This window comes from Mycobacterium timonense, assembly GCF_025821985.1.
GTDB classification, from domain to species: Bacteria; Actinomycetota; Actinomycetes; order Mycobacteriales; family Mycobacteriaceae; genus Mycobacterium; species Mycobacterium avium.
Map to the genome: position 1 here is coordinate 1 of NZ_JACKSY010000051.1, position 56,659 is coordinate 56,659.

A 56,659-nucleotide genomic window follows, 5' to 3' on the forward strand; every position below is an offset into this window, starting at 1 on the left:
TCTGCCTGGCGCGACGCCGTACCAACGTCCTTTACGCCCTCATCCGTGACAACCGCACCTGGCAACCCGAATCACCCCCGATCACCAAGTCGGCGGCTTGACATCTTCATTGAGAGTCCTTTCCCGTTGTGTCGTCGCTGCCACCATGCCGGGCGGCGTTGCGCTGCGTCCAATACCGATCCGCTCACGATCGATAAGCTCCAATTATCGACCCCGGCGGTCCCGGGCGCTGACCTGCGGCGATAAACGTCGTGAATGGCCGGATAGCGCGTTCGACTTGGACACCTGACGGTCGGCGGGGTCATTGTGATGGCTGGGCAGTACCCACACCCGCACGGCAGGAGTCGCCACATGTCCGCAACCTCGGCATCCGCCGGCCCGGCGCCGGAATCCGCACGGCTGATCGACGGCTTCCATCTGGTGGTGCAGGCGCTGCGGGCCAACGATGTCGCGACCATCTACGGCATCGTCGGCATTCCGATCACCGACCTGGCCCGGGCCGCGCAGGCGTCGGGCATCCGCTACCTCGGCTTTCGGCAGGAGGCCTCGGCCGGCAACGCGGCGGCGGCCGCGGGCTTCCTCACCCGTCGTCCCGGCGTGTGCCTGACCACGTCGGGACCCGGCTTCCTCAACGCCCTGCCCGCGCTGGCGAACGCCACGACGAACTGCTTCCCGATGATCCAGATCTCCGGCTCGAGCGATCGGGCGCTGGTCGATCTGCGCCGCGGCGATTACCAGGACCTCGACCAGCTGGACGCCGCAAGGCCTTTCGCGAAGGCGGCGTACCGCATCAACCGGGTCGACGACATCGGCCGCGGCGTCGCGCGCGCCGTGCGGACGGCGGTCTCCGGCCGCCCCGGCGGTGTCTACCTGGACATCCCCGGCGACGTCCTGGGCCAGGCCATGGACGCTTCGGCCGCCGCCGGCACGCTGTGGCGGGTCGTCGACCCCGCCCCCCGCCAGCTGCCCGCGCCCGAGGCGGTCGATCGCGCGCTGGACGTTCTGGCCGACGCCCGGCGGCCGTTGATCGTGCTGGGCAAGGGCGCGGCATACGCCCAGGCCGACAACGAGATTCGGCGATTCGTCGAGTCAACCGGGATTCCGTTCCTGCCGATGTCGATGGCCAAGGGGCTGCTACCGGACGCGCACCCGCAGTCCGTCGCGGCCGCGCGCTCGCTGGCCATCGGGCGCGCCGACGCGGTGCTGTTGGTCGGCGCCCGGCTGAATTGGCTTCTGGGACACGGGGAATCGCCGCAATGGTCGGCCGGTGTGAAGTTCGTCCAGGTCGACATCGAGCCGTCGGAGTTCGACAGCAACCAGCAGATCACCGCGCCGCTGGCCGGCGACATCGGCTCGGTGATGTCCGCGCTGTGCGACGCGCTGGCCGCCCGGCCGATCACCGTACCGGCGCGGTGGACCGAGGAACTGGCCGAGCGCCGGGCCCACAACGACGCCAAGATGCGCGAGCGCCTCGCCGAGGACCCACACCCGATGCGGTTCTACAACGCCCTGGGCGCGATTCGCGCTGTGCTGCAAGACAACCGCGACGTCTACGTGGTCAACGAGGGAGCCAACGCGCTCGATCTGGCCCGCAATGTCGTCGACATGGAACTGCCTCGGCACCGGCTCGACACCGGAACCTGGGGCGTGATGGGCATCGGCATGGGCTTCGCCATCGGAGCCGCGGTCGAGACCGGTCGGCCGGTGGTCGCGATCGAGGGCGACAGCGCGTTCGGCTTCAGCGGGATGGAGATCGAGACCATCTGCCGCTACCGCCTGCCGGTGACCGTCATCATCCTCAACAACGGCGGTGTCTACCGCGGCGACGAGGCCCCGCACGGGGATGACCCGGCGCCCACCGTGCTCAGCGCCCGGGCCCGCCACGAGCTGATCGCGGAGGCGTTCGGCGGCAAGGGATATCACGTCAGCACGGCGGCCGAACTGCGGGCGGCGCTGACGGAGGCGATCGGCTCCCGCGGGCCGTCGCTGATCGACTGCGAGCTCGATCCGACCGCCGGGGTGGAAAGCGGCCACCTGGCCAACCGGAACCCGGCCAGCGCGGCGTCGCCGGCCACGGTCAGCGCCGGCGCGTGACGCCCAGCAGCTGCGCGTCGAAGAAGTCGTTCAGCTGCAGCCGGCCGGCGGACGCGGCCAGCGCTCGCGCGATCGGTGAGCCGGGGCCGTGCGACTTGGTGGCCAGCACCACGTCGGCGGTGAGCACCGGATCGACCAACTCCACCGCCCGGATGCCGGCGCCCAGCGGCGATGCCCACAGCCAGGTGTGCGGCACGATGGACGCCCAACTACCCGCCGACGCCTGCGCGAACAGCGAAGCCACGGAGTCGGTTTCGACCTGCGGGTGCAGCGTGATGCCGTGGTCGGCGAACGCCCGGTCGATGATCTGGCGGTCCCGCATGTCCGGGGTGAGCAGGGCCAGCGGCAACTGCGCGGCCTGCACCCAGGTCAAGGTGGCGGCGCCGGATGCCAGCAGGTCCGCCGGTGCCAGCAACACATAACGCTCCCGGTAGAGCGGCACCAGGTTCACGTCGGGGATGTCGTCGGGCGCGGTGTGGGCGATGGCGGCGTCGAGTTCGAACTCGCGCAACCGCCGGTACAGCTCGCCGGCCGAGAGCCGGGACAGGATCTGCACCTTGACCAACGGGTGCGCGGCGCAGAACGCGGACAGCAGCAGGGACGCGGTGGTGGACGCGGTCGGCACGGTGCCCAGCCGAAGCGTCCCGGTGACCCCCGACCGCACGGCGTCGACCTCGGCCTTGAACGCGTCGTGCTCGGCGAGAATCCGCCTGGCCCACACCACCAATCGCTCACCCTCGGGGGTGAGGCCCTCGAAACTGTGCCCACGATTGATCAGCGTGACGTTCAGCTCCTTTTCCAGCTTGGCGATCGCGGCGGACAGCGCCGGCTGGGACACGAAGCACTTCTCGGCGGCCCGGGCGAAGTGCCGCTCGGAGGCCACCGCCACGAAGTACTCCAGCTGACGGAACAGCACCCGCACTCCTGTCGTGGTCGGGCTCGGCCTTGCGATCTCGCCGAGGCTAACCCGCGGCTACCCGCCGAGCCAATCCAGCGTCTGCGCGGTGTCGCGCACCGCCACCCCGATGGCCCGGCATTCCTGGGCGCCGCGGTGGTACAAACCCGAGATGGCGTCGGCCACCAGCACGATGCGAAAGTCGCGTTCGGACGCCTCGTAGATCGACGTGCGGGGACAGTTGGGGAAGTTGCAGCCCGCGAAAACCACTGTGTCCGTGCCGCTTTCGCGCAGATGCTGCTCGAGCTTGGTGCCGTAGAAGGCTCCCCAGCGCGGCTTGTACATCACGTGCTCGGCCGGCCCGATCTGCTGGAAGCCACCGGAGAGCAGCAATTGGTGGTCCAGCTCAACGGCTTTCGGCAACAGCTCGGGCGCGATCTGTGAACCGGGGCTGCCCGGCACCGCGACGCGGGCGCCGTCCTCGATAAAGCGGCGCCGCACCGGATCGGCGTTCGACCCGTCGGCCCGGTACAGGCGCACCACGTGCACGATCGGCAGCTCGCGGCGCCGGAAGGCGCGGGCCAGCTCGGCCATCGCGCCGAGGGCCGCACTCGTTCCCTCGACTCGCATCGGGGCGTCGTCGGCATAGAAATCGCGTTGCACGTCGATCAGCACCAGCGCCGCCGAGTCCGCGCAGGGACGCGTGTAGTGATCCTCACCAGCCATGCCCACTCCTCGCCGCGATTGCACCCAACCGATGATCGGAACGCGACCGCGCCGACCGAACCGAACTGTCAATGTTTGCTGAAACCGATGGTCGGCGGACAACAAGTAGAATATCGGTGTGTTGATCGCACCATCTCGAAGGGTGGACGCTATGCGTCGAGCGGGTCGTTATCTATTTGTTATGGTCGCGATCACGGTCATGGCCCTGGTAGCGCCGGTCGGCCGCGGCGGCGCTTCGGTGCCGTTGCCGCAGCCCGTCCCCGGCGTCGCCTCGATTTTGCCCGCCAACGGGGCCGTGGTGGGTGTGGCCCACCCGATCGTCGTGACGTTCACCGCACCGGCGGCCGACCGGGCCGCCGTCGAGCGGTCGATTCACGTGGTGTCGCCGGCCGGTGTCCGCGGGCATTTCGAGTGGGCCGACGACAACACGGTCGTCCGGTTCGTCCCGAACCGGTATTGGCCCGCGCACGGCCACGTTTCGGTCGGCGTGCAGGCGCTGACCACCGGTTTCGACACCGGCGACGTGCTGCTGGGCGTTGCCAGCATCTCCAAACACACCTTCACCGTGAGCCGCAACGGCGAGGTGCTGCGCACCATGCCGGCGTCGATGGGCAAACCCAGTCGGCCCACCCCGATCGGTAACTTCACCGCGCTGGAAAAGCAGCGTTCGGTGGTGATGGACTCGCGCACCATCGGCATCCCGCTCAGCTCGCCGGAGGGCTACAAGATCACCGCCCAGTACGCGGTTCGGGTCACCTGGAGCGGGGTGTACGTGCATTCGGCGCCGTGGTCGGTCGACTCGCAGGGCTACGCGAACGTCAGCCATGGATGCATCAACCTGAGCCCCGACAACGCCGCGTGGTACTTCAACGAGGTCAACGTCGGCGACCCCATCCAGGTCGTGGCCTGACCGGCGACCGGCCATCGTCAGATGGCAACGGCCGCTGCCGGTTTCGGCTCCGCCGACGCACAGCATCCGTTGCCGTCACCGAAACACATTGGCCCCGGCGGTCTTTCGCGGCTAGCCGGGCAGCCCGGTCCTGATCGCGGCGTCCTGCTTGCGGGCGATGTCGACCGCGACGGCCGGGTCGATCGGGTCGTTGGGCGCGCTGTCGAATTCCAGGGTGACCAGGGCCCTGCCCTCGGTGAACAACAGCACCGTCATCGCCTGGGTGTTGTCCGAGGAGCCGCCCGAAATCGTTGTCCCGTTGGCACCGACGGCAACCGGGCGCCAGTCGCCGTTCACCTTGCCGGCGTAGCTGCTCTTGGTGGCGGCCAGTTCGGCGGTGGCGGCCGGGGCGTCGGCGGCGATCACGATGGTGTCCCACAGCCGCCGGCTGCTGTCGGCGTTGGCGAAAAGCTGCGCGGCCCCTGGGGCGTTGTTGGGGTTGAGCATCGGTGACTGGGGAGCGCTCAGACCTCCGCCGACGTCGCTCGGCTTGATCAGCAGGTAGCCGTAGTCGCTGGGTTGTCCCGGCGGCGGGCCGGTGACGGCGCCCGAACTGCTCGACGGCGTGGGCGAACCGGAGCCCGGCGACGAGCCCTTGCCGCCGCCTCCGCAACCGGCGGCCGCGATGACGACGGCAGCGCAGCCGGCGATGCCGATCCGAGCGGCCTGCACGCAGCTTCCTTCCCCCAACGAGGTTCACCACCGCCCCGGCGCCGCCGGCGAAACGCCGGTGGGCATCGGGCAGCTGTTATGAACATATGCCCAATTCTCGGCCGGTGGGTAGTGCCGCCGCGCGCCTATGCTGGCGGGGGCGGGCATCCGACGGGGAGGGGAACGGCATGACGGCTGCAGCGGCGCGCGCGGTTCGGTTCGACCGGTACGGCGGACGCGAGGTGTTGTACGTCGCCGACATCGAGATGCCCGCGCCCGGGCCGGGCGAGGTGGTCGTCGAGGTGCGCGCCGCCGGGATCAATCCCGGGGAGGCCGCCATCCGGGTCGGGGCGTTGCACGAGAGGTTCCCGGCCACCTTCCCCTCCGGTGAGGGCAGCGACCTGGCCGGCGTGGTCACCGCGGTGGGGCCGGGGGTGACCGAATTCGCGGTCGGCGACGAAGTTTTGGGGTTCAGTCTGCGCCGGTCCAGCCATGCCACCCACACCGCCGTCCCGGTGGGGCAGTTGATCCGCAAGCCGCCCGAACTGAGTTGGGAGGTGGCGGGTTCGCTGTATGTGGTGGGTGTGACGGCCTACGCCGCGGTGCGTGCGGTGGCGCCGCAACCGGGTGAGACGGTCGCGGTGTCGGCGGCCGCGGGCGGGGTGGGCAGCCTGGTCACGCAGCTGCTGGTGCTGCGCAAGGCGCGGGTGCTCGGCATCGCCGGCCCGGGCAACGCGGACTGGCTGCGCGCGCACGGTGTCGTCCCGATCGCCTACGGGGACGGTCTGGCCGATCGGCTGCGCGAGGCGGCGCCGGACGGAATCGACGCGTTCATCGACCTTTTCGGCCCGCAGTACGTGCAGCTCGCCGTGGACCTCGGTGTGCCACCGGAGCGGATCGACACGATCATCTCCTTCGAGAAGGCCGCGGAAGTGGGCGCCAAGACCGAAGGCAGCGCCGAGGCGTCGACCCCGGAAGTGCTGGCCGAGATGGCCGATCTGATCGTCTCCGGCGCCCTCGAGTTCGACGTCGCCGCGACCTATCCGCTGGATCGGGTCGCCGACGCGTTCGCCGAACTCGAGCAGCGGCACACCCACGGGAAAATCGTTCTGCTGCCTACTGATTCACAGTGATTCACAGTGAGGCGGCAGGTCCGACCACGCCGGCCTGCACGAGCTTGATGATGACGAACACCACGGCCACCACCAGGTAGCCCCGCAGGGTGAACAGCCCCGCCCGGCGCATCGGCGACATCGCCGGCCGGTCGAGCAGGGCCAGGCTGGGGGTTTGCCAGTTCTCCCGGTCCTGCCGCCGCACGGCCCGCCGCTCGGCGCGGGTCAGCGACGACGCGTCGTCGAGCTCGTCGACCTGCTCGGGATCCAGGCCGCCGCCCAGCGTACGCACGATGGCCTCGGCCTCGGCGAGGTCGCGCTGGCGCCGGCCCACGACGATCATCACCGCACCGGCGACGACGCCGAGCACGGCACCGGCCGCCAGCCCGGCTTCGATGGTGCCGGTGGACAGATCGGGGAAGAACGTGGTCGCCGTCAGCGCCAGCGACAACAGCACCAGGCACCACACGATGGTCCACGCGGCGATGTTCTGCCGCACCGTGTTCACCCACGGCCCCAGCACCGCCCGGTCGTTGCACAGCAACACCAGGAAGACGGTCGCCGAGGGCAGCAGCACGCCGGCCAGCGCCTGCACGCCCTGGGTCACCAGGCCCAGGATGTGGTCCGGGCTGAAGGAGACCGCGGCCGACACCGCGAGCAGCACCGCGTAGCCGCCGTAGAACAGCGGCGCCTCGGTGATCTTCCAGTGCAACGAGTGCCGCTTGCCCATGGCGTCACCGACCGCGTAGGAGGTCGCGAGCCCGACGGCGTTGGCGCCGATCAGCGAGGCGTCCAGCAGGATGATCGCGAACAACACCCCGACCGTGCGGCCCAGGTGCGCCGACAGCCCGGCGGCCACCGCCCCGGCGTCGGTGAAGTGGCCGGCAGCGGCGGTCCCGGCCAATCCGAACGCCGTCACCGCCATCAGCGCCGTCGCCCCGACCATGACCACCACGATCCCGATCACCAAATCGGCTCGCCCGTACGGGATCCAGCGCGCGGTGATGCGCTTGTCGACCACGTTGGACTGCTGGAAGAACAGCTGCCACGGCGCGACGGTGGTGCCCACGATCGCGACCACCAGCAGCAGCACGGTCGAGTTGAGCCCGCCCGGGAACTGCGGGATCAACCCGGCCACAGTCGCTTTCGGGGCCGGATGCACCAACAGGACCATCGGGAAGATCAGCACGTTCACCGCGATCAGCAGGAACATCAACCGCTCCCAGCGGCGGAACGAGCCGCCGGCCACGACGGCGAACAGCAGCGCCGCGGCGGCCGGGACGGCGACGATCTTCGGGCAACCCAGGAAGCCGAGAGCCAGTGCCACACCGATGAATTCGGTGACGATCGTCAGCGCGTTGAGGATCAGCAGATCACCGACGCTGAAGGCGCCCCAGAACCTGCCGAACCGCTCGAAGATCAACCGCGCGTGCCCCACCCGGGCGACCGCGCCCAGCCGCAGCACCATTTCCTGGTTCACGTAGAGCACCGGGATCAGCAAGACCAGCGTCCACAGCAGGCCCATGCCGTAGTTCTGGCCGGCCTGCGCGTAGGTCGCGACCCCGCCGGCGTCGTTGTCGCCGACCATCACGATCAGTCCGGGACCGGTGATGACCGCCAACGTCCGCAGCCGGCGCCAGCGCCCTCCCGCGGCCCCGTCGGCGCCGCCGCCGTCGCGCCGGATGCGGCCGAACGCGCCGACGATGTCGCCGACGTGGGCGGCGTCGGACACCGCCGAACTCTGCACGGCAGCGCCCGGGGTGCGCCGGCCGCGGGTGTGCATCGAAGTCATCGGAAGCCTCGCTCTCTCGGACGTGTCCTCACTCGGGGTGAGGCGGACGCGGGCACGGCATGCCGCGTGCCCGCGGCGACGGACCGGCGCTAGCGCCCCCGCCGCCGCGGGCATCGGCAACCGGTCACCGGTGCCGGTCGGCGGAACCCGACGGGTGCCCGCCCAGCGACGCGGTGATCACCGCGATCGGCATCCGCGAGACATACAGGTTGGCCCGCTCCTGCGGCGTCATGGCGGTCCGCTGGTGAAACTTGTTGGCCAGCAACCGGCCCGCGCGCAGCATCGACCATCCACGCCGACGAGAAACAATCGGAAAACGGTGCGTCACAACAAAAGCCATGATCTTCTCCTGCCGGAGGCCCGACCGACAGCGACGCGTCAGCCGCGCGACCAGCAGTGAAGGTCAGGCGGTGGACATGACGCCGGAGCCGGATCGGGACGAAACGGATTTCGGATAGGGACTATCGCCGGGACTCATCTCGCCCTCACCTCCTCACGGCCAAGACACACGCGGGTGCCACCACATCCACCTGAACGAAAGAGGATTCGATGACCGGCCCGGAGAACGCCGCCGGTCGCACCCCTCTCGTCGGAGCTTCGGCACTGCACGGCGTATCCGGGGGTCCGGAAGCCACTTGGGCTCAACCCTTGGGTCCGGGAAGAGCTGTCCTGACCCGGGGCGTCTCTCGACGTTCGGGGTCAGTGGCCTGTATCCATGCAGACGCCTCACCTACCGAGGTGCTTGCGGAAACCATAGTGACACCGCGGCCGCGAGCTCGTCAAACCGCTTAACGGATCCCTGACGGCCACCGGCGGCGCCCAGCCCGCACTCAGACTCCGCGCCTAGGCTCGTGCACCATGACCACAACGTTGCAGGATCCCCGGGTCGCATCGGCGCTCGACCGCATGTATTCCGAGTCGAAGAACCAGATGTCGTTGTTGCGCGAGCGGCGCGGCACATTCGATCAGCCGATGACGGCGCAGCAGCGGGCCGACGCGATGAGCGAGTTCTACATCCCGGTGACGCCGGAAGCGGGCCGGCTGCTGTATTCGCTGGTGCGCGCCACCCGCCCGGCCACCGTCGTCGAGTTCGGGATGTCGTTCGGCATCTCCGCCGTGCACCTGGCCGCCGCGGTCCGCGACAACGGCAGCGGCCGGGTGGTGACCACCGAGCTGAGCGAGACCAAGATCGCCGCGGCCAAGAAGACGTTCGCCGAGACCGGACTGGACGACGTGATCACGATCCTTCAGGGTGACGCGCTGACCACGCTGGCGGATCTGCCGGGCCCGGTGGACTTCGTGCTGCTCGACGGCTGGAAGGACCTGTATCTGCCGGTGCTTGAGCTGCTCGAACCGCGGCTGTCCCCAGGGGTTTTGGTGGTCGCCGACAACACCAGCGCGGCCGACACCCAGCCCTACCTCGACCGGGTGCGCAACCCCGACAACGGCTACGTCAGCTTCAACTTCCAGGTCCGCGACAGCGACAGCATGGAAATCAGCTGCCGCACAAGCGGTTAGGGCCTCACCTCAGCGACTCCTCCAGCCACGGTGTCAACCACTTCACCCCTTCCGGGGTGAGGTGCACACCGTCGCTGCGTACCTTGATGCCGTCCACCTTGGCGGTGTAAACCCCGTCCGGGCACAGCTTCTTGTTCAGGTCGAGGATCGCCACGTTGGGATGGTGCGCGACGGTCTTACGCAGCATGGTGTTCCACAGGTTGACCCGATCCGGCTGGTCCTCGGGATACAAACGGCCGTCCGGTTTTTCGCCGCCGCGGCTGTACGGCACGGTGGCCACCACCACCCGGACGCCGGTGGAGCCGACGATGTTCAGCGCCCGCTCCAGCTCACCGTTGAGGTACGCGTCGAAGGTGGGGTCGCCGATGTGGGTCCATTGGCCCTCGTTGACCCGGTCCACCGTTTCCCAGCGGCCGATGATCAGCAGCGCGACGTCGGGCTGGTCCTGGCTGACCTGCCTCGACCAGCGGATGGGCCAGCCGTCGCATTCCGGCCGCTGCTCCAGCGTTTCGCCGATGTACCGGTACGGGGTGCCGCGCACCAGGCTGCATCCGATGACGGTGTGGTCGAGGAAGGCGAACCCCGGCGTCGGCGGCAGGTAATGCATCCACGTCCACCCGATCGAATCGCCGAACACCGAGACGGTGAACGGGCGATTGGGATCTCGCGGCCGGCTATTTCCGGGCGGCGACGGCGACACCGCCGCGACCGCCGAGACGCCGGGCGGCAGCCCCGCCTCACGCAGGCCCGGCCCGGTGCCCACCGGCACCACCAGCAGCGTGACCGCGGCGGCGCTGGCCACCGTCGCCGCGGCCAGCGGCAACAGCGGCACCCGCGCCGGGCGCCAGCGCCGGATGGGCTGCTCGAGTAGCCACCACGACGCGGCGGCCACCGCCACCGTCGCCGCGCACCGCGCGGCGAACAGCGGCATACCGGCCCACCCGGTGCGTTCCCCGTTGAGCGCCAAGAAGATTGGCCAGTGCCACAGGTAGACGCCGTAGGAGATGGTGCCCAACCAGACCAGCGGCGGCAGCGCCAGCACCCGCGCCACCACGCCGCGCTGCTCCACCGCGACGGGGGCGATCACCGCCACGGCCGCGATCGCGACGCCGATCAGCAAGCCGTGCCGGAATTCGCCGCTGGCGCCGCTGGCGCAGTGGGTCGCCGCCGCCAGCCCGGCCAATCCCAGCACCGGCAGGATCCGGGCGACGCGGCGCGCCCACCGGGTGCGCAGCATGCACCAGCCGCGGTTCATCGACGGCCAGTCGGACACCAGCAGCGCCGCCGCGGCCGCGCCGACCAGCAAAGCCTGCGCCCGGGTGTCGGTGCCGAAGTAGATGCGGTCGCGGGTGCCGTCGGTGGCCATCGCGATGGCCACCGCCGCGGACGCCAGCGCGCCCACGGTGGCGATGACGAACGCGCTGAACCGCACCCCGCCGACGGTGGCGCGGGTGCAGCGGCGCCGGGCGCGCGCGGCCAGCGCCAGCGCGACCGCGATGAGCAGCAGCGGCCAGACGAAGTAGTACTGCTCCTCCACCCCGAGCGACCAGGTGTGCTGCAGCGGCGACGGCGGCGCGCCCTGGGTGAAGTAGTCCGTTTTCTGGGCGACGAACCGCCAGTTCGCCATCCACAGGAACGCCGCGATCGCGTCGTCGCGCAGCCCGGTGAGCGAGCGTTCGGGCAGCAGCTGGCGGGCGGCGGCCACGGTGAGCACCATCAGCACCAGCGCCGGAAGCAGCCGTCGGGCGCGCCGGATCCAGAATCCGGTCAGCTCGATACGCCCGGTGCGGCCCAGCTCGTCGAGCAGCAGCGAGGTGATCAGGAACCCGCTGAGCACGAAAAAGACGTCGACGCCGATGAATCCGCCGCTGACGCCGGGGATGCCGCCGTGGCCGATGAGCACCAGTGCCACCGCGATGGCGCGCAGCCCGTCCAGCGCCGGGATTCCGCTGCGCCGTTCCGGTCGGTCCCAGATCGCCAGCCGCCCCACCCGGCGCACCGGGGCGACCCACCGGGGCCGAGTACCACGAGCCGGCGCGGGGTGAGACCCGCCCGGCTCGGTGTCTGCTGTCAGCGCGCCGTGACTACCATCTCGCCCGGCGCCATGGTTGATGCCGATACGTCGCTGCCCCTCCTGTTGATCGCAGCCAGCTTAAGGGTGGGTATGCGCGATCGCGTGGAAGGACACGCACCGGATTTGCGCTGTGCGGGGCCTGATTTGGGCGTGACGGGAGCTACCGGTCGGCCTGGGCCGGCGCGTAGCCGAGGATGCTTTTGACTTCCAGGTACTCGTGGAAGCCGAAGTCGCTCCATTCGCGGCCGTTGCCGCTGCGTTTGTAGCCGCCGAACGGCGCGTTCAGGTCGAAGGCGTGGTTGATGGTCACCCATCCGGCCCGGATCTTGCCGGCCACCTCGCGCGCCGTGTCCAGGTCGGCGCCCGAAACGTAGCCGGCCAGGCCGTAATCGGTGTCGTTGGCGAGCCGGACGGCGTGGTCGAGGTCGTCGTAGCCAAGAATGCACAGCACCGGACCGAAGATCTCCTCGCGGGCGATCGTCATGTCGTTGGTGACGTCGGCGAAGACGGTCGGCTTGACGTAGTAGCCCCGGTCGAGCCCCGCCGGCCGGCCCGGGCCGCCGGCCACCACCGTCGCGCCCTCGTCGATGCCCTGCTGGATCAGCCGCTGCACCTTCTCGAACTGCGCGCGCGACGCCACCGGACCGATCGCCGTCGCGTCGTCGGGGTCGCCCACCTGCACCTGTTCGGCGACCTCACGGGCGATGGAGATGGCCTCGGCCATCCGGGACGCGGGCACCAGCATGCGCGACGGGGCGTTACAGCTCTGCCCCGAATTGGGCATCATGTTGGCCACCCCGGCCCGGACCGCGTCGGCGAAGCCGCCGTCGTCCAGGACGATGTTGGGGCTTTTTCCGCCGAGTTCCTGGGTGACGCGCTTGACCGTCGGGGCGGCGTTGCGGGCCACCTCGACCCCGGCGCGGGTGGACCCGGTGAACGACACCAGGTCGATGTCGGGATGGCTCGCCAGGGCCGCGCCCACGCCCGGCCCGTCGCCGTTGACCAGGTTGAACACCCCGGCCGGCACCCCCGCGGCGGCCAGGATCTCGGCGAAGATGTACGACGAGAACGGCGCCACCTCGGACGGTTTCAGCACCACGGTGCAGCCGGTGGCCAGCGCCGGGTAGACCTTCACCGCGACCTGGTTGATCGGCCAGTTCCACGGGGTGATCAGGCCGCAGACGCCGATGGGTTCCCTGGCGATCAGCGTCGCCCCGCGTTGCTCGGTGAACGCGAAGTTCTTCAACACCTCGATGGCCGTGGTCAGGTGGCCGATGCCGAGAAAGACCTGCGGGCCGGCCGCCAGCGCGGGCGGCGCGCCGATCTCCTCGGTGACCGCCGCGGCGAGATCGTCGGCGCGCTTCTGGTATTCGGCGAGGATGGCCTGCAACAGGTCCAGCCGGTCTTCGCGGCTGCTCTGCGACCAGCGGCCGAAGGCCCGACGCGCGGCGCCGACCGCGACGTCGACGTCGGCCGCCGACCCCAGCGAGATCTTGCCGCACACCTGTTCGGTCGCCGGGTTTTCCACGTCGAACGTGTTGGGCCGCACCGGGTCGACCCATTGTCCGTCGATGTAGAACTTCAGGTATTCGCGCATCAGATCATCCTTCTCTTACTGGGTGCCCTCGGCATACCAGGTGCGGAATTCGTCGTACTTGGGCATCTCCTCGGAATTGGCCTTCGGATCGATGCAGACGTGCACGACGGCGGGCTTGCCGCTGGCGTAGGACCGCTGGATCGCCGGGCCGATCTCGCCCTCCTTCTCCACGTACTCGCCGTGGCAGCCGAAGCCCTCGGCGACCTTGTCCAGCCGCACGTCCTTGCTCCAGTGCACGCCGGGCTGCGGCGACGGCTGAGAGAAGGTGCGCTTGTAGACGCCCACCTCGAGGCCCCACTGGTGGTCGACGCCCACCACGCAGACCAGTGGAAGTCCTTGCCGCGCAGCGGTTTCCAGCTCGGCGATGTGGAAGAGGAAGGCCGAGTCGCTGGTCAACAGCATCACCGGCCGCTTGCCGCCCTCGGCGATGGACGCCCCGACCGCATACGGCAGGCCGGTGCCCAGGTGGCCGAAGTTCTGGTTCCAGATGACGTCGCGCGGCTTGGCCTGCGAGTAGGTCCAGCCGAAGATGACGGTGGCGCCGCCGTCGCGCACCATGATGCCGTCGTCGGGAAAGGCCCGGGTGGCCTCGACGACGAACCGGGCCGGGTGGATCGGGGTGCGGCCCGTCGGCGCGTTCTCGGCGAGCTGCGCCAGCTCCGCCGCGTCCTGCTCGATCCAGCGGTCCAGATCCGGCGAGGGCTTTCGCGGGGTGTCCCGCAGCGTCGCCACCAGCTGCGGCAGCACCCCGCGCAGATCACCGACCAGCGGCACGTCGATGGGACGGTTGACGCCGATGGCGGCCGGATCCTGTTCCACCAGAATCCATTTGCGTGTGGCGTCGTTCTGCGCCCAGTGCCGGGTGCGGCCGTAGTGGCTCGGTTCGCCGAGCTCGGTGCCCAACGCCAGGCACAGGTCGGAGGTCACCACCGCCTCCACGGCGGCCGGGGAGAACCCGTAGGCGAAGGTGCGGTCCTGCAGACCGTCGATGAAGGAGGTGCCGCCGGAGGTCTGGATTACCGGGCAGGCCATCAGCTCGGCCAGCTCCCGGACCGCGGCGCCGGTGCGTGAGGTGTGCACCCCGTGCCCGACCAGCAGGATCGGGCTCTCGGCGGCGCGGATCAGCCGCACCGCCTCGGCCACCTCGCGCTCACCGGCGGTCTGGTTGACCAGCCGGTACCGGTGCGGCGGCAGCGGGTCGGGCACGTCGAGCTCGGAGAGGATCACGTGGGAGGGGTATTCGATGTAGGCCGGGCCGGGCGTGCCGGACATGGCCCGGCGCAGCGCCTCGTGGATGATCTCGTCGGTCTGGTCGGCGTATTCGATGGACGCGCTGTATTTGACCGACGGCGCGAAAAGCGGCTCCTGGCGCACGAATTGGATGCGCCCCCGGCGCACCCGGCGTTCGGTGACGCGGGCCCGCTGGCCGCCGAGAAAGATCACCGGCGAGTTTTCCACCAGCGCGCACTGGATGGCCCCGGCGATGTTGGCCATGCCCGGGCCGAGCGTCCCGATGCACAGGCCGGGCTTGCCGGTCATCCGCGACGCCGCCTCGGCCATGAATCCCGCGCTCAGCTCGTGGTGCGGCGAGACCACCGACCAGCCCCGGGATTCGGCCTCTAAGAACATGTGCACGAAGTTGGGGTCCGGGATGCCGAACAGGGTATTCACCCCCTCGGCCTGGAAGAGATCGAGGATCCGCTGATAAACCGGCACACCCATTTACAGTTCCTTTCCCTCGCGAGCGCCGATTTCGGCGAGCACTTCGTCGGTGTGGGCGCCCAGCTCGGGCGCCGGCCCGGCCACCCGGCCCGGGGTCTGCGAGAACCAGGTCGGCACGCCGGGGAAGCGCACCGGGCCATGCGGCGTGTCGACGGTCTGGAACATCCCGACGGCGTTGAGGTGCGGGTCGTCGAACAGCGCGCCGGGCGAATTCAGCGGCGCGGCAGGTATTTCCAGCTCGCCGAGCAGCGCCAGCCACTCGGCGGTGGACCGCTCTTTCATGGTCTCGGCCACCAGCCCGTAGACGGTGTCGATCTGCGCGGCGCGCTGTTCCAGCGTCGCATACAGCTCGCTGGCCCACGGCGGCCGCACGGCGTTCATGAAGGCGTTCCAGTGCTTGTCGTTGTAGATCAGCGCGGCGATGTAGCCGTCGCTGGTGCGGTACGGGCGGCGGTTCGGCGCCACCGTGCGCGGATACACCGCGGGCCCCAGCGGCGGGTCGAACAGGGCGCCGTTGGCGTGCTCGACGAGCATGAACGAGGCCATGGTCTCGAACATGGCGACCTCCACCTCCTGGCCCTGCCCGGTGCGCTCGCGGTGGAACAACGCCATCGTCGTCGCGTAAAGCGCTGTGAGGCCGGCGATCTTGTCCGCCATGATGGTGCCCACGTAGTCGGCCTGGCCGGTCAACTGCTGCTGCACCGCCGGCAGGCCGCATTCGGCCTGGATGGTGTCGTCGTAGGCGGGGCGGTCGCGGTCGGGTCCGCGCCGGCCGTACCCGTAGCAGTTGGTGTAGACGACGGCGGGGTTGATCGCGGCGACGTCGTCGTAGCCGAAGCCGAGCCTGGCGATCGCCTTGGCGCGCATCGAGTGGATGAACACGTCGGCGGTCTCGACGAGGCCGCGCAGCGCGCGTGCCCCGGCGTCGGTCTGCAGGTCCAGCACCACGCTGCGCTTGCCCCGGTTGACGTTGACGAACACCCCGCTCATGCCCGGCGCCGGCCCCACCGAGATGTAGCGGGTGTTATCCCCTTGCGGCGGTTCGACTTTGATCACGTCGGCGCCCATGTCGGCCATGATCTGCGTGCAGTACGGTCCCATCACCATCGCGGTCAGGTCGATCACCCGCACACCGGCCATCGGGCCGCTGGGGCTAGCCATGCCGCGCCCGCTGGCGTGCGGCCTCGCCGAGCGTGGGGGTTATGCACGAAAAGCCTTGCGATGGCGTGCACAGGGCCCACGCTCGGCGCGCCCGACCGTTAGCCATGCAGCGCCCCCTGCTCGTTGGCGCGCTGCGCCAGCTCGAAGCTGTAGCGGATGTGCTCGGCGTGCCCGTCGGGGACCACCGGAAAGATCAGCGGCGCCTCGACGTAGCGGATCGCGTCCAGGTGCTCGCCGACGTCCTCGACCGTCCACCCGGGCCGGCACACGCCGGGGCTTTCCGCGATGACCGCCCGGGCCACCCGGCCCGCCAGCGCGATGAACAGTTCGCCACTGACCGAACAGGATTCGTGCGCCAGCCAGCCCACCACGGGCGCGACGAGCTCGGCGCCCATCGGCGGGTAGGCGGAGGTGTCGATGCCGTCGGCCATCCGGGTCAGCGCGGCCGGCACGATCACATTGCACCGCACCCCCTCGGCGGCGCCCTCCAGCGCGGCGACGTTGGACAGGCCGATCACGCCGGCCTTGGCGGCCGCGTAGTTGGCCACGCCCTGGTTGCCGTACAACCCGCCGATCGACGAGGTCAGCACGATGCGGCCGTAGCCCGCCCGGCACATCACCGGGAACGCGGGACGCAGCACGTGGAACGCGCCGCGCAGATGCACGTCGAGCACGGCGTCGAAGTCCTCGTAGCTCATCTGTTTGAGCGAGGCGCGACGGACGTTGCCGGCGTTGTGCACCAACACGTCGAGGCGGCCGTAGTGTGCCAGCGCCGTCTCGATGATCGCCCGTCCGCCTTCCGGCGTCGCGACCGATTCGGTGCACGCCACCGCGTCTCCGCCGGCCGCGGTGATCTCGTCGACCACCTGCGCGGCGGGACCGGTGTCGACCCCCGCGCCGTCCAGGGCTCCGCCGACGTCGTTGACCACCACCTTGGCGCCGCGCGCGGCGAGCAGGTGAGCGTAGGCGCGGCCCAGCCCGCGGCCGGCTCCGGTCACCACGGCCACGCGGTCGTCGAATCGCAGTGGGGGCGCGAGGGTTTCGCTCAACTGCCGAGCACCAGCCCTTCGAGATCACCCTTGTCGCGCCAGGCCCGCAGCAGGTCCTCGAAGGCGTAGAAGCCGGGACCGTACGGTTCACCCAGGTGAGACCGGATGCCCTCGCCCCCGCCGCCGCCTTCGTTGTTGTAATAGCCGGGCGTGCACTGCGCGTCGAAAGCCGAGTTGTCGACGCCGGTTTCGCGGATCGTGGTGCACCACTGTTGCTGCGCCTCGTCGCTGGGCTCCACCGTGGCCGCCCCGCGTTTCAGCGCCTCGGCGATGATGTAGGCGATGTGCTCGCCCTGGAGTTCGTAGTTGGCGGCGATGTTGGCCGAGATACCGACCTGGGTGAAGCCGGTGTAGAACTGGTTCGGAAACCCGCGGCTGGTCATCCCGTGCAGCGTCTTGTAGCCGTCGCGCCAGTAGTCGAACAGCGATAGCCCGTCGCGTCCGGCGATCGTCTCGATCGAGTAGCGCCGGCTGATCTCGGTGGTGATCTCGAAGCCGCTGGCGTAGATGATGCAGTCCAGCTCGTACTCGACACCGTTTGCCACCAAACCCTTTTCGGTGGCCCGCTCGACGCCCTTGCTCGCCGACACGTCGACCAGGGTCACGTTCGGGCGGTTGAAGCTGGGCAGGTAGTCGTCGTTGGAGCAGGGCCGCTTACACAGGAATCGGTAGTAGGGCTTGAGCGCTTCGGCGGTCGCCGGGTCGTCGATCAGCGTGTCGATGCGGCGGCGCAGCCGCTCCATGATCTTGTAGTCCTCCTCCTCCCGGATCGCCATGAACTGCTCGGGCGTCAGGGATGCGGGGTCGTCCAGGGCGAGCACCCGGGCCGCGGTGTTGCGCCCCAGCTCGGTCCAGAAGTCGCACACCAGGTCCGGCTGTCCCGGCGCCATGCCCTCGAATGTCCAGGCGTGGAAGTTGCGTTGCCGCTCCCGTTGCCAGCCGGGTCGCAGCGTCTTGACCCATTCCGGGTCGGTGGGGGTGTTGTTGCGCGCGTCGACGGTGGAGGGGGTGCGCTGAAACACGTAGAGGTGCTGGGCATAGCGCGCCAGGAACGGCACGATCTGGATACCCGTGGCGCCGGTGCCGACGACGCCGACGCGCTTGTCGGCCAGTTTGTGCAGGTTCCCGCCCGAGTCGCCCCCGGTGTAGTCGTAGTCCCACCGCGACGAGTGGAAGCTGTACCCGCCGAAGGTTTTGATGCCGGGGATGCCGGGCAGCTTCGGCCGGTGGAACGGGCCCGACGCCAGCACCACGAACCGGGCGCGGATGTCGTCGCCGCGGTTGGTGCTGACCCGCCAGCGCTTGATCTGCTCGTCCCAGCGCAGGTCGTGCACCTGGGTGGAAAAGATCGCCGAGTCGTACAGGCCGAAGTGCTTGCCGATGTTGCGGCAGTGCTGGTAGATCTCGGCGCCGTCGGCGAACTTCTTCGACGGCATGAAGTCGAGCTCTTCCAGAAGCGGTATGTAACAGTAAGATTCGTTGTCGCACTGGATTCCCGGGTACCGGTTCCAGTACCAGACGCCGCCGAAGTCGCCGCCGAGTTCGATGATGCGCACGTCGTCGACGCCCGCCTTCTTCAGGTTCGCCGCCGACAGCAGGCCCGCGAACCCGCCGCCGAGGACGGCGACGTCGATGTCCTCGCGGATGGGCTCGCGCGGCGTCACCGGCGTGTACGGGTCGACCTCGTAGTAGCCGCTGAAGTCGTCCTCCAATTCGATGTACTGCTTGGAACCCTCTTTGCGCAGCCGTTTTTCGCGCTCGTGGGCGTATTTCTGCCGCAGCGCGTCGATGTCGATGTCGTCGGGCGTCTGGGTCGGCCCGCAACCCTCCTGCTGCGTGTCCACGTCGGGGGTCATGCCAGTGGGTGCTCCTTGTCTGAGAGTTCCCGGGGCGCACCGGTACCCATGTACCGCGACAATTGGTAGTGCAGGTTGACCGTGCTGCGCTCCCGGTAGGGGTTGGGCTTGGTGCCCGGGAAGCCGAGTGACTTCATGCCCTGCTGCACGGCGGCCATGTTGGAGAAGTCCTGCGGCAGCACGGAACGCCATCGCGGGTCACCGACCGGGGTGTATTCCCATTCCGTTTGTGGCTCTTCGCCTTTGGGGTACAGCTCGAACACCGAGACCTCGAAGATGCACTTGTCGGGGTTGTAGCTGGGGTGCGGCCGCGCTCCGTAGCACAGCGCGCTGGTCAGGCCCTGCCCGATCTGGAAGTTGGGGAAGATCTGCCACGCGGTGCCGGCCTGCCCGAGGATGTCGGGCGGGATGGTCGGCCAGATCACGCCGCGCGCCTCGTCGTCGCGGCGGGCCGACGCCAGCCAGTGCTCGAGGACCTTGTCGGCCGGGGTGCCCTCGGGCAACTCGTCGACCAGCCGCTTGGCGGCGTTCACCAGGGTCTGGGTGGTGGTGGCGTTGGTCTCCTCCATGGTGTACACCTGCATCTCGGCGGTCGACACCCGCGGGTCGGCGCCGATGCCCAGCCGGATCTTGGACTTGGTGGCCTCCATGTCCTCGGGCGCGTCGTAGCCGATGTTGCTATGCCTGCCTTGGGCTTTCGCCCAACCCTTGAACTCGCCGAACTTGTTGAACTCGGGATGGGTGGTGTAGACGTGGTAGGTCTCGTTGAACGCCTCCAGCGCGACCTTCCAGTTGCAGTCGAAGTAGAGCCACTTGCGCCACTTGTAGCGCATTTTCTCCAGCCCGAACGGCTCGAGAATCTTCGCGGCGGGGAACAGGTAGTCGGCCAGCGGCTCGCAGTCGGGGTCCATGTTGATCCACAGCCAGCCGCCCCAGGTGTCGACCCTCACGGGCCGCAGATGGGTGTTGTCGGGCGTGAGGGCCTGCCGCCAATCCTGTTGCTCGCGAATGTGTGTGCAGGCGCCGTCCAGGCCGTAGGTCCAGCCGTGAAAGCCGCAGACGAACGACTTGCGGGTGCGTCCGAGCGCGTTCTTGGCGCCCTCGGGGGTGTCGATCAGCCGCCGGCCGCGGTGCATGCACACGTTGTGGTGGGCGCGAAACTCGTTCGCGCCGGTGCGCACCACGATGATCGAGTCGTCCAGAATGTCGTAGGTCAGATAGCTGCCCACCTCGGGCAGTTCCTCGACGCGGCCGACCTGCTGCCAGACCTTGCGCCACAGCTTGTCGCGCTCGGCGCGGGCATAGTCCTCGCTGATGTACGCCTCCACCCCGATCGTCATCGGCGTGGAGAGGTCTTCTGCCACCGCGGAATTCGCGTCCTTGGCAACGTCGGTCATCACATCCTCCTGATCGCTGCGCGGAAGGATTCGTCATGCAGGAACAGCGACGTGTTGTCGGCGCCGAGGTGACTCCACCGCAGGTCCAGCCCGCCGTCGACGAGCAGCGTCTGGCCGGTGACGTAGCTCGACAGCTCGGAGAGCAGAAACAGGATGGCGCCGGCCTGCTCCTCGGGCCGGCCGCGGCGGCCCATCGCGATCGCCCGTCGATCCCGATCCGGGTCGTCGGCGACGTAGGTGCGGGAAGCGGCCGTCTCGGTGACGCCGGGCGCCACGGCGTTCACCCGGATCGCGGACTGCGCCAGCTCCAGCGCCATGGTGCGGGTCATCGCCGCGATGGCGGATTTGGCTGTCCCGTAGGCGATGTGGAACGGCGCGGTGTTCATGCCGCTGATCGAGGAGATCGACACGATCGACCCGGGCAGTCGCCGTGCGAGGAGCTCGGCTGCGACGGCCTGGCTCATGAAGAACGCCGTTTCGAGGTTATCGGCGAAGATCTTGCGCCAGTCGGTGCGCGACACCCGGGTCGACGGCATCCAGGTCGACGGTTCCGCACCGCCGGCGACGTTGACCAGTCCGTACAGCTGCCCGTCCGCCCGGCGCGCCTGGTCGATCACGGCGGCGATGCCCTCGTCGGTGGAGGCATCGGCGGCGACGGGCAGGACGGCCAGCCCCCGGGCGGCCAGCGGGGCGATGTGCTCGTCGAGGTTCTCCTTCGACCGGCTCACCGCGATCACGGTGGCCCCGGCCCGGGCGGCCATGGCCGTGACGGTGGTGCCGATGCCGCCGCCACCGGCGCCGGACACCACCACCACGCGGCCCTCGAGCCTGAGGAGATCGTCCATGACCTGCTTTCTGCTGCCCGGACACCGGCGGGCCGGCCGCGGCGGGGTTCACCCGATTTTTGTCCGGACAAAATATCGCATTCTGTCCCTTGGAGAACACTATTCCGATCGGCGAAGGCGGCTGTCAAGGCCCGCCTACGGTGCAGTGGCCGCTATTGTCTGGACTACACCGAGTTGATAGCGTCCAGCCCAACGGCGGACGGAAGGATCCCGGCACGCATGTCCATTTCACGGGCCATCTCCACGCAGCCCTCGCGGTACGCGACGCCCGGTTCGCCGGTGCCCGCCATCGACGTCGCGCCGGGTTGGCGGCTCCACCGGGTCACCGCGCCCAGCCGGCTGTTCGGCGCCAACGGTCTGCGCACCGGTCCCGACGGCCGGATCTACATCGCCCAGGTGACCGGGAGCCAGATCAGCGCGCTGGATCACCACACCGGGGAACTGGAGACCGCCAGCCCCAAGGGCGGCGACATCGTGGCGCCCGACGACGTGGCGTTCGACGCCGCCGGCAACCTGTATGCGACCGAGGTGATGGACGGGCGGGTCAGCGTGCGCGACACCGGCGGCCGGACGCGGGTGCTGCGCGACGACGTGCCGTCGGCCAACGGCATCACCTTCCATCGGGGCCGGTTGTTCATCGGCGAGTGCCGGGAGGGCGGCCGGCTGCTGGAATTCGACCTGGCCGGCGGGCCGCCCCGGGTGCTGCTGGACAACGTGCCCTCACCCAACGCGATGGAGGTCGGCCCGGACGGGCTGCTGTACTTCCCGGCGATGGGCGCCAACGAGATCTGGCGCGTCGACCCCGACGGCGGCGAACCGCAGTGCGTCGCAACGGGTCTCGGTGTGCCCGACTCGGTGAAGTTCGACGCGCGCGGCCACATCGTCTCGACGCAGGTGGCCAGCGGGCAGGTGCTGCGCATCGATCCGCGCAGCGGCGAGCAGCGGGTGCTCGCCCAGCTGAACCCCGGCCTGGACAACTGCACCTTCGTCGGCGACCGGCTGTTCGTCTCCAACTTCACCGGCGAGATCACCGAGATATCACCGGACGGCACCACGCGATCCGTACTGCCCGGTGGACTCAACTGGCCGCTGGACCTCGCGGTCGGCCACGACGGGCGGCTCTACGTCGCCGACGGCACCTACTTCTACGCCGCACTGCCCGACGGCGGCCTGCACACCGTGGGGATGCTGTTCAGCCCCGGCTATCCCGGGTTCCTGCGCGGCGTCGCGGCGAGCGGACCGGACGAGTTCGTCGTCACCACGTCCGGCGGGCAGATCAGCCGTTACCGGCCCCAGGCCAGCGAAAGCGAGGTGCTGGCAGACGGTTTCGACCAGCTCTACGGCATCGCCCCGGGGCCGGCCGGCGTGGTGGTCGCCGAGCTGGGCACCGGCCGGGTGCTGTCGCTGCAGCGCTCGGGTGCCGTCGAGGTGCTGGCGGCCGGGCTGCGCGAGCCGGTCGGTGTCGCGATCGGCAGCGACGGGGCGGCTCTGGTGGCCGAGGCCGGAGCCGGGCGGGTGGTCCGGGTGGACGGCTCGAAGGTCGACACCGTGATCGCCGATCTGCGACGCCCGCAAGGCATTCTGCTGCACGGAGGTGTGCTCTACGTGGTCGACGCCGGCGCCAAGGAGCTGATCGCGTTCGATCCGGCCGACAAGACGCGGCGAACCATCGCGTCCGGCCTGCCGGTCGGTCCCCCGCCGGGGGTGAACCCCAAGCCGCTCAAGGGCATGCCGCCGTTCTCCGGGCCGCAGGGCCCGTTCGCCGGGATCACCGCCGCGGCCGACGGGACGCTGTACGTCTCGGCCGACGGCGAGGGCAGCGTGCTGGCGGTGCGGCCGACCCGGGACGGCCACTGATGCCGCAGACCATCTCCGGCGACCACCGCTATCTGCAGATCGCGCGAGCGCTGCGCAAGGAGATCGTCGACGGGGTCTATCCGGTGGGGTCGCAGTTGCCGACCGAACACCAACTGTGCGAACGCTTCGCGGTGAGCCGCTACACCATCCGCGAAGCCCTGCGCCGGCTGCGCGAGGACAACCTGGTCGCGTCCCGGCCGCGGGCGGGCACCCGGGTGGTTCCCCGCCCAGCGTCGAGTTCCTATGCCCAGGACGCGATGTCGATCGACGACCTGCTCGCGTTCGCGGCCGGCGCGCAGCTGACCATCGAATCCAACGCGATGGTGACGATCGACGACGAGCTGGCCGCCCGGACCGGGCTCGAGGCCGGCACCCAGTGGCTGTCGGTGCGCGGCTACCGGCAGGCCGACGGCGCCTCGGTGCCGATCTGCCGCACCGAGTACTACATCAACCGCAGCTTCGCCGCGGTCGGCCGGCTGCTGCAACGGCATGCCGGGCCGATCTTTCCGTTGATCGAGGACCTGTTCGGTGTGAGCGTCGCCCAGCTGCACCAGGAGATCGCCGCGGTGCTGCTGTCGCCGGAACTCGCCGACGGTCTGGGCGCCGAGGCGGGGACGGCCGCGCTGCAGATGCGGCGCACCTACACCACCTCCGACGGCGAGGTGGCCCAGGTGACGATCAACACCCACCTGTCCCCGAACTTCCGGTACGCGATGACGATGCGCCGCGTCACCGGTCAGGCCGGTTGAGATGACCGCCCGCGCCGCCCCGGACACCGCGCAAACATCGCTGGCCTACCGGCGCGGCTGGTGGGTGCGCAGCACGCTGGCCGACGCGGCGCGCGCTGCGGCGCAACGTACGCCGGAGCGGATAGCGTTGGTGGACAATGAGGTTCGGCTGAACTGCGCCACCCTGTACGCCCAGGCCGGCGAGCTGGCCGCCGCCCTGCTGGCCCGTATCCCGGCCGGCAGCGTGGTGTCGTTCATGCTGCCGAACTGGCACGAGGCCGCGGTCATCTACCTGGCCGCGACACTGGCCGGCATGGTGGTGAACCCGATCCTGCCGTCACTGCGCGACCACGACCTGCGTTTCATCCTCGAGGATGCCGGCGCTGCAATGGTTTTCGTCCCGCACCGGTACGGCGGCCACGACTACCCGGCGATGCTGGACCGCGTGACGGCCGCGATGAGCGCGGCGCCGCAGGTGGTGGTGCTGCGCGGCCCCGCAACGGGACGAACCGGTCGGCACACCCCGTACCGCTGCATGCTGGGCGGACCGCCCGGGGGTCTTCCGGCCCTGGATCCCGATGCGGTGCGGATGATCCTCTATACCTCCGGCACCACCAGCCGCCCGAAAGGTGTTCTGCACAGCCATAATTCGATACATGCGCTGATCTGCCAGATACGTGACCACTGGGCGATCGATCCCGGCGACACATTCCTGGTGCCGTCGCCGCTCGCCCATATCGGCGGCTCGATCTACGCGTTTGAATGCCCGCTGCTGCTGGGCACCACGGCGGTGCTGATGGACCGGTGGGACCCGGCGCGGGCGGTGGCGTTGATGACCGCGCATCGCTGCACCCACATGGCCGGGGCCACACCGTTTTTACAGCAGCTGCTCTCGGCCGCCGCGAACGCCGGCACCCGCCTGCCCGACCTGAAGGTGTTCATCTGCGGCGGCGCCTCGGTGTCGCCGTCACTGATCCGCCGGGCCGCGGCCTATTTCGACCGCGCGGTCGTCACCCGGGTGTACGGCTGCACCGAGGTGCCGGTGGCCACCGTCGGGGCGCCCCGGCCGCAGGAGGCCGACTACGCCGCCGACACCGACGGCCGGCCCGGCGTCGCCGAGATCAAGCTCGTCGCGCACCCGGCGGCGCCCACCGGTGACGGCGAGATCTGCGTGCGCGGCCCGCAGATGCTGCGCGGCTACCGCCACCCGGAGGACGACGCCGAGTCCTTCGACGCCGCAGGGTTTTTCCGCACCGGCGACCTGGGCCGCTGGGCGTTAGCCGATTCCGCCGACCGGTACCTGGTCGTGACCGGCCGCGCCAAGGACGTCATCATCCGCAGCGGCGAGAACATCTCCGCCAAGGAGGTGGAGGACCTGCTGGCCGACCATCCCGGCATCGCCGAGATCGCGGTCGTCGGGCTGCCCGACGAGCGCACCGGCGAGCGGGCGTGCGCGGTCATCGTTCCCACCCCCGGGGCGAGCCCGGACGTGGCCAGCCTGCTGGCGCTGCTGGTGAGCAAGGGGGTGGCCAAGTTCAAGGCGCCCGAACAGGTGGTGCTTTGGGATGCCCTGCCGAAGAACGACGCCGGCAAGGTGCTCAAGCATCGGATCCGCGCGGCGCTGAGTAAGGATGGCTGACATGCAGGTCGCGATCGTCACGGGCGCAAGCAGCGGCATCGGGTTGGGCTGCGCGACCAGGCTGGCCGGGACGGGCATGGCGGTGCTCGGCACCGGCCGCGACCCAAAGCGGTTGGCCGAGTTGGAAACCGCGATCGGCGACCCCGACCGGGTCGCCACCGTCGCGGTCGACCTGACCGACGACGACGCGCCGCGGCGCATCGTGGACCGCGCCCTGCAGCGGTGGGGCCACATCGACTTCCTGATCAACAACGCCGGCGTGGGCAGCCCCAAACCGCTGCACGAAACCGACGACGACACCCTGGACTACTTCCTGAATTTGATGCTGCGGGCACCGTTTCGGCTCGCGCGCGAGGTGCTGCCCCACCTGCCGCCCGGATCGGCGATCATCAACGTGACATCGACGTTCGCCGTCGTCGGCGGCCTGCGCGGCGGCGCCTACTCCGCGGCCAAGGGCGGGCTGACCGCGCTGACCACCCACATCGCCTGCCAATACGGCGCCTCCGGCATCCGCTGCAATGCCGTCGCGCCGGGGGTGACGGTCACCCCGATGGTGGAAAAGCGGTTGCAGGACCCGCGCTTTCGCAAGATCAACACGGAGATGACACCGCACCAACGGTTGGGCAGCGTCGACGACATCGCCGCCACCGTCGCGTTCCTGTGCTCGCCGGGCGGAAGTTTCATCAACGGCCAGACGATCGTCGTCGACGGCGGATGGAGTTCGACGAAGTATCTGTCGGAGTACGCGCTGACCTCGGAGTGGATCGCGCCGTGAGTTAGCGGCTACCGGCCGGCGAAGTCGATGACGCCGCGGATGTTGCGGCCCTCGCGCAGGTCGGCGAATGCCTCGTTGATCTCGTCGAGCCGGTAGTGGCGGGTGACCAACTCGTCGAGTTTCAAATCGCCCGCCTGATATAGGGACAACAGCATCGGCACGCTGGTGCGCGGATTCATCCCGCCGTAGAGGGCGCCCCGCAGTTGTTTGGCCGACAGCGTCATCTCCTGCAGCACCAGCGGAACCGGGGGCTCGGTGAACGGGGTGATGCCGGTCAGCACGCAGACCCCGCCCTTGCGCAGCAGCGCCAGCGCCAACGGGATCACGTCCACGTGCACCACGCCGGGACAGACCACCACCCGGTCGGCCATCAGGCCGGCGGTGATCTCCCTGACCAGCGGTATGGCGTCCCGCGCGGACGCGGCGGTGTGCGTGGCGCCGAAGATCTTGGCCGAATCCCGTTTGGCTGCAACGGGATCCACCGCGACGACGTACTTCGCGCCCACCGCGCGGGCGCCCTGCAGCGCGTTCATCCCGACACCGCCGGCGCCGATCACCACCACGGTGTCGCCCGGTTCGGTGCCCGCCGACACCGTCGCCGAGCCCCATCCGGTGCTGACCCCGCACGACACCAGGGAGGCGGCATGGAACGGAATCGCCTCGTCGATCTTGATGACGGACCGTTCCGAGAGCACCGCGTACTCGGCGAAGGTGCCGAGTTGCCCGTAGGCCAACAGGTTTTCCGCACCGAGATGGCGGCGGCAGGTCCCGTCGGTGGGCATCTCGCGCACGAACAGGCTGGCGCCGACGTCGCAGATGTAGCTCTGGCCGTTCACGCAGAACCGGCAGCTGCCGCACGCCGGGATGAACGACAGCGCCACGTGGTCGCCCGGGCGCACCGACGTCACGTTGGGCCCGACTTCCGCGACGACACCGGCGCCCTCGTGACCGCCGAGCAGCGGGAACCAGTCCGGCGCGGGCTGACCGCTCGCGGCGACCACCTCGGGCGTCGGCACCACGTCACCGGTGAACAGATGGTCGTCGGAGTGGCAGATCCCGGCGATGGCCATCCGCACCAGCACCTCACCGCTGCGCGGCGGGTCGAGCTCGATCTCGGCGATCTCCCAGTCCCGGCCGACCCCGCGGATCACGGCGGCACGACACTTCATTGCGGCTCCTTGCTCTCTGGTGGCGTCCCCCGGGCCACGCCGGGGCGTGGCACGAATCCATCTTGCGCTACCGCTCAACCGGATTCGCGAAGTGGCTCCGGATCCCGGCCAGCATCGCCGTGTGCGCCTTGACGGCTTGCCGGACGGTCATCGGGGCCAGTGGTCGCGGCGCCGCGATCCGGATCCGTTCGGTGATGCGGGTGCCGGCGGCCGTCGGCGCGAAGCTGACCGTGCCGCGCAGGCGCACCCCCGGCGACTGGTCGGCCTCGGTCAGCACCACCCCGTCCGCGCGCACCAGCAGCTGGGCCCGATAGTTGATGCGTAAGGCCAAGGGCCCCAAGGGGATCCGGTCCGTCACCCGGTAGCGGTGCAGGTAGCCGTCCGGGGTCTGCCCACGAAAGAGCGTCTGGACCGCGACGATCAGCGGGTGGACCAGCCTGAGGTTGTCCAAATCGACGTAGAAGTCGCGGACCGCCGCCGGCGGGGCCGGCACCTGCTGGCTCAGCGTGTGCTCGGAGCCCACCACCCACCAGCTCATCGGCGGTGCGTCCGGTTGGCTCATCGCTCCATTGTTTCCCGCCGCGGCCGGCCCCGCGCGCGGCTTTGCCGCAGTATTTTTTCCTATTCGGCTGGCCTACTGTGAGGTCCGTGGAGTCCCCCGATCCGGCCGGGACCGGCGTGGTCGAGCGCTACCTGCAGTGCCTGGCCGCGCACGACTGGGACGGCCTGGCCGACACCATCGCCGACGACGGGCTGACCCGGGAGGGCCCGTTCCGCGACGTCATCGAGGGCAAGGCCGAATACCTGGACTACCTGCGCAGGGTCCTCACCGAGCTGCCCGGCCACCGGCTCGAGGTGCAGCGGGTGTCACACGTGGACGCCGGGCGCTGCTACGTCGAATTGACCGAGGCGTTCGACATCGACGGCGCCACCCGGCGGTGGCCGGAGTGCATCTTGTTCGAGCGGGGCGGCGACGGGCTGATCTCTCGTATCAGCGTGTTCTTCAAACAGGGGCGCTGACACGCTATTCCCTCCCCCACCGAATTGACCTAACGTGTGGTGGGTGGAGGCACACGGAAACCCGGAATTGGTCCCCGTCGAAAATTTGCACTCTGGTGATCCGATTACGGATTGCGGCCAACGCTACATAGTTCTGGAATCCAAGACACTCAACGACTGCGTGGTGCTCGAACTCGAGTCCCGGGTGGACCATCAGCTGCAGGTCATCGAGAAATCCTTCCCCACCGGATATCACGTGGGAAGGGCGAACCACCGGGTTTTGTAGCCGCCAATTCTTGCGGGTCCTTCGACCCGAATAGCGCGCCGGTAGCCGGTCGACGGCTACCGCGCATTCCTGTTTCCCCGGACTTCGACGCGCAATTCTCCCCGGTGCACAAAGCGGCGAAAAAGCTTGCGCCCCTTGGCCGCTGCCCGGCCGCCGGATGGCGTCCGAAGCGCCCGGCCCGCCGGCCCGGCGCTACCGGGAGGCCGCTTCGTTCGGCGCGTTTGAGTTGTCGTCAACCCGGTAACCTCTGTCCAAGGACGTGATTGCACCTCATTGGTTTTCCTCGCTTTCTCCAAGAAGCTGCTTGCCGGGAAAGCCCGACCTGCGTCGCCAGGGGCGTCGTCGCACGGTTCACCTTCCCGACCCACGTGTGGACAGCTCCTGCACAGGTCAGGATCATTGACCGCGGAGACGTAATTGAAGGGTGACGAGTGAAGATTCCCGGCGTTTCCAGCGTCGTCGCTGGGGTGGCTGGTGGGGCCGCACAGGTGGTGCGGGCCGGCGTATCCACCGCGGCGGGAGCCGCCGGTGCCCTGCAGACGTTGGCCAGCCCGGTGGCCGAGCTCGCCGGCCCGGTGATCCAGTCGATGGCGCAGACCACCGGCCGGGCCATCGGGTTGGACGGCTCGGCCGACGGCGCGCCCGCGATCGTGCCGCCGGTGCGCTGGCACAGCGGGCGGCGCGTGCACCTGGACCTGGACCCGCTGCTGCCCTTCCCCCGCTGGCACGAGTACGCGCCGGCCGTCGAGGAGCCGGTGCGCAGGATCCCGGGGGTGGCCAAGGCGCACGTCGAGGGCTCGCTGGGCCGGCTGGTGGTCGAACTCGCCGACGACGCCGACGACGCCGACGACGCCGCCGTGCTGGACGAGGTGCGCTCGACCGTGGCCTCCGTCGCCGCGGACATCAGCTGGTCCAAGGCGGAGGCGGCCCCGCCGTCGGCGCCGTTCGCCGACCCGGGCAACCCGCTGGCGATCCTGGTGCCGCTCACCGCGGCGGCGCTGGATCTGGTGGCCATGGGTGCGGCGGTCACCGGCTGGGTGACCCGGCTGCCCGCCGCGCCGCAAACCACCCGGGCCGCGGCCGCGCTGATCAACCACCAACCGCGCATGGTGTCCATCCTGGAGGCGCGGCTGGGCCGGGTGGGCACCGACATCGCGCTCGCCGCGACGACTGCCGCCGCGCACGGCCTCACCCAGTCGTTCGGCACCCCGCTGCTCGACCTGACCCAGCGCACCCTGCAGATTTCCGAGGCGGCGGCACACCGCCGGGTGTGGCGGGACCGCGAGCCGCAGCTGGCCTCGCCGGACCGGCCGCAGGCCCCGGTGGTGCCGGTCATCTCGTCGGCCAAGTCCGAGGTGCCCCGGCACAGCTGGGCGGCCGCGGCCGCCGGTGAGGCGTCGCACGTCGTGGTCGGCGGGACCATCGACGCCGCGATGGACAAGGCGAAGGGCTCGATGGCGGGGCCGGTGGAAAGCTACGTCGACTCCGCGGCCAACGGCTCGTTGATCGCCGCGGTGAGCGCGCTGGTGGCCGGCGGCGGCACCGAGGACGCGGCGGCGGCCATCGAGGCCGGGGTGCCGCGAGCCGCGCACATGGGTCGCCAGGCGTTCGCCGCGGTGCTGGGTCGCGGGCTGGCCAACTCCGGGCAGCTGGTGCTCGACCCCGGCGCGCTGCGCCGCCTGGACCGGGTCAAGGTGGTGGTCATCGACGGCGCGGCGCTGCGCGGCGACCACCGCGCCGTGCTGCGGGTCCGCGGCGAGGCGCCCGGCTGGGACGACGACCGGGTCTACGAGGTCGCCGACGCGCTGCTGCACGGCGAGGAGGCCCCCGAGCCCGACCCCGACGAGTTGCCCGCGACCGGCGCCCGGCTGAGATGGGTGCCGTCCCAAGGACCTTCGGCCATGCCCGCGCAGGGCCTGGAAAGCGCCGACCTGATCGTCGACGGCGACCGCGTCGGCCGCGTCGACGTGGGCTGGGAGGTCGACCCGTACGCGATTCCGCTGTTCCAGACCGCGCACCGCACCGGCGCCCGGGTGGTGCTGCGCCACGTCGCCGGCACCGAGGACCTCACCGCCAGCGTCGGCGCCACGCATCCGCCCGGCACCCCGCTGCTGAACGTGGTCCGCGAGCTGCGCGCCGACCGGGGGCCGGTGCTGCTGATCACCGCGCTGCACCGCGACTTCGCGTCGACCGACACCCTGGCCGCCCTGGCCATCGCGGATGTCGGTGTGGCCCTTGATGATCCGCGCGCCGCGACGGCCTGGACCGCCGACATCATCACCGGCACCGACCTGGCCGACGCGGTGCGGATCCTGTCGGCGATCCCGGTGGCCCGCTCGGCCAGCGAGTCGGCGGTGCACCTGGCCCAGGGCGGCACCACGCTGGCCGGGCTGCTGCTGGTCACCGGTGAGCAGGAGAAGGGCGCCAGCCCGGTGAGCTTCCGGCGCTGGCTCAACCCGGTCAACGCCGCGGCGGCCACCGCGCTGGTGGCGGGAACCTTCTCGGCCACCCGGGTGCTGCGGCTGCCCGATCCCACTCCGCAACCGCTGACCGCCTGGCACGCGCTGGATCCCGAGATCGTCTACTCCCGGCTGGCCGGCGGCGCGCGGCCGCTGGCCGTGGAGACCGAGCCGTCGTGGCGGCGCCGCCTCGACGACCTGTCCTACAGCCCGGCCCTGGCGCCGCTGCGGGCGCCGCTGCAGAACGTGTTGCGGCTGGCGTCGGCCACCCGCACCGAGCTGGCCGATCCGCTGACCCCCATCCTGGCCGTCGGCGCGGCGGCCTCGGCGATCGTCGGCAGCAACATCGACGCGCTGCTGGTCGCCGGCGTTATGACCGTCAACGCGATAACCGGTGGGGCGCAACGGCTTCGGGCCGAGTCGGCGGCCGCCGAGCTGTTCGCCGAGCAGGACCAGATGGTGCGCCGGGTGGTGGTGCCGGCGGTGGCGACCACCCGCCGCCGGCTGGAGGCCGCCCGGCACGCCACCCGCACCGCGACGGTGTCCGCCAAGTCGCTGCGGCCCGGCGACGTCATCGACCTGGCCGCACCGGAAGTGGTGCCCGCCGACGCCCGGCTGCTGGAGGCCGAAGACCTCGAGGTCGACGAGTCGCTGCTGACCGGGGAGTCGCTGCCGGTGGACAAGCAGGTGGAGCCCGTCGCCGTCAACGACCCCGACCGCGCCAGCATGCTGTTCGAGGGCAGCACCATCGTGGCCGGGCACGCCCGGGCGATCGTGGTGGCCACCGGCGTGGGGACGGCCGCGCACCGCGCCATCTCGGCCGTCGCCGACGTGGAAACCGCGGCCGGGGTGCAGGCCCGGCTGCGCGAGCTCACCAGCAAGGTGCTGCCGCTGACGCTGGCCGGCGGTGCCGCGGTGTCGACGCTGGCGCTGCTGCGCCGCGCGTCGCTGCGCCAGGCGGTGGCCGACGGCGTGGCGATCGCGGTGGCCGCCGTCCCCGAGGGGCTGCCGCTGGTGGCCACCCTGTCCCAGCTGTCGGCCGCGCAGCGGCTGACCGCCCGCGGCGCCCTGGTCCGCGCGCCCCGCACCATCGAGGCGCTGGGCCGCGTCGACACCATCTGTTTCGACAAGACCGGCACGCTCACCGAGAACCGGCTGCGGGTGGTGTGCGCGGTGCCCGACGACGTCAACCCGCACGACCCGTTCCCGGAGCTGACCGCCCCGCAGTCGGCGGAGCTGGTGCGGGCCGCCGCGCGGGCGTCCGCCCGGCCGCAGGAGGGGCAGGGGCATGCACACGCCACCGACGAGGCGATCCTGACCGCCGCGAGTTCGCTGAACGGGCAACGGGATTCGGACTGGTCGATGATCGCCGAGGTGCCGTTCGAGTCCAGCCGCGGCTTCGCCGCCGCGATCGGCACCGTCGGCAACGCCAACGGGAACCCCTCGGACACACCGGTGCTCATCCTCAAGGGGGCGCCCGAGGTGATCCTGCCGCGCTGCCGGTTCGCCGACCCGGAGGCCGACCAGCAGCGGGCCGAGGCGGTGGTGCGGGGCCTGGCCGAACAGGGCTTGCGGGTGCTGGCGGTGGCGCAGCGGGGCTGGAAGCACGACACCGACGACGACGACACCGACGCCGACGCGGTGGACGCCGCCGCGCACAACCTGGAACTGCTCGGCTACGTCGGTCTGGCCGACACCGCCCGCGCGTCGGCGCGCCCGCTGATCGAGGCGCTGCTGGACGCCGAGCGCGACGTCGTGCTGATCACCGGCGACCACCCGATCACCGCGCGGGCGATCGCCCGCCAGCTGGGCCTGCCGGCCGACGCCCGGGTGGTCACCGGCGCCGAGCTGGCCGGCCTGGACGAGGACGCGTGCGCCAAGCTGGTCGCCGACGTGCAGGTGTTCGCCCGGGTCAGCCCGGAGCAGAAGGTGCAGATCGTGGCCGCCCTGCAGCGCTGCGGACGGGTGACCGCGATGGTCGGCGACGGCGCCAACGACGCCGCGGCGATCCGGATGGCCGACGTCGGCATCGGGGTGAGCGGGCGCGGTTCGTCGGCCGCCCGCGGCGCGGCCGATATCGTGCTGACCGACCAGGACCTGAGCGTGCTGCTGGACGCCCTGGTCGAGGGCCGCAGCATGTGGGCCGGGGTGCGCGACGCCGTCACGATCCTGGTCGGCGGCAACGTGGGCGAGGTGCTGTTCACCATCATCGGGACCGCCTTCGGCGCCGGCCGGGCCCCGGTGGGCACCCGGCAGCTGCTGCTGGTCAACCTGCTCACCGACATGTTCCCCGCGCTGGCGGTCGCGGTCACCTCGCAGTACGTCGAACCCGACGAAGCCGAGTACCCCTCCGCCGCGGACGCCGAGGCCGCCCGGCGCGAGCACCGCCGCGCGGTGCTGACCGGACCCACCCCCTCGCTGGACGCCCCGCTGATGCGCCAGATCGTCACCCGCGGCGCGGTCACCGCGGCCGGGGCGACCGCGGCCTGGGCCATCGGCCGGTGGACCCCGGGCACCGAACGCCGCACGGCGACAATGGGTTTGACCGCGCTGGTGACCACCCAGCTGGCGCAGACGCTGCTGACCCGCCGGCACAGCCCGCTGGTGGTGGCGACCGCGCTGGGCAGCGCGGGGGTGTTGGTCGGCATCGTGCAGACCCCGGTGCTCAGCCAGTTCTTCGGCTGCACGCCGTTGGGGCCGGTCGCCTGGACCGGGGTGCTGGGTTCCACCGCGGGCGCCACCGCGATCTCGGCGCTGGCCCCCAACTGGCTGGCCAAACAGGTCGCCGCCCTCGAGCCCGGCCAGCAGGACGCCTAACGGTTCCTAACCGGGCAGTTCCTTGCGCAGCACCTTGCCGGTCGGGTTGCGCGGAATGCTCGCCACGATGTTGATGTCGCGTGGCTGCTCGAACCGCGAGACCCGGTCCTTGAGGTAGTCGCGCAGCTGCGCCGCGTCGACGCCGCTGCCGGGGTGCAGCACCACGAACGCCGCCAGGCGGTGGCCGAACCGCTCGTCGGGAACGCCGATCACCGCGTTGTCGGCGACGGCGGGGTGCGCGGCGAGCGCGTTCTCCACCGCGCGCGGGTAGACGTTCTCCCCGCCGGAGATGATCATGTCGTCCTCCCGGCCGACGATGAACAGTCGGCCGGCGTTGTCCAGGTAGCCCATGTCGCCGGTGCTGGTCATGCCGTCGACGACGGTCTTCCCGCCGCCGTCGGTGTAGCGGGTGCCGGCCAGCTCGCCGCCGACGAAGATGCGCCCGGTCACCCGCGGGCCGACCGGCCGGTTGTTGCGGTCCAGGATCCGCACCGGGCAGCCGGCGACGGGTTTCCCGACGGTTTCCGGGGCGTCGCGCAGGTCCGCCGGTGTCGCCAGCGCCCCGATGCCCACCTCGGTGGAGCCGTAGCCGTTGTAGAGGATGTCGCCGTAGGTGTCCATGAACCGCTGTCCCAGCGTGGGATCGAGTCGGTCGCCGCTGGACATCACGACCCGCAACTGCGGCAACGGATTTCGCGCCCGCACCCGCGGCGGCAGCTCGAGGATGCGGGCCAGCACCACCGGAACCGCGGTGAAGGCGTCGGCCCGGTGCAGCGAGGCCTGGGCCAGCGCGGCTTCGGCGTCGAAATGGCGATGGGTCAGCACCGTGCCGCCCAGGGCGATGGTGAGCATCAGCATGCCCAGGCCCAACCCGTGAAACATCGGCATTGCCACCGAGATTCGCGATCCGGTGCGCAGCCGGGTGCGGTCCAGGATGGTCACCCACACCCCCACCGCGGAGCGCAGCTGCGGGGCGCGCGGCACCCCCTTGGGTTTCCCGGTGGTCCCCGAGGTCAGCAGCACGATGCGGCCGGGCGCGGCGACGGCCGGTCGCCCGCCGCTCTCCTCGGCGCCGGCGGTGGCCGGGTCGATGACGGCGACGGCGTCGTCGGCGGCCGCGATCCGCTCGGCGAATTCGTTGTCGGCCACCACCGTCGAGATGTGGTGGGCGCGCAGCGCGGCCGCCAGCGCGTCACTGCGGAACTCGGTGCTGATCGGGACGACGTCGGCGCCGAGCAGGGCAACCGCGAAAACCGCTGTGACAAAACCGCGTCCGTTGCGGCACATGACCCCCACCGCCCGGCCGGGCGCGACGCCGTCGCGGGTCAACCGCCGCGCCAGCGATTCGGTGGCGCCCTGCAGCTCGCGGTAGGACAGCGCGCCGTCGTCGTCGATGATCGCGGTGCGGCCCGGCCAGCGGGCCGCGGTGACCGCCAACAGGGTGTAGGGGTTGGTGCCGCCGCGGCTCGCCTCGCGAAGCAGCCGCAGAACCGCCCGCGGCGAGGGCGGGTTGAGCAGACCGGAGCGCACCAGCGCCCGGGCGGCGGTGGGCGCCACCCGTTCAGCGCTCACGGCCGGCCTCCTCGGCGTCGGTGAAGAACCGGCGATGCCACAGCCGTGCGGCGCGGTCCGCCGGGCCGGCCAGCAGCACCGAGGCCAGCTCGGCCGGCAGCACCCAGGGCGGCTCGAGGGTGCGCGGCCGCTCGATGACGGCCTTGGCGATGACGTCGGCCGCCTGGTCCGGCGACAACCCGGGCAGCCGGCCCAAAACCGGTGTGGGCGCGATCATCCGGGTCCGGACCAACGCGAAGTAGACCGTGCTGACGTGCACGCCGTCGGCGTGCAATTCGGGGGCCACGCTGCGCAGCCACCGGTCGAAGGCTCCCTTGGACGCCTGGTAGGCGCCCCACTGCGGACCCGGCACCACCCGCACCCCGACGCTGGACACGTTCACGACGTGCCCGCGGCCGTTGTCGCGCATGGCCGGCAACAGCCCGAGCAGCAACCGGACCGGCCCCAGGTAGTTGACGTCGATGGTGCGCTGGAAGTCGTGCGGCCGGTCGTACTGGTGATGCAGCGAGCGGCGCAGCGACTTGCCGGCGTTGCTCACCACGACGTCGAGCGGACCGTGTTCCTCGGTGATCTGTTTGGTCAGGGCGCTGACCGCGGATTCGTCGGTGAGGTCGGTCGGGTAGGCGACCGCCCGCCCGCCGCCGGCGTTGATCGCCACCGTCAGCTCGCCGAGCCGCTCCTCGGAGCGGGCGACCACCAGCACCGTCGCGCCGGCGGCGGCCAGGCGGCGCGCGGTTGCCTCGCCGATGCCGTAGGAGGCGCCGGTCACCAGGACCGTCCTGCCGCCGACGGCGCCGCGCAACCGGTCCGGGTCCGACACCCGCGCCGGGTTGGCCACCCGGTCGGCCACCGTGTTGAGGACCTTGTCGAGGGCCTGCGCTATTGCGTTCACCTTCGCCGCCGCATTCGTTCGAGCCGCCTGAACCACAAGTAGCAGACCACATCCCGGCCGGCCGTCGTGCCCCGGCCCGGATGTTCGCCGAATGCCGGTGCGGCGCACCCGCGCCCGGGGATGGGCACATCCGCCGGATGCGCGCCGCGCGCAACCGATCTCAGCCGCCCGCCCGGGCGGCGGCGCATTTATGAGAACACGGTAATTTCAGCGTTTCCTGGGTTTAAGCGGCGTGTCGGCTGGGCACAATGGCGACATGTTGGCACGCCATGTCATTCGTTCTCTCGGTTCAGCACTAGTTATGGCAGCCTCGGGTGTGGCCGCGTCGGCGGTGTCCGGTTCGGTCATCCCCACCGCTGCGGCCCAATGTCCGGACGTGCAAGTGGTCTTCGCGCGGGGCACCGGTGAAGCCCCCGGCGTCGGCCCCACCGGACAGGCCTTCGTAGACGCCCTGCACCAACGCGTGGGGGGCCGCTCCTTCGACGTCTACCCGGTCAACTACCCGGCCACCGATCAGTGGGACACAGGCATCGACGGCATCCGGGACGCCGGCGCACACGTCGTCTCGATGGCCCACGACTGCCCCAACACCAAGATGGTGCTCGGCGGCTACTCGCAGGGCGCGGCCGTGATGGGCTTCGTCACCTCGCCGGCCGTGCCCGACGGCATCGACCCGGCCACCGTGCCCAAACCCCTCACCCCGGACGTCGCCAACCACGTCTCCTCGGTCGTGCTGTTCGGCATGCCCAACGTGCGCGCGATGAACTTCCTCGGCGAACCGCCCGTGGTCATCGGTCCGCTCTTCCAGGACAAGACCCTCAAGGTGTGCGCCACCGAGGACCCGGTGTGCTCGGACGGCATGAACTTCGCCGCCCACGACACCTACGCCGACGACGGGGCCATGATCGACAAGGGCGTCTCCTTCGCCTCCAGCCACCTCGGCCTCGGCGGTCCCGGCGCGGCGTCGGTCGCCTCCGGGCACGGCAATTTCGGGGAGTGAGCGCACCGCGGGCCGCTAGTCCCCGATGAACCCCTTGGTGCGCATCAGCGCGTCGGCCAGATATCCGTCGTGCGGGAGGCCCGGGGCGGTCGACCACGTCGGGCGCCCGCGGTAGACGCTGCCGATGGTCGGCTCGGCGATCAGGGCGTCGATCAGCGTGTCGTCGCCGGTGATCGCGGTGACCACCAGTGAGCGCCGCAGCGGCGCGAGCGCCGCGGCCCGCCCGCCCTCGCGCGACCAGCCCGTCACCCACACGCACGGGAAGGGCAGCTCGAGGTTGAGCAGTTCCGGGTCGGGCTCGGTCAGCACGTGCACGGCCGGGCGCAGCGCGGCCTGCCCGTCGCCGAGGTCGGCGACCACCTGGTCGGCCCCCAGCAGCGGCGTCGCCCCGGCGGCCTTGGCCGCCAGGTAGTTCGCCAGGGTGCGCGCCCGCGGCAGCGGCAGGGTCGGCAGCATCGCCCGCTCGTCGTCGGCGGGCAGCGGCTCGATCGCGGCGAGCCGCTCCGCGACGGCCGCGGCCAGCGGCGCCGGATCACCCTCGTAGAGCACCGCGGTGGCGTTGACGCACGCCATCCCGCCGTGGCGGGCGACCGAGTCGACGACGACGTCGAGGCACTCCCGCCAGTCCTGCTCGGCGGTGATGGCGATCTTGCTGCGGCCGGGGCCGTTCACGATCACCGCCGGATCGGCGGCGTACTTGTCTACCACGCGTTGCCCGCCGTACACCATGGCCAGGTCGGCCGAGGCGATGATCTCATCGGCCCCGGCGTGGTCGGTGGGCAGGTAAACGGCGTCTTGCGGGCGAAATCCCGCCTGCCGCAACGCCGTCACCAGCCGGTGCCCGGTCAGCGGCTCGCGCCGCGAGGGGCGCACCGCCAGCCGGTAGCCCAGCGCCAGCGCCTGCGGCCACAGCCCGTGCACCCCGGGCCCGTTTCCGGCGGCATGCACGGCGAACACCTCGCCGCGCCGCACCCACAGCGCGCCGCCCGCACGGACGCGCGGCTCGCGCCAGTCCGGCACCGCCCCAGCCGGCCGCGCCGAGGCCACCGCGTCGAACGCGCGGGCCAGGCCGTCGGCCACGCCGCGCGCCGCGGCGCGGGTGATCGCCACGGGCAGCCCCGAAATCCGGGCGGCCAAACCGGCGTACGCCTCGAAATCGAGTCCGGCGATCACCCCGTCGGTGAACACCTCGGCGGCCCGCGACAGCGCCGCCCGCCGGTCGGCGGGCGGCAGCGGCGCGGCCTTGCGTTGCGCACCGAGCGTGCGCGAAACATACAGCGGCGGAACGAGACTCAGTCGCGCGACGGCCACCCCGGCGGTGGTGGTGACGGTTTCGGTGTTGCGGGTCCGGTAGTCGCCGTCGGGTCCGAGCGCATCAAGATACAGCAGATCGACTGCGCTGCAAGTGTTTTCACCCGTCACGCTCAGTACACGCCCTCGATGACGGTCTCACCCTCGAAGCTTTGCACCGGCCGCACCTCGCTGAGCGAGTCGCTGAGCTCACCCGCCGGGCCGGGCCTGCGGACGGCCAGGTCGCGCTCCAGGTTGTTCGGGATGAACATGGTCCTGCTGAGGTGGTGCATCACCACCTGGCCGGGCTGCCCGTAGCGCACCCGTTCGCCGGTGTCGGGGTCAACCACCCAGAAGACGACGTAGGGGGTGCGGGGGTCGAACACGAACGTGTCGCCGTCGGTGCGGGTGACCGCCTGCGAGAGCACCATGGTGCTGCCGAAGGCCATGGTGATCGTGGTCCGCGGGAAGATGCCGCGCAGCAGGTCGAGGGTGTCGGCGTCGACGTGCGCGCCGCTGAGCAACAGGTAGCCGATCTTGGCGTCGACCAGCTCGACCACCCGGTCGTCGCGGGCCATCGCCGCCAGCAGCGGACCGGTGGTGTGCAGGTTCGCCACGTCCTGGGTCTGCAGCACGAACACGGCCTGCTCGACGACGTGCTCGACATAGCCGGCCACGTCCGCGGCGGCGTCGCGGGCGGCCAGCTTCTTCACCCAGCGCGGGTCGATGTCGACGGCGTGGAACACCGCGCCGAGCCGCTGGGCCACCAGCCGGGAGAAGTAGCCGACACCGTGCGGGCCGCTCGGCATCATGCACAGGAAGCCTTCGCCGCGGCGAAACCCGCCGGCCGCGAAGTCCTCGGTCTGCCAGTCGACGACCTGGGCGACCCAATCCGGCATCTGCACGGTGCGTTTCGGTGCGCCGGTGGTGCCGCCGGATTCGAAGATCAGCGGGCGGTCCTGGGCCGGATAGCCGCGCGGGATGAGATCGCCCACCGCGACGTTGCGCAGTTCGTTGACCAGGTTCGGAAACCTGCGCAAGTCGTCGAACGTGTGCACGTCGGTCAACGGGTCGAAGCTCAGCGTCCGGGCGGTCCGCAGCCAGAACGGCGAACCGGTGTCCGCCCCGAAGTGCCAGGCGATCACGGCGCGCAGATAGGCCTCGGGGTCGTCGACCGGTGCGGCTCGCGGCACGTCCAACAACGAGAAGTCGATCCCGGTCATGCCGTCGATCCTGTCCCATCGGCGGGCCGTCCGCCAAGGATCCCCGCCGCCGGCGCAGGCGCTGTATTGTGTTATTTCACAAGGATTTTCATTGGTGTGCACGCGATGTTCAACGCGGCGCCGCGTTGCCTAGCGGCCGGATGCGGCCGTCATCGCCTCGTTGAAACCGGGGTAGATGTCGTCGAAGGTGCCGTCCCGCTCGGCGAAGCGGAAGGCCTTGACCCGCTCCACGACGATCTCGTCGGCCTGGGGTTGGGTCTGCAGCAGCGTCATGGTCTCGGTGATGTACTCGTCCAGCGGCATCGCCCGGGGGTCGAATCCGCGCTCGCCCTGCAGCGCGGTCTGCACCTGGGGCGGGATGATCTCGATCACCTGAACCGGGGTGGCGCGCAGCTGGAAGCGCAGCGATTGGGTGTAAGAGTGCAGCGCCGCCTTGCTGGCGCAGTAGGTCGGGGTCAGCGCGCTGGGCATGAACGCCAGCCCGGAGGTGACGTTGAGGATCGCGGCGTGCGGTCGGCGCAGCAGCGCCGGCAACAGCGTCGCGATGAGCCGGATCGGGCCCAGCAGGTTCACCGCCACGGTCTGCTCGGCCAGACCGGCATTGCCGCTGATGAGGTCCTCCACCCGTTGCATGCCGGCGTTGTTGACCACCACGTTGAGGTCCGGGTAGTGGTCGGTGACCTCGGTGGCGAATCGCCGGATGTCCGCGGGATCCCCCAGATCGAGCGACAGGGTCTGGATGCCCGGGTTCGCCTCGGCGACCGCCCGCAGTTGCTCGCCGCGCCGGGCGGCGATGATCACCCGGTTGCCCAGCCGGTGGAACGCTTCGGCCAGGCCGCGGCCGATTCCGGTGCCGCCGCCGGTGACCAACACGGTGTTCCCCGTCATCTGCATCGCGGTTCTCCTTCGCTCTGAGTGCGCCGGTTCGACCCCTACTCGACCGACGTTGCGGATGCCCCAATGCGAAGCGGGCTAACCACGAATCCTGCCCGCACGGCGGCCGCTCCGATAGTGTCCGCGGGCCGCACGCCCTCGCGGCCCGGTCTCAGGCGGCGGCGCGGTTGTGCAGCCGGCGCGGGTCGACGCCGGCCCGGCTCCACGCCTGCGCCGCCCACGGCGTGTAGAGCACCCGCACCGGCAGCCGGTTGATCAGCGGATTGAGCGCCCGCATCAGCGCGGCGAAACGCTGAAACCGCTTCTCCTTCTTGGCATCCCAGCGCAGCTGGCACACCTCGCGCATCTGCGGCGGCAGGGTTCCGACCACCACCAGGCGGGCATAGGCGTTCAGCGGCGCCGAAACGATTTTCCAGACGGGCCGCGGCATCCAGCGCGGACCCGGTATGCCCTTGCGGAGGTAGCCGGTGCCGTACAGCACGGTCTTGTGCGGCACGAACCGGTCGAGCATCTCGTCCCAGTAGGCCAGGAAGTCGTCGTAGGTCTGCGGTTGCCCGCGGTCGCTGACGCCGTAGAGGCTGTACCAGACCTTGCCCTCGTTGAAGATCTGCTCCTTCTCGGCCCGGGTCAGCCGGCGGATGAAGGTGTCGGTGTTGTAGATGACCTGGTCGACGAAGCTGGCGTGCGCCCAGTAGAACAGCTCCGGGTTCAGCGCGTGATACCTGGACCCGTCGCTGATGGTGCCCTTGATGGTCTTGTGGAAGTCGCGGACCTTGCGGCCCCATTCCTGGGGATCGTCGGAGTAGACGGTGTTCATCAGCGGAGGCGCGGTCCGCTTGGCCCGGCCGAGCGTGTCGCTGAAGATCACCGAGTGGTCCAGCACGCCCTGGGCGAGCTGCTCGATGCAGTTCTCCACGCCGGCGGTGCGCTGGAATCCGAACAGCTGGGTCCGGTTGTCGCCGTAGAACTTCCAGATCAACGAATCGGGTCCCAGCCGCGGCGCGTCGGCGGCGTCGCGGGCCGACCAGTCCGGCCCGTCGGTGGGCATCGGCACCGCCTCGCGCACGCCGTTGTCGAAATCCCATGCCGCCCGCTGCGCAGTCACCCAACCTCCTCGGCCGATACGGCAAAACCTAACGAGCGGCTGCTCACCACCATCGTGTTCACCGACATCGTCGGCTCCACCGAACGCGCCGCCGCGCTCGGCGACTACCGCTGGCGCGACCTGCTGGACAACCACGACAGGATCGTGCGCCACGAACTGCAGCGCTTCGGCGGGCGGGAGGTCAACACCGCCGGCGACGGATTCGTCGCCACCTTCAGCAGCCCGAGCGCGGCCATCTCGTGCGCCGACGCCCTCGTGGACGCGGTCGCCGCGCTGGGCATCGAGGTGCGCGTCGGCATCCACGCCGGCGAGGTCGAGGTGCGCGGCGCCCGCAAGGACGACATCGCGGGCATGGCCGTGCACATCGGCGCGCGGGTGGCCGCGCTCGCGGGCCCGGGTGAGGTGCTGGTGTCGTCCACGCTGCGCGACATCGTCACCGGCTCGCGGCACCGGTTCGGCGACCGCGGCGAGACCGCGCTCAAGGGCGTGCCGGGACAGTGGCGGCTCTACCGCCTGCTGCGCGAGCACGCCGCCGCCGAGCGGTGAACACCCGCGACTCGGCGTAGGCTGCCAACGGGGGATGCGCCGGGTCGGCGGCTTTCCGGTTTTTCTGGTCGATTCCGGCGTTCCCGCTTGGCTTTTCCGCGATGGAGTCCTCGAAGGAGTTAGGCATGACCGATGTGCACACCTCGCTGCCTCCCGCGCTGCGACGGGCACTGGACCTTCTCATCGATCCGCCGGCCGACCCCGACGTGAGCAAGGGCTATCTCGATCTGCTCGGCGGCGCGGCCGACGAGGACGCGGGCGTGCCGAGGAACACCGGCCCGATCCAGGCGGCCTGGGCGTCGCCGATCGGGTCGCTGCTCTACGACAACGCCCAGGCGTTGTCTCGCCGCTGGATCAGCGCCTGGCAGCTGCCGCTGGAGTGGCTGCAGATCCCCCGGGGCGGTGTCGCGCTGGACGTCGGATCGGGCCCGGGCAACGTGACGGCGTCACTGGCGCGGGCCGCCGGACCCGACGGGCTGGCGCTGGGCATCGACATCTCCGAGCCGATGCTCGCCCGCGCCGTGCGCAACGAGGCCGGGCCGCAGGTCGGCTTCATCAAGGCCGACGCGCAGCGACTTCCGTTGCGCGACAACACCGTCGACGCGGCGGTCTCGACCGCGGTGCTGCAGCTGGTCCCCAAACCACAGGCCGCGCTCGTCGAGATCGCGCGGGTGCTGCGACCGGGCGGCAGGCTGGCCGTCATGGTCCCGACCGCCGGCCGCCTGGCCCGCTATTGGCGGCTGTTGCCCAATGTGGGGGCGCATGCGTTCGACGACGACGAGATCGGTGACATCTTGGAGGAGAACGGATTCGCCAGCGTTCGGGTCAAGAACTTCGGCACCTTCCAGTGGGTGCGCGCCAAGCTGGGCTGAGCCCCCGGGCGCCGTTCAGTCGCCCGATTGCGCCAGCGTGGCAAGCCGGTCCATCGACTCGCGCAGCATCTCCGGCGTCGTGGCCCGGGCCCGCTGCAACCGGGTGGGATCGGTCAGCGCCGTCCAGTCGTAGGTGTGGGTCACCGTGGTCAGTTCGGCGTTGACCGGGCTCAGCTCCCAGCGCCACAGGTGACCGGGCGGCTGCTTGCCGGGCTCGGCTGGGCACCAAGCGATTACGCTGCCCTCGACGAATTCGGTGACGTGGTTCTCGCGCACCGCGCCGTTGGTCAGCGTCATCTTGAACACGTCGCCCACCCGATGGACGCGCTGCCCGGGCGCGGCCGAGGCCAGGTTGTCGTTGCCGTCCCAGCCGGGCTGGCGGGCCGGGTCGGCGATCAGCTCGAAGATGCGGGCGGCGTTGGCCGCGATCACCCGGGTGGCGCTGACGATGCGTTCGGCTTCCGTGTCGGACATACCGCTATCCAAACACGCCGCCGCACGAGTTTCGCCACAGCAGCCGGTACCGGTAGTACACGCCGCGCCGGATGACGGCCCCGGGCAAGACGTCCTCGGCCGCCCGCCGGATTTCGTCCAGGCTCTCCCGGGGGTCGGCCACGGCCACGCCGATGTCGCGGGTCTCCCGGTGCAACAACCCCGCGGCCCGCACGACCGGCAGGCACAGACCCGCCCACAGCCAGTCGGCGACGCTTTTGTTGGCGGACAATCCGACGACCGCCAATTCGCCTGCCGGCCGCAGCATTTGACGCGCCTTGCCCAAGGCGTCGCGCAGCGGTAGGTGATGCAGGCTGGCCACGAAGGTGATCAGGTCGAAGGACTGGGCGGGCGCCTGGAAGTCCTGGAAGCGTGCCTGCTGGACGCAGGCGTTGTCGACGCGCTCGAGTCGCCGAGCGGCCCGCCGCACCGAGGCCGGGTCGGCGTCGATCCCGACGACGCTGCGCGACACCGGGGCCAAGCGCGCGGCCAGCAGGCCGTCGCCGCACCCGACGTCGAGCACATCCCCGCGGTGCCGCGCGGCGATCCCGACCAGCCAGGGGTGGTAGGCGGAGTTGTGGTTCCAGTACTCACCGGGATTCGCGTCGTGATGCACAGGCGTCCAGTCTGCCCCGGCGGGTCAACAGCGTTCCACGCCCTTGGACATGAGGCGCGGCCCGCGAACGGCCGGGCGGCGGTTACCGGTGAGCACCGCGCGCACCGCCTGGCACGCGCGCGACGTCAGCGGCCCCACCGCGACGAGACGGACCGAACCCGGCGAGATCCGGGAGGTGAGGGTGGCCACGATCTGATCCTTCGGCTCGGAGTGGGAGTCCATTGAATTGCAGCACCGCCGTTTTGCGGGGATGCCGCGCCGCGGTGAACGCCGTGATAAGCCGCACTGTGGCCTACCGCACACGCCGATCAGCGAAACCGGGTGAATCGGCGCAGATATCCGGGCAGCCGGCGCGCCGGTAGCACCTTGGGCCAGTCGTCGGCGCGGAAGTACGCGTCGGTGCCGCCGTCGACGAATACCACGCTGCCGCAAAGGAAGTCGGAGGCATCCGACAGCATGAAACACATCCACTCGGCCAGCTGGCCGGGGTCGCCGAAACCGCCGACCGGGACGGGGAACGACCGGACCGCCCGGGCCTGCCGGGGCGTGGACAACTGCTCCTGCAGCAGCGGTGTCATGATCGCCCCGGGCGACAGGGCGTTCAACCGCACCCCCGAGCCCGCCCACTCCGCCAGCACGGCATGGCGGCGCACCCAGCGGCTGACCGCGAGTTTTGACGCCCCGTACATCATGGTCGGCGCGGCCGGTCCGAACAGCCGCACCGATCGCAACGCCTTGTCGGCGTCGTGCGCCAGCAGAGCGTTGACCGTGCGGCGCGGCACCGTGGGCATCGTCGTGGCCGAATTACTGGCCACCACAACGACTTTGGCGTTCCCGGCGGCCGCCAGCGCCGGTCGCCAGGCCTGCAGCAGCTCGACGACGCCGAAATAGTTCACCGCGGCGATCTGGCGGACCCGGTCGCGCGCCGGGCTGGGTCCCAGCCCGGCCGCCAGCACCGCGCCGTCGAGCCGGTCACCGGCCTGCGAGAGCACCCGGGCGGCGGCGTCGGCGCGGCCTGCCGGGGTGGACAGGTCGGCGATGACGTCGGCGTCCTTGATGTCGACGCCGATGACGGTGTGGCCGCCGTCGCGGAGGCGTTGCGCGGTCTCGCGTCCCATTCCGGACGCCGATCCGGTGATCGCATAGGTTCCCATTCGGTCAGCTCCCCGCGGCGGCGCGCTCGACGTCGAGCAGTTGCTCGCCGCGCCGTTCGGCGTCGTAGGCCGCCCGCCCGCCGCGCAGCCCGAACAGCCGCTTGGAGATCAACAGGTAGATCACCGCGGCGACATTGATGGCGAAGGTCACCACCCGGGTCATCGTGATGCCCTTGGCCAGGTCGTGGATCTCCAGCGGCAGGAAGACCGAGGTGGCGATCACCGCGAAGTATTCGCCCCAGCGCTTGAGCAACCACAGGCCGACGCCCTCGACCACCTCCACCAGCGCGTAGCCGACCAGCATCAAGGTCAGCAGCGCCAGGGTGGACGGCTTGGTGGCCAGCGCCTTTTCCAGCTCGTGCACGATAGTCATCTGGTCGACCTTGAAGCCGGCGGCACGAAAGATCGGCAGATCGCGGTCCAGGGTGGCCTGGATGGCGCCGCGCGCACCGCGGAACTTCCACACCGCGTAGGCGGCCAGCGCGATCACCAGCGCCCGGAACAGCCGTTCCACCGCCAGCACCCGAATGATGATGGCCTGCCGTAATGCCTTGCCGCGCATGATCATCGGCGCGTCTTCGGCCGGGCCGCGCCGGTGCGCGGGGCCGACGGTGAACTCGCCGCAGCGCAGGCAGCGCCACACCTGGCCCAGCCCGGTGGTGCCGCTGAGCCGGTCGGCCAGCGCCGGCTCGTCGGGCGCGTAGGTGGCGTGCCCGGCCAGCGCGCAGGTGACCAACTCCCAGCGGTTGAGACCGCGATCTTTGGGCATGGCCGATCATCGACTGCCGGTGGTCGACGGCGCAAGTGCGCAGGGCGCGCGTGTCAGACGGCGGCGTCGACCGCGCCGGATGCCGGCCGCGACCGGCTCAGCGCCGTCGTTTCGTCGGTGAGATGTTTTCCGATGACCCGGATCTGGCGCGCGCTCAGCGGGCACAGCGGGTGCACGGCCACCATCAGCGACGCCCGCCCGCGGTGGTCGAAGACCGGCGCGGCGATGGTCACCACCGGTTGTTTGCGGCGGCCGGGGTTGTCGTCGGACAGGAACCCGATGGTGGTGAACTCGACCAGCAGCTGATCCATGATGTGGCGCACCGGCGTCGGCATCTCGCTGCTGTCCAGGGTGCCGACCACCTGGACGGCCTGGGCCAGCGCGGGCGTTGTCCAGTCGACGTCGAATCCGCGTTCCCGGGTGTGCTCCAGCACCTGTCGCAGGCGCTGGGCGCGGTCGGCGTTGCTGCCGGCGCCGCGCTGGATCCAGGCGCGCTGCTCCTCCTCGGTGTCCCAGGCCGCCATCGCCACCCCGAACGGCGGAGCGTAGGGGATGCGATCGCCCGGGATGCCCGACGGCTGGGTGGCGGGCTCGCCCTCGAAGGCGGTGACCACCAGGGAATCCCCGAACTTCTCCACCACCGAACAGGCGTACCCGACCGCGCCGGACAGCCGCAGCGCCGCCGCGCGCGCCGCATGCGCCAGCGGCCGCGCCGTGTCGGTGCGCGCGGCCACCACCGCCAGCGCGGGTCCCAGGGCGAAGGTCTTGTCGACCGGGTCGCGGCTGGCCCAGCCGCGGTCGCACAGCGTCTTGAGGATGGCGTGCGCCGTCGCCTGGGTGAGGCCCAGCTCGCGCACCACGTCGGAGAACCGCAGCCGCGCGCTCGGCGACCGCGCCAGCAGCTCGACCACATCGAGCACCCGGGCGGTCGGCGCTGACGTCGATCCGCGAATCGCTTGACTCCTTCGGGCCAGGACTTACAGTGAGACGAACATTCGAGATGTTATATCGACTATTCGAGAAGGTGAAACGCCGTTGCGCGCTGTGGTGTTACGCGACGACCGGTTGCAGGTGCGCGAGACACCGGACCCAGAACCGGGGCCGGGCGAGTTGTTGCTGCGCACCCTGAGCACCGCGATCTGCGCGTCCGACGTGCACTTCATGGACCACCCCGAGCTGGCCCTCGACGATCCGACCGGGCGCTCGCTGTACGACAGCGGTCGCGACATCGTGCTCGGTCACGAGTTCGTGGGCGAGGTCGTCGGGCACGGGCCGGGCTGCACCGGCCAGTTCGCCATCGGCACCCGCGTCACCGCCATGCCGGTGCGCCTGGTCGACGGCGGGGCAGGCGGCATGCGGATCATCGGCCAGCACCCGGACGCCCAGGGCAGTTTCGCTGAGCTGCTGGTGGTTTCCGAAGCGGCGGCCAAGCCCGTGCCCGGCGAGGTGTCCAGCGACGCCGTCGCCGTGACCGACGCGTTCGCGGTCGGCGAGTTCTACGTGCGCTCTGCGCGCCTGCAACCGGGCGAGGTGGCGATCGTCATTGGCGCGGGAGCGATCGGCCTCTCGGCCGTCGCCGCGCTCGCCGCGCGCGGCGTGGAGCCGATCATCGTGGCGGACTTCCGGGCCGACCGCCGCCGGTTGGCCGCCGACAGCTTCGGCGCGCACCTTCTGGTCGACCCGCGCGAGGAATCCCCGTTGGCGGCGTTCAACGCGGCCCGCGCGCGGTACGGAATACCCGGTCCGGCAGCGGTATTCGAGTGCGTCGGCGCGCCCGGACTGATCCAGAACCTGGTCGAATCCGCCGAGATGGGCACCCGCATCTACTGTGCCGGCGGCTGGTACACCGGCGACACCCTCGACATCACCACCGCCACCCGCCAGGGCGTCACCATCCAGTTCGGCGGCGGGCCGCACCCGCAGGACTGGTACGGCACGCTCGACGCGATCGTGGCGGGACGACTGGACCCGCTGCCGAGCGTGGGCAAGATCATCGGCCTCGACGAGGTACCCGACGCCCTGGAGCTGGCCCGCCGGTCCGACGGCCCGCCCCGCATCATCGTCCATCCGAACGGAGACACCCGATGAGCGAAAGAGAAGACCGGCAAGACATTTCCGAGCTGCTGGTGCGCTACGCCACCGGGATCGACCGCCGGGACTGGCCACTGTTCCGCACCGTGTTCACCGACGACTGCGTGCTCGACTACGGCGAGATCGGCCACTGGACCGGCGTCGACGCCGTCGCGGATTTCATGGAGCAGGTGCACGCGCTGGCCGGGCACACCCTGCACCGGCTGACCAACCAGGCCATCACGGTCGAGGGCGACCGCGCCACGGCGCGCACCTACATCGACGGGCTGATCATGGCCGGCGACAACAACTCCGGCGTCAACGCGATCGGTTTCTACGACGACGAAATGGTGCGCACCGCACACGGATGGCGCATCGCCCGCCGGCGCTACACCCAGGTGCGGCTGACCACCGTCGGGGTCGGGTCATGAGTTTCGCGGCCAGGTACGGGCCGTGGGCGCTGGTGGCCGGCGCCTCGGACGGCGTGGGCGCGGCGTTCGCCGAAGGCCTGGCCGAGCGCGGCGTCAACGTGGTGCTGCTGGCCCGCCGGCAAGACGTTCTGGACCGGGTCGCCGCCCGGATCCGGGCCGGCACTTCGGCCCAAACCCGCACGCTGGCAATCGATCTCGCGCACCCCGGGGCGGCCAAGGCGATCGCCGCGGCCACCGCCGACGTGACGATCGGGATGCTGGTCTACTGCGCGGGCGCCGACCCGGACTTCAAACCGTTCCTTGCCAATCGGATCGAAGCCGCCGAGGCGATGGTGCAGCGCAACTGCATGGTGCCCATGCAGCTGTGTCACCACTACGCCCCGGCCATGGTCGAGCGGGGCGCCGGCGGCATCGTCCTGTTCGGTTCCGGCGCCGGGCTGGCCGGCGGGCCCAACATGGTCGCCTACGGCGCCTCCAAGGCATTCGACATGGTCTTCGCCGAGGCGCTGTGGGCCGAACTGCACGACAAGGGGGTCGACGTGCTGGGGCTCATCCTGGGCAAGACCGATACCCCGGCGTTGCGCGCCCTCGAATACAGCCGCGGCCAGATCGCGTCGCCCGACCAGGCGCCGTCGGACGCGGCGGCCGTGTCCGACGTCATCGCCGAGGCGTTCGAGAACCTCGGCAACGGGCCCACCCTGATGGTCGGCGACACCATGCGCGCCGCGGCGCAGCTGCTGGCATCGCTGAGCCGCAACCAGGCCGTCGAGCTGTTCGCCCAGGCCGCGGCGGCGGCCATGGGCCCGGACGACTAGCGGGAACCCAAGCCGTTCGCTGGGCGTCGTACTCCACAGCGGCGAGGTTTGCCAAAGTTCCAAATCAGGCAATCCTAACTTTTGCTTCCATAGCGCCCTGGACAGCAAATATAGGGGTCCGGTCGGTGCGGCTTTCGCCCGCCCGCCGCGTTGCTGACCGCTCGGGTCGCGGGTAGCTTGGGTAACCGGTTCGCCACGGCACCGAGCCGAATCACGATCGCCACCGCCTGCGAAGGATGACGATGCTCGCCATAGACAGGCCCGCCCCCGTCGCCACCACGGCGCGCTGGCGGCGGCGCACCCTGACGCGGTCCGGACTGATCACCGGCGCGTTCGTCGCCCCCGCGGTGGCCGTCCGGATCACCGGCGTGCACACCGGCGCGGTGGCCGCCCTGCTGATCTTCGGGGCCGCGGTGGTGGCGGCCAGCTTCCTGTTGGCGTGGGCCGCCGAGACCGCCCAGATCGACGTCTCCGGCGGGCTGGCCACGGCGCTGCTCGCCCTGATCGCGGTGCTGCCCGAATACGCGGTGGACCTCTACTACGCCTACGTGTCCGGCCACAACGCCGACTACACGCAGTACGCCGCGGCCAACATGACCGGATCCAACCGGCTGCTGATGGGCCTGGGCTGGCCGGTCGTGGTGCTGGTCAGCATCGTGGTGGCGCGCACGTCCGGATCCGACAGGCCCACCGGCCTGGCGCTGCTGCCAGCAAACCGCGTCGAACTCGGCTTCCTGTTGATCGCCGGGGTGATCGCCTTCGCGATACCGGCCAGCGGCCAAATCCATTTCGGGCTGGGATTGGCGTTGCTGGCCTGGTTCGGGTTCTACCTCTACAAGATCAGCCACGGCAACGTCGAGGAGCCGGACCTGATCGGCACCGCCGCCGCGCTGGGCGAGCTGCCCGACGGCCGCCGGCGGATCGCCGTGGTCGGCCTCTTCCTGGTGTCCGGTGCGGTGATCCTGTTGTGCGCCAAACCGTTTGCCGACAACCTGGTGGCCGCCGGTACCGAACTGGGCGTCAACCGGTTCCTGCTGGTGCAGTGGCTGGCCCCGCTGGCCTCCGAGGCTCCGGAGTTCATCATCGCCACGATCTTCGCCAGCCGGGGCAAGGGCACGACGGCCATCGCCACCCTGATCTCGTCCAAGGTCAACCAGTGGACGCTGCTGATCGGCTCGTTGCCCCTCGCCCACCTGCTCGGTGGCGGCGGGTTCGCGCTTCACCTCGATTCGCGTCAGGTGGAGGAGGTGCTGCTCACGGCGACCCAGACGATGATGGGGGTGGCGCTGATCCTGGCGCTGCGCTTCCACCGGTCGGCGGCGCTGGCGCTGCTGGCGTTGTTCGTCGTGCAATTCCCGATCTTCTCCACCCAAGGGCGGCTGCTGCTGTGCGGCGTCTACACCGCGGTGGCCGTCGTGGCGCTGATCGGCTACCGGCGTCACCTGGCCGCCACGCTGCGGGCGCCGTTCTTCGGCACCGCGATCCGGCACAGCGGTCACCCGCACCATCCGGTGCCGGACCCCTGACCCGCGGCGGCCGTCCCGCCGTATACCGTCCAGGTATGAGTCGAGTGTCGGTGATCACAGGCGGCGCGGGCGGCATGGGAGTCGCCACCGCGAAAGTCGTCGGCCGCGATCACACCCTGGTGCTGTGCGACGTCCGGCAGGACCGGTTGACGGCCGCGACCGCCGCGCTGGCAGAGCTCGGGATGACGCCCACCGCGGTCAACTGCGACGTCACCGATCGGCGGGCCGTCGCGCAGCTGTTCGACACCGCGGCCGGGCTCGGCACCGTCGTCTCCGTCATCCACACCGCCGGGGTGAGCCCGAGCATGGGCCCGGCCGACTACGTGATGCGGACCAACGCGATCGGCACCCTCAACGTCAACGAGGCGTTCTACGCGGTCGCCGGCGACGGCTCGGTGATCGTCAACGTCGCGTCGATGGCGGCGCACATGCTGCCCGCGGAAATCGTTCCGACAGCGCAGTTTCCGCTCGCGCTTCGCGACGCCGACGCCTTCATGGACGCCATGCTGGCGGCGTGCGAAATCGCGCCCGAGCAGGCCCGCTCGGGGCTGGCCTACGCCGTGAGCAAGAGCTTCGTCAAGTGGTACAGCCAGTCGCAGGCCGAGCGCTTCAACGCGCGAGGCCTGCGCATCGTCTCGGTGTCCCCCGGCTCGATCGACACCGAAATGGGCCGGCTCGAGGAGAACGCCGGCGCCGGGGCGATGGTGGCCGACGCCGCGGTCCCGCGGTGGGGCAAGCCCGAGGAGATGGCCGAGCTTCTGGCCTTCTGCGCCAGCGACAAGGCCGGATACCTCACCGGCACGGACATTCTCAACGACGGCGGGGTGATCGCCTCGATGACCGAGCGGGCCAGGGTGACCGCCGCCGGCTAGACCCGCACACCGTCACGGCCCGCGCCGAGCGTGGCCGCCATGGCCGGGTAGCGGTCAGAATTCCTGCGCAGCACCCACGGTCGCCGCGCTCGGCGCGCACCGGTGATGGATCCAGTCGCGGCGCCGCAGCCGCCAGGTCCACCGCGCATAGTCCAGCTCGGTGTAGGGCCATTGGGTGACGATGCGACCGGTGGGCGAGCGAAAGTAGCTGTCGCACCGCGTCCAGATGGTGCGTTCCAGGTCGGCGGAAAGCCGGTCGTTGAACCGCTTTTCGGCCTCGGGCCGCACCTCGAGGCATCCGCCGCGGCGGGCCAGCCGGCTCACCGCGCTGGCCACCAGCCGTGCGCCGGCCTCCAGGATGTAGACGATGGAGTTGCCGCCCTGATTGGTGTTGGGGCCGTAGAGCATGAAGAAGTTGGGGAACCCGCTGACGGCCACGCCCAGGTAGGCGGAGGGCTCCTCGCCCCAGTGCTCGTGCAGCCGGCGCCCTCCGGCGCCGACGACCTCGATGCCGGACAGGTAGCGCGACGTCTTGAATCCGGTTGCCAGCACGATGACGTCGGCCTCGATCTCGGCGCCCGAGGCGGTGATCACCGACCTGCGGCCGATCCGGGCGATGGGATCGGTGACCAACTCGACGTTGTCGCGTTGCAACGCGCGGTAGTAGTCGTCGCCCAGCAGGACCCGCTTGCACCGGAACGGGTAGTCCGGCGTCAGCGCCCGCCGCAACGACTCGTCGGCGACGGTGCGGTCCAGGAACGAGGTCGCAATCCGGCTGCGTGCCGTCACGACGGGGTCGTCGGCGAAGGTCGCGGTGTTGTCGTGCTGGAACTTCCAGATCTGCCAGCGGGTGCGGCGCAGCGCCAGGGGATTACGTTTGAATCGGGCCAATTCCGTTGCGCTGTAAGGACGGTCGTCCTTGGGCACCATCCAGGGCGGGGTGCGCTGGAAGACCGTGACGTGTCCGGCGGTGCCGGCCAGCTCGGGGACGAGCTGCACCCCGCTGGCGCCGGTGCCGATCACCGCCACCGTGCGGCCGGCCAGGTCCAGGTCGTGATCCCACTGCGCGGTGTGCAGCACGGGTCCGGCGAAGCCGGCCAGCCCGTCGATGTCGGGCAGCTTGGCGGCGCCGAACAGGCCGACGGCGCACACGACGACGTCGGCGCTCAGCGTCGCCGGGTGACCGCCCCGATCGATCCGGCAGTCCCACGCCGCGGTGTGGGGATTCCAGCGCAGCGAGCGCACCGTGGTGTCGAGCATCAGATGACGCCGCAGGTCGAAGGCGTCGGCCACCGATTCCAGGTAGGCCAGGATCTCGGGTTGCCGGGCGTAGGTGCGGCTCCAGGATGCGTTGGGGGCGAAGGAAAACGAGTACAGGTGGCTCTGGATGTCGCAGGCGGCGCCCGGGTAGGTGTTGCGTCGCCAGGTGCCGCCGACGCCGTCGGCGGCCTCGATGATCACCAGGTCGTCGATGCCGGCGCGGCGCAGCGCGACCGCGGCGCCCAGGCCGCCGAAGCCCGCGCCGATGATCGCCACCTTCGGCCCGCGCCGGCGCCGCGTCGCCGCCCGCACCCGCCCAATGGCATAGAGCCACTTGGCTTTTCCACTCATCACGGGCTTCGCGCGCGCTGGGCCAACGGTTTCGGTCACGGCCTGGGTTTCCTCTCCGTGGCCACGACTATATAGTCACTCGCGCAGCCGCAAACATTGCCCGCAGCGAACCCCTAGACAGCGAGGACAGTTCGTGATGCTCCTGCCGTTGGCGGCCGAGCCGTTCACCGCCCCGACCGACCGCGACATGCTGCCCTCCGAGCGGCGCGAGTTCGTGCGCACCCACCGCACGTGCGTGTTCGGCTACCGCCGTCGCAACGACGGCCCGGCCATGTCGATCGTGTACTACATCCCCACCGACACCGGCGAATTGCTCGTCTCTACCATGGCCGGCCGCGGCAAGGCCCGCGTCGTGCAGCGCGACCCCAAGGTGAGCCTGTGCATCCTCGACGAGCGGTGGCCGTTCTCCTACCTGCAGGTCTACGCCGATGCCGCGCTCGACGAGGACCGGGAGCTGGCGGTCGACGTGATGATGGCCGTCGCCGGCCGGATGTCCGGTCAGCCACTCGGCGACGAGGCGCGCCCGCACGTCCGGGACATTTGCGAGCGCGAAAACCGCGTCGTCATCCGCTGCCGGCCCTACGGGACATTCGCGACGCCGCCCCGCCACCTGCACCGCAACGATCAGGTCCAGGAACTGAGCCACTGGGTGTCCGGTGTCATCCCCTGGGACGCAGCCGATCCGGACTGATCACCCCGGGTAGCGGTCCCGCAGTTTGGCCAGCGTCGCCTCGATGCCCGAGGCGTTCGCCTTGGCGAAACCCATCCGCTCGTAGTACTTCAGCCTGTTCTTCAGCGCGCCGGCGTCGCGGTAGTCGAACGTCTCGGTGACCCGGGTCCGGGTGGGTGACAGCGACTCGAATTCCCACCGCCAGCGGTGCCCGAGCGGGTGACGCCACTCGACCACCTCGTTCGGCTTGAGCTCGGTGATGGTGCTGGTGATCCGGTAGGGCAGGCCGAACATCCGCATGTGCGTCGAAAACTTCGATCCCTCAACGAGTTTCGCCGGCACACTGATGTTGTCGCGGACCGTGCCCGAACCGTCCAGTTCGTGGTGCCGGCGCGGATCGGCGACCAGGGCGTACAGCTGTGCCGCCGGCGCGGCCACGTCGACTCTGCGGCTCACCTGTCGGGGTCCCCGATCGACAACCGTGACGGTCATGACTGTCTCCTTTCCGCTATCCGGCAGCGTAATCCGGCCTCGGGCTGCGGCATGCTGGAGCGCTGCACGAGGCTGGAAATCGTGCGCGACGGAAAGGACCCCAGCACCCATGAGCCAGTCACTTACGGGCAAGGTCGCGCTGATCACCGGGGCGGCGCGCGGGCAGGGCCGCGCGCACGCGGCGCGGCTGGCCGCCGAGGGCGCCGACATCATCGCCGTCGACCTCGCCGGGCCGCTGCCGCCGAGCGTTCCCTACGACTCGTCGACGCCCGAGGACCTGGCCGCGACCGCGGAACTGGTGCGTGCCGCCGGACGGCGGGTCGTCACCGCACAGACCGACGTGCGCGACCTGGACGCCCTGACCTCCTCGGTGGACAGGGCGGTGGGCGAGCTCGGCCGCCTGGACGTCATCGTGGCCAACGCCGGAATCTGCAGCCCCGCCCCGTGGAATCGGATCACCGCGCAGGCGTTCCGGGACACCATCGACACCAACGTCGTCGGCACCTGGAACACCGTGATGGCGGGGGCGCAGCACATCATCGACGGCGGCCGCGGCGGGTCGATCATCCTGATCGGCTCGGCGGCCGGCATCAACATGCAGTCGTTCATGGTCCACTACACCGCCAGCAAGCACGCCGTGGTGGGCATGGCCCGCGCGTTCGCCGCCGAACTCGGCCGCTACAACATTCGGGTCAACAGCCTCAACCCCGGGGCGGTCGCCACCCCGATGGGCACCGGCCGGATGCGCGACGCGCTGCGCGCGGCCGCCGACGACTACCCGCATCTGCGGGGCCTGCACAAACCGCTGCTGCCCGAGGGCATCGCGCAACCGGAGGACATCGCCGACGCGGTGGCCTGGCTGGCCTCCGACCAATCCAGATTGGTGACCGCCAGCCAGGTTTCGGTCGATCTCGGCGTCGGCTACGTGTGATGCCCGCCCGCGCCCCTCGCCCCGCGCGGCCGACCAGGCACAATGGTGTGGTCAAAACCTGCGGCGGGGAGCGAGAAGGAGCGGCATGCCCACCAGCGAATACCAGGTGAGCGGGATGAGCTGCGGCCACTGCGAGGCCGCCGTGCACAGCGAGGTGGCCCGCATCCCCGGCGTCGACGCCGTCTCGGTCAGCGCGGACACCGGCCGGCTCGTCGTCACCAGCGCGGTGCCTATCGACGCCGACGCCGTCCTCGGCGCGGTCGACGAAGCCGGCTTCCAGGCCGTCTTGGTCGCATGAGCACACCGCCACGGCACGTCGACGAGGGCACCTTCCCCGACCACACCGCCTCAACCGCTCGCATCGAGCTGGAGATCACCGGGATGACCTGCGCCTCGTGCGCGGCCCGGATCGAAAAGAGGCTGAACAAGCTGGACGGCGTCACCGCGACCGTCAACTACGCCACCGAGAAGGCCGCGGTCAGCGCGCCCGCGAGTTACGACCCGCAAACGCTGATCACCGAGATCGAAAACGCCGGGTACGCCGCCGCCGTGGCGAAGCCGTCGCCGCCGCAGGACGACCCGGAGCTGGCCTCGCTGCGCAGGCGTCTGGTCACCGCCACAGCCCTGGCCGGGCCGGTGATCGCCGTGG

51 protein-coding genes, 1 pseudogene and 1 riboswitch (1 of these 53 cut by a window edge) are annotated in these 56,659 nt (G+C 70.5%); of the genes and pseudogenes, 23 read left to right on the top strand and 29 right to left on the bottom strand.

Translation table 11 applies throughout. From position 1 onward, the window contains the following. Window positions 1–351: 351 nt before the first annotated feature. Complete coding sequence (gene oxc, locus H7I87_RS14085; RefSeq protein ID WP_033712313.1) at window positions 352–2,094, top strand: oxalyl-CoA decarboxylase; 1,743 nt, start codon at window positions 352–354, stop codon at window positions 2,092–2,094. On the opposite strand, the gene H7I87_RS14090 is transcribed toward oxc, so the two are convergent. Then, a complete protein-coding gene (locus tag H7I87_RS14090) occupies window positions 2,078–3,010 on the bottom strand; it encodes a LysR family transcriptional regulator (RefSeq protein ID WP_031343555.1) in 933 nt (310 codons plus the stop codon). The genes oxc and H7I87_RS14090 overlap by 17 nt on opposite strands. Window positions 3,011–3,067: 57 nt before the next feature. Next, entirely contained in the window at window positions 3,068–3,820 is a 753-nt protein-coding gene (locus H7I87_RS14095; protein ID WP_019732011.1) for a cysteine hydrolase family protein, read from the bottom strand. A gap of 46 nt (window positions 3,821–3,866) precedes the next feature. On the opposite strand from H7I87_RS14095, the gene H7I87_RS14100 reads away from it, so the two are divergent. Then, a complete protein-coding gene (locus tag H7I87_RS14100; protein ID WP_023863149.1) occupies window positions 3,867–4,625 on the top strand; it encodes a L,D-transpeptidase in 759 nt (252 codons plus the stop codon). Between the two features lie 111 nt (window positions 4,626–4,736). On the opposite strand, the gene H7I87_RS14105 is transcribed toward H7I87_RS14100, so the two are convergent. Next, the gene (locus tag H7I87_RS14105) at window positions 4,737–5,336 is read right to left on the bottom strand and encodes a hypothetical protein (RefSeq protein ID WP_009979835.1); all 600 of its coding nucleotides are present in this window, start codon (window positions 5,334–5,336) and stop codon (window positions 4,737–4,739) included. A gap of 167 nt (window positions 5,337–5,503) precedes the next feature. Here H7I87_RS14105 and H7I87_RS14110 point away from each other — a divergent pair, with 167 nt between their 5' ends. After that, the gene (locus H7I87_RS14110) at window positions 5,504–6,448 is read left to right on the top strand and encodes an NADP-dependent oxidoreductase (RefSeq protein WP_031343557.1); all 945 of its coding nucleotides are present in this window, start codon (window positions 5,504–5,506) and stop codon (window positions 6,446–6,448) included. Window position 6,449: 1 nt separating this feature from the next. Here H7I87_RS14110 and H7I87_RS14115 read toward each other — a convergent pair whose 3' ends face one another. Beyond that, entirely contained in the window at window positions 6,450–8,219 is a 1,770-nt protein-coding gene (locus H7I87_RS14115) for an NRAMP family divalent metal transporter (RefSeq protein ID WP_033717519.1), read from the bottom strand. 124 nt (window positions 8,220–8,343) lie between these two features. After that, complete coding sequence (locus tag H7I87_RS14120) at window positions 8,344–8,502, bottom strand: hypothetical protein (protein ID WP_165928394.1); 159 nt, start codon at window positions 8,500–8,502, stop codon at window positions 8,344–8,346. A gap of 291 nt (window positions 8,503–8,793) precedes the next feature. Next, window positions 8,794–8,964, bottom strand: a riboswitch (M-box (ykoK) riboswitch). Between the two features lie 113 nt (window positions 8,965–9,077). Between H7I87_RS14120 and H7I87_RS14125 the strand changes: the two genes are divergently transcribed. Continuing rightward, window positions 9,078–9,737, top strand: coding sequence for an O-methyltransferase (locus H7I87_RS14125; protein WP_003874257.1), 660 nt, complete (start codon window positions 9,078–9,080; stop codon window positions 9,735–9,737). Window positions 9,738–9,741: 4 nt separating this feature from the next. On the opposite strand, the gene H7I87_RS14130 is transcribed toward H7I87_RS14125, so the two are convergent. The 8 genes from H7I87_RS14130 to H7I87_RS14165 all read right to left on the bottom strand — a co-directional run bounded on the left by H7I87_RS14130 (window position 9,742) and on the right by H7I87_RS14165 (window position 21,438). Beyond that, window positions 9,742–11,736, bottom strand: coding sequence for an acyltransferase family protein (locus H7I87_RS14130; protein WP_033717517.1), 1,995 nt, complete (start codon window positions 11,734–11,736; stop codon window positions 9,742–9,744). A 235-nt stretch (window positions 11,737–11,971) separates the two neighbouring features. Further along, window positions 11,972–13,408, bottom strand: a complete 1,437-nt coding sequence (locus H7I87_RS14135) for an aldehyde dehydrogenase family protein (RefSeq protein WP_023870644.1) — start codon at window positions 13,406–13,408, stop codon at window positions 11,972–11,974. Window positions 13,409–13,423: 15 nt separating this feature from the next. After that, the gene (locus tag H7I87_RS14140) at window positions 13,424–15,130 is read right to left on the bottom strand and encodes a thiamine pyrophosphate-binding protein (protein WP_033721289.1); all 1,707 of its coding nucleotides are present in this window, start codon (window positions 15,128–15,130) and stop codon (window positions 13,424–13,426) included. After that, complete coding sequence (locus H7I87_RS14145) at window positions 15,131–16,270, bottom strand: CaiB/BaiF CoA transferase family protein (RefSeq protein ID WP_033721291.1); 1,140 nt, start codon at window positions 16,268–16,270, stop codon at window positions 15,131–15,133. It lies immediately after the preceding gene. A gap of 119 nt (window positions 16,271–16,389) precedes the next feature. Then, the gene (locus H7I87_RS14150) at window positions 16,390–17,298 is read right to left on the bottom strand and encodes an SDR family NAD(P)-dependent oxidoreductase (protein ID WP_031343564.1); all 909 of its coding nucleotides are present in this window, start codon (window positions 17,296–17,298) and stop codon (window positions 16,390–16,392) included. 38 nt (window positions 17,299–17,336) lie between these two features. Then, window positions 17,337–19,196, bottom strand: a complete 1,860-nt coding sequence (locus H7I87_RS14155; protein ID WP_023860830.1) for a flavin-containing monooxygenase — start codon at window positions 19,194–19,196, stop codon at window positions 17,337–17,339. Beyond that, a complete protein-coding gene (locus H7I87_RS14160; protein ID WP_031343565.1) occupies window positions 19,193–20,593 on the bottom strand; it encodes an aromatic ring-hydroxylating oxygenase subunit alpha in 1,401 nt (466 codons plus the stop codon). Before H7I87_RS14160 ends, H7I87_RS14155 begins: the two co-directional genes overlap by 4 nt. Then, a complete protein-coding gene (locus H7I87_RS14165; protein WP_023864852.1) occupies window positions 20,593–21,438 on the bottom strand; it encodes an SDR family NAD(P)-dependent oxidoreductase in 846 nt (281 codons plus the stop codon). The genes H7I87_RS14160 and H7I87_RS14165 overlap by 1 nt, the downstream gene beginning before the upstream one ends. Before the next feature lie 219 nt (window positions 21,439–21,657). On the opposite strand from H7I87_RS14165, the gene H7I87_RS14170 reads away from it, so the two are divergent. From H7I87_RS14170 to H7I87_RS14185, 4 genes are read left to right on the top strand one after another with little or no spacing between them, the layout of a single operon-like run. Then, entirely contained in the window at window positions 21,658–23,295 is a 1,638-nt protein-coding gene (locus tag H7I87_RS14170; protein ID WP_031343566.1) for a Vgb family protein, read from the top strand. Continuing rightward, complete coding sequence (locus tag H7I87_RS14175; protein ID WP_023860833.1) at window positions 23,295–24,044, top strand: GntR family transcriptional regulator; 750 nt, start codon at window positions 23,295–23,297, stop codon at window positions 24,042–24,044. Before H7I87_RS14170 ends, H7I87_RS14175 begins: the two co-directional genes overlap by 1 nt. A 1-nt stretch (window position 24,045) precedes the next feature. After that, a complete protein-coding gene (locus tag H7I87_RS14180) occupies window positions 24,046–25,662 on the top strand; it encodes an AMP-binding protein (RefSeq protein ID WP_019733566.1) in 1,617 nt (538 codons plus the stop codon). Then, window positions 25,655–26,437: an SDR family NAD(P)-dependent oxidoreductase gene (locus H7I87_RS14185; protein WP_010949992.1), complete on the top strand. Its 783-nt coding sequence runs from the start codon at window positions 25,655–25,657 to the stop codon at window positions 26,435–26,437. The genes H7I87_RS14180 and H7I87_RS14185 overlap by 8 nt, the downstream gene beginning before the upstream one ends. 8 nt (window positions 26,438–26,445) lie before the next feature. On the opposite strand, the gene H7I87_RS14190 is transcribed toward H7I87_RS14185, so the two are convergent. Together H7I87_RS14190 and H7I87_RS14195 are read right to left on the bottom strand one after the other, a co-directional pair. Then, window positions 26,446–27,606 carry an NDMA-dependent alcohol dehydrogenase gene (locus tag H7I87_RS14190; protein ID WP_023860834.1) on the bottom strand — a complete coding sequence of 387 codons (1,161 nt, stop codon included), beginning with the start codon at window positions 27,604–27,606 and terminating at the stop codon, window positions 26,446–26,448. Between the two features lie 67 nt (window positions 27,607–27,673). Beyond that, a complete protein-coding gene (locus H7I87_RS14195) occupies window positions 27,674–28,168 on the bottom strand; it encodes an SRPBCC family protein (protein WP_009979864.1) in 495 nt (164 codons plus the stop codon). Window positions 28,169–28,254: 86 nt separating this feature from the next. Between H7I87_RS14195 and H7I87_RS14200 the strand changes: the two genes are divergently transcribed. From H7I87_RS14200 to H7I87_RS14210, 3 genes are all read left to right on the top strand, one after another. Then, a complete protein-coding gene (locus H7I87_RS14200) occupies window positions 28,255–28,626 on the top strand; it encodes a nuclear transport factor 2 family protein (protein ID WP_031343569.1) in 372 nt (123 codons plus the stop codon). Window positions 28,627–28,669: 43 nt separating this feature from the next. Beyond that, on the top strand, window positions 28,670–28,891 hold the full coding sequence (locus tag H7I87_RS14205; protein ID WP_029245110.1) for a hypothetical protein: 222 nt from the start codon (window positions 28,670–28,672) through the stop codon (window positions 28,889–28,891). A gap of 431 nt (window positions 28,892–29,322) precedes the next feature. Further along, the gene (locus H7I87_RS14210; protein WP_023860836.1) at window positions 29,323–34,167 is read left to right on the top strand and encodes a cation-translocating P-type ATPase; all 4,845 of its coding nucleotides are present in this window, start codon (window positions 29,323–29,325) and stop codon (window positions 34,165–34,167) included. A gap of 6 nt (window positions 34,168–34,173) precedes the next feature. Here H7I87_RS14210 and H7I87_RS14215 read toward each other — a convergent pair whose 3' ends face one another. Together H7I87_RS14215 and H7I87_RS14220 are read right to left on the bottom strand one after the other, a co-directional pair. After that, the gene (locus tag H7I87_RS14215) at window positions 34,174–35,739 is read right to left on the bottom strand and encodes an AMP-binding protein (RefSeq protein ID WP_023860837.1); all 1,566 of its coding nucleotides are present in this window, start codon (window positions 35,737–35,739) and stop codon (window positions 34,174–34,176) included. Further along, window positions 35,729–36,631, bottom strand: a complete 903-nt coding sequence (locus H7I87_RS14220; protein ID WP_031347616.1) for an SDR family NAD(P)-dependent oxidoreductase — start codon at window positions 36,629–36,631, stop codon at window positions 35,729–35,731. Before H7I87_RS14220 ends, H7I87_RS14215 begins: the two co-directional genes overlap by 11 nt. Window positions 36,632–36,887: 256 nt before the next feature. Between H7I87_RS14220 and H7I87_RS14225 the strand changes: the two genes are divergently transcribed. Then, entirely contained in the window at window positions 36,888–37,631 is a 744-nt protein-coding gene (locus H7I87_RS14225; RefSeq protein WP_016705838.1) for a cutinase family protein, read from the top strand. Window positions 37,632–37,646: 15 nt separating this feature from the next. Here H7I87_RS14225 and H7I87_RS14230 read toward each other — a convergent pair whose 3' ends face one another. The 4 genes from H7I87_RS14230 to H7I87_RS14245 form a co-directional block, all read right to left on the bottom strand. After that, window positions 37,647–39,020 carry an aldehyde dehydrogenase family protein gene (locus H7I87_RS14230; RefSeq protein WP_062886723.1) on the bottom strand — a complete coding sequence of 458 codons (1,374 nt, stop codon included), beginning with the start codon at window positions 39,018–39,020 and terminating at the stop codon, window positions 37,647–37,649. 35 nt (window positions 39,021–39,055) lie between these two features. After that, on the bottom strand, window positions 39,056–40,144 hold the full coding sequence (locus tag H7I87_RS14235) for an acyl-CoA synthetase family protein (RefSeq protein WP_033727418.1): 1,089 nt from the start codon (window positions 40,142–40,144) through the stop codon (window positions 39,056–39,058). Between the two features lie 129 nt (window positions 40,145–40,273). Next, window positions 40,274–41,038 (bottom strand): SDR family oxidoreductase, encoded by a 765-nt coding sequence (locus tag H7I87_RS14240; protein ID WP_033712277.1) that lies wholly within the window; start codon window positions 41,036–41,038, stop codon window positions 40,274–40,276. A 151-nt stretch (window positions 41,039–41,189) separates the two neighbouring features. Then, a complete protein-coding gene (locus H7I87_RS14245; protein ID WP_224111699.1) occupies window positions 41,190–42,086 on the bottom strand; it encodes an oxygenase MpaB family protein in 897 nt (298 codons plus the stop codon). 90 nt (window positions 42,087–42,176) lie between these two features. On the opposite strand from H7I87_RS14245, the pseudogene H7I87_RS14250 reads away from it, so the two are divergent. Continuing rightward, window positions 42,177–42,689, top strand: a pseudogene (locus H7I87_RS14250) (adenylate/guanylate cyclase domain-containing protein); the annotation flags it as partial. A gap of 125 nt (window positions 42,690–42,814) precedes the next feature. Then, window positions 42,815–43,561: a methyltransferase domain-containing protein gene (locus H7I87_RS14255; RefSeq protein ID WP_009979883.1), complete on the top strand. Its 747-nt coding sequence runs from the start codon at window positions 42,815–42,817 to the stop codon at window positions 43,559–43,561. Window positions 43,562–43,576: 15 nt separating this feature from the next. Here H7I87_RS14255 and H7I87_RS14260 read toward each other — a convergent pair whose 3' ends face one another. The 6 genes from H7I87_RS14260 to H7I87_RS14285 all read right to left on the bottom strand — a co-directional run bounded on the left by H7I87_RS14260 (window position 43,577) and on the right by H7I87_RS14285 (window position 47,512). Continuing rightward, window positions 43,577–44,035, bottom strand: a complete 459-nt coding sequence (locus H7I87_RS14260; protein WP_009979886.1) for an SRPBCC family protein — start codon at window positions 44,033–44,035, stop codon at window positions 43,577–43,579. 4 nt (window positions 44,036–44,039) lie between these two features. Beyond that, window positions 44,040–44,669, bottom strand: a complete 630-nt coding sequence (locus tag H7I87_RS14265; RefSeq protein WP_033727419.1) for a class I SAM-dependent methyltransferase — start codon at window positions 44,667–44,669, stop codon at window positions 44,040–44,042. A gap of 24 nt (window positions 44,670–44,693) precedes the next feature. Beyond that, window positions 44,694–44,858 carry a hypothetical protein gene (locus tag H7I87_RS14270; protein WP_224110951.1) on the bottom strand — a complete coding sequence of 55 codons (165 nt, stop codon included), beginning with the start codon at window positions 44,856–44,858 and terminating at the stop codon, window positions 44,694–44,696. Window positions 44,859–44,977: 119 nt separating this feature from the next. After that, window positions 44,978–45,823, bottom strand: a complete 846-nt coding sequence (locus H7I87_RS14275) for an SDR family oxidoreductase (protein WP_033727420.1) — start codon at window positions 45,821–45,823, stop codon at window positions 44,978–44,980. A gap of 4 nt (window positions 45,824–45,827) precedes the next feature. Beyond that, window positions 45,828–46,592 carry a DUF2127 domain-containing protein gene (locus H7I87_RS14280; protein ID WP_009979890.1) on the bottom strand — a complete coding sequence of 255 codons (765 nt, stop codon included), beginning with the start codon at window positions 46,590–46,592 and terminating at the stop codon, window positions 45,828–45,830. 53 nt (window positions 46,593–46,645) lie between these two features. Next, entirely contained in the window at window positions 46,646–47,512 is an 867-nt protein-coding gene (locus H7I87_RS14285; RefSeq protein ID WP_011726547.1) for a helix-turn-helix domain-containing protein, read from the bottom strand. A 124-nt stretch (window positions 47,513–47,636) separates the two neighbouring features. Here H7I87_RS14285 and H7I87_RS14290 point away from each other — a divergent pair, with 124 nt between their 5' ends. The 5 genes from H7I87_RS14290 (at window position 47,637) to H7I87_RS14310 (ending at window position 52,306) form a co-directional block, all read left to right on the top strand. Continuing rightward, window positions 47,637–48,680 carry a zinc-binding dehydrogenase gene (locus tag H7I87_RS14290; RefSeq protein WP_033727421.1) on the top strand — a complete coding sequence of 348 codons (1,044 nt, stop codon included), beginning with the start codon at window positions 47,637–47,639 and terminating at the stop codon, window positions 48,678–48,680. After that, on the top strand, window positions 48,677–49,093 hold the full coding sequence (locus H7I87_RS14295; RefSeq protein ID WP_009979894.1) for a nuclear transport factor 2 family protein: 417 nt from the start codon (window positions 48,677–48,679) through the stop codon (window positions 49,091–49,093). Before H7I87_RS14290 ends, H7I87_RS14295 begins: the two co-directional genes overlap by 4 nt. Beyond that, complete coding sequence (locus H7I87_RS14300; protein ID WP_023860847.1) at window positions 49,090–49,908, top strand: SDR family NAD(P)-dependent oxidoreductase; 819 nt, start codon at window positions 49,090–49,092, stop codon at window positions 49,906–49,908. The genes H7I87_RS14295 and H7I87_RS14300 overlap by 4 nt, the downstream gene beginning before the upstream one ends. A gap of 236 nt (window positions 49,909–50,144) precedes the next feature. After that, on the top strand, window positions 50,145–51,434 hold the full coding sequence (locus tag H7I87_RS14305; protein WP_033727423.1) for a calcium:cation antiporter family protein: 1,290 nt from the start codon (window positions 50,145–50,147) through the stop codon (window positions 51,432–51,434). A 35-nt stretch (window positions 51,435–51,469) separates the two neighbouring features. Continuing rightward, window positions 51,470–52,306 carry an SDR family oxidoreductase gene (locus tag H7I87_RS14310; RefSeq protein WP_076220904.1) on the top strand — a complete coding sequence of 279 codons (837 nt, stop codon included), beginning with the start codon at window positions 51,470–51,472 and terminating at the stop codon, window positions 52,304–52,306. A 54-nt stretch (window positions 52,307–52,360) separates the two neighbouring features. Here the strand turns inward: H7I87_RS14310 and H7I87_RS14315 are convergent, their stop codons facing one another. Then, window positions 52,361–53,920 (bottom strand): flavin-containing monooxygenase, encoded by a 1,560-nt coding sequence (locus H7I87_RS14315; protein ID WP_050483976.1) that lies wholly within the window; start codon window positions 53,918–53,920, stop codon window positions 52,361–52,363. Between the two features lie 133 nt (window positions 53,921–54,053). Here H7I87_RS14315 and H7I87_RS14320 point away from each other — a divergent pair, with 133 nt between their 5' ends. Continuing rightward, complete coding sequence (locus H7I87_RS14320) at window positions 54,054–54,608, top strand: pyridoxamine 5'-phosphate oxidase family protein (RefSeq protein ID WP_033727441.1); 555 nt, start codon at window positions 54,054–54,056, stop codon at window positions 54,606–54,608. Here H7I87_RS14320 and H7I87_RS14325 read toward each other — a convergent pair whose 3' ends face one another. Continuing rightward, window positions 54,609–55,079 carry an SRPBCC family protein gene (locus H7I87_RS14325; RefSeq protein ID WP_011726555.1) on the bottom strand — a complete coding sequence of 157 codons (471 nt, stop codon included), beginning with the start codon at window positions 55,077–55,079 and terminating at the stop codon, window positions 54,609–54,611. Window positions 55,080–55,188: 109 nt separating this feature from the next. Here H7I87_RS14325 and H7I87_RS14330 point away from each other — a divergent pair, with 109 nt between their 5' ends. From H7I87_RS14330 to H7I87_RS14340, 3 genes are all read left to right on the top strand, one after another. After that, entirely contained in the window at window positions 55,189–56,010 is an 822-nt protein-coding gene (locus H7I87_RS14330) for a mycofactocin-coupled SDR family oxidoreductase (protein ID WP_011726556.1), read from the top strand. A gap of 85 nt (window positions 56,011–56,095) precedes the next feature. Beyond that, window positions 56,096–56,308: a heavy-metal-associated domain-containing protein gene (locus H7I87_RS14335; protein ID WP_019732414.1), complete on the top strand. Its 213-nt coding sequence runs from the start codon at window positions 56,096–56,098 to the stop codon at window positions 56,306–56,308. After that, window positions 56,305–56,659 carry the start of a heavy metal translocating P-type ATPase gene (locus H7I87_RS14340; protein ID WP_033727424.1) on the top strand. The gene runs 1,934 nt beyond the window's last position, so 355 of the gene's 2,289 nt are visible here — the first part of the coding sequence; the start codon lies at window positions 56,305–56,307; the stop codon falls past the right edge of the window. The genes H7I87_RS14335 and H7I87_RS14340 overlap by 4 nt, the downstream gene beginning before the upstream one ends.

Coding starts and splice junctions, on each gene's coding strand:
- H7I87_RS14155 (WP_023860830.1), bottom strand. CDS start 19,196: ATGACCCCCGACGTGGACACGCAGCAGGAGGGTTGCGGGCCGACCCAG.
- H7I87_RS14255 (WP_009979883.1), top strand. CDS start 42,815: ATGACCGATGTGCACACCTCGCTGCCTCCCGCGCTGCGACGGGCACTG.
- H7I87_RS14170 (WP_031343566.1), top strand. CDS start 21,658: ATGTCCATTTCACGGGCCATCTCCACGCAGCCCTCGCGGTACGCGACG.
- H7I87_RS14335 (WP_019732414.1), top strand. CDS start 56,096: ATGCCCACCAGCGAATACCAGGTGAGCGGGATGAGCTGCGGCCACTGC.
- H7I87_RS14185 (WP_010949992.1), top strand. CDS start 25,655: ATGGCTGACATGCAGGTCGCGATCGTCACGGGCGCAAGCAGCGGCATC.
- H7I87_RS14310 (WP_076220904.1), top strand. CDS start 51,470: ATGAGTCGAGTGTCGGTGATCACAGGCGGCGCGGGCGGCATGGGAGTC.
- H7I87_RS14145 (WP_033721291.1), bottom strand. CDS start 16,270: ATGGCCGGTGTGCGGGTGATCGACCTGACCGCGATGGTGATGGGACCG.
- H7I87_RS14160 (WP_031343565.1), bottom strand. CDS start 20,593: ATGACCGACGTTGCCAAGGACGCGAATTCCGCGGTGGCAGAAGACCTC.
- H7I87_RS14300 (WP_023860847.1), top strand. CDS start 49,090: ATGAGTTTCGCGGCCAGGTACGGGCCGTGGGCGCTGGTGGCCGGCGCC.
- H7I87_RS14295 (WP_009979894.1), top strand. CDS start 48,677: ATGAGCGAAAGAGAAGACCGGCAAGACATTTCCGAGCTGCTGGTGCGC.
- H7I87_RS14305 (WP_033727423.1), top strand. CDS start 50,145: ATGACGATGCTCGCCATAGACAGGCCCGCCCCCGTCGCCACCACGGCG.
- oxc (WP_033712313.1), top strand. CDS start 352: ATGTCCGCAACCTCGGCATCCGCCGGCCCGGCGCCGGAATCCGCACGG.
- H7I87_RS14280 (WP_009979890.1), bottom strand. CDS start 46,592: ATGCCCAAAGATCGCGGTCTCAACCGCTGGGAGTTGGTCACCTGCGCG.
- H7I87_RS14245 (WP_224111699.1), bottom strand. CDS start 42,086: ATGCCCACCGACGGGCCGGACTGGTCGGCCCGCGACGCCGCCGACGCG.
- H7I87_RS14320 (WP_033727441.1), top strand. CDS start 54,054: ATGCTCCTGCCGTTGGCGGCCGAGCCGTTCACCGCCCCGACCGACCGC.
- H7I87_RS14180 (WP_019733566.1), top strand. CDS start 24,046: ATGACCGCCCGCGCCGCCCCGGACACCGCGCAAACATCGCTGGCCTAC.
- H7I87_RS14100 (WP_023863149.1), top strand. CDS start 3,867: ATGCGTCGAGCGGGTCGTTATCTATTTGTTATGGTCGCGATCACGGTC.
- H7I87_RS14330 (WP_011726556.1), top strand. CDS start 55,189: ATGAGCCAGTCACTTACGGGCAAGGTCGCGCTGATCACCGGGGCGGCG.
- H7I87_RS14260 (WP_009979886.1), bottom strand. CDS start 44,035: ATGTCCGACACGGAAGCCGAACGCATCGTCAGCGCCACCCGGGTGATC.
- H7I87_RS14120 (WP_165928394.1), bottom strand. CDS start 8,502: ATGCTGCGCGCGGGCCGGTTGCTGGCCAACAAGTTTCACCAGCGGACC.
- H7I87_RS14195 (WP_009979864.1), bottom strand. CDS start 28,168: ATGAGCCAACCGGACGCACCGCCGATGAGCTGGTGGGTGGTGGGCTCC.
- H7I87_RS14240 (WP_033712277.1), bottom strand. CDS start 41,038: ATGCAGATGACGGGGAACACCGTGTTGGTCACCGGCGGCGGCACCGGA.
- H7I87_RS14140 (WP_033721289.1), bottom strand. CDS start 15,130: ATGGGTGTGCCGGTTTATCAGCGGATCCTCGATCTCTTCCAGGCCGAG.
- H7I87_RS14225 (WP_016705838.1), top strand. CDS start 36,888: ATGTTGGCACGCCATGTCATTCGTTCTCTCGGTTCAGCACTAGTTATG.
- H7I87_RS14175 (WP_023860833.1), top strand. CDS start 23,295: ATGCCGCAGACCATCTCCGGCGACCACCGCTATCTGCAGATCGCGCGA.
- H7I87_RS14235 (WP_033727418.1), bottom strand. CDS start 40,144: ATGACCGGGATCGACTTCTCGTTGTTGGACGTGCCGCGAGCCGCACCG.
- H7I87_RS14135 (WP_023870644.1), bottom strand. CDS start 13,408: ATGCGCGAATACCTGAAGTTCTACATCGACGGACAATGGGTCGACCCG.
- H7I87_RS14125 (WP_003874257.1), top strand. CDS start 9,078: ATGACCACAACGTTGCAGGATCCCCGGGTCGCATCGGCGCTCGACCGC.
- H7I87_RS14325 (WP_011726555.1), bottom strand. CDS start 55,079: ATGACCGTCACGGTTGTCGATCGGGGACCCCGACAGGTGAGCCGCAGA.
- H7I87_RS14165 (WP_023864852.1), bottom strand. CDS start 21,438: ATGGACGATCTCCTCAGGCTCGAGGGCCGCGTGGTGGTGGTGTCCGGC.
- H7I87_RS14110 (WP_031343557.1), top strand. CDS start 5,504: ATGACGGCTGCAGCGGCGCGCGCGGTTCGGTTCGACCGGTACGGCGGA.
- H7I87_RS14190 (WP_023860834.1), bottom strand. CDS start 27,606: ATGAAGTGTCGTGCCGCCGTGATCCGCGGGGTCGGCCGGGACTGGGAG.
- H7I87_RS14275 (WP_033727420.1), bottom strand. CDS start 45,823: ATGGGAACCTATGCGATCACCGGATCGGCGTCCGGAATGGGACGCGAG.
- H7I87_RS14115 (WP_033717519.1), bottom strand. CDS start 8,219: ATGACTTCGATGCACACCCGCGGCCGGCGCACCCCGGGCGCTGCCGTG.